This window comes from Stenotrophomonas sp. TWI602, from assembly GCF_039674045.1.
GTDB lineage: Bacteria > Pseudomonadota > Gammaproteobacteria > Xanthomonadales > Xanthomonadaceae > Stenotrophomonas.
Genome location: NZ_JBDJMT010000005.1, coordinates 114,692 through 170,277, shown reverse-complemented (window position 1 = coordinate 170,277; position 55,586 = coordinate 114,692). Strand labels below are relative to the sequence as shown.

Genomic DNA, 55,586 nt, shown 5'->3' with positions numbered 1-55,586 from the left:
CCAGGCCCAGCGGCGAGAAGTCGTAGACGGTGGTCTTGGCGTGGTCGCGGGCCAGCGCCTTCTCCAACGTGCGAAGGACCTGACGGCGGTGCTCGGCATCGTCCATATCGATGAAGTCGATGATGATGATGCCGCCCAGGTTGCGCAGCCGCAGCTGGCGTGCCACGGCCTGCGCGGCCTCCAGATTGGTGCGGAACACGGTCTCTTCGAGGTTGCGCTGGCCCAGGAACGAACCGGTGTTCACATCGATCGTGGTCATCGCCTCGGTCTGGTCGATCACCAGATAGCCGCCCGACTTCAGCGGGACCTGCTTGTCCAGCGCGCGGCCGATTTCATCCTCGACCCCGAACATGTCGAAGATCGGGCGATCACCGCTGTACAGCTCCAGTTTCTCGGCCAGCACTGGCATGTACTTGGCCACGAACGCCTGCAACTGGTTGAAGGTCTCCTTGGAATCCACCTTGACCTTGTCCACGTCCTTGCGGATCAGATCGCGCACCGAGCGCAGCGGCAGGCTCAGGTCTTCATAGATCACGCTGAGCGGGGCGGCATCGCGGCCACGGCGCTCCACCACGTTCCAGACCCGCGACAGGTAGGCCACGTCTTCGGCGATCGCCTCGGCCGGCTGGCCTTCGGCATTGGTGCGCACGATGTAGCCGTAGCCGCCGTGCTGGGCCGACAGTTCGGTCACCAGGGTTTTCAGGCGGGCGCGCTCGGCCTCGTCCTCGATCCGGGCCGACACGCCCACCACCTTGGACTGCGGCAGCAGCACCATGTAGCGCGAGGGAATGCTGATCTGGGTGGTCAGCCGCGCGCCCTTGGTCCCGATCGGGTCCTTGACCACCTGCACCACGATGTCCTGGCCGTCGCGCAGCAGCTCGACGATCGGCACCGAGGACGGTGGCGGCAACGTGGTGCCTTCGGTATCCGGGCTGGCCACCGGGGCCGGGCGGATCACATCGTTGGCGTGCAGGAACGCCGCGCGCTCCAGCCCGACCTCGACAAAGGCCGCCTGCATGCCCGGCATGACCCGCTGCACCTTGCCCTTGTAGATGTTGCCGACCACGCCACGGCGCCAGCCACGTTCGATATGCAGTTCCTGCAGCATGCCGTTCTCGATGACGGCGACGCGGGTTTCCCGCGGGGTGACATTGACCAGGATTTCTTCAGACATGGGCGACTCCCTTCAGTTCAAACGTCTGCAGCAACTGCTCGGTCTGTTGCAGGGGCAAACCCATCACACCCGAATAGCTTCCCGCCAGATGGCGGATATATCGTTCAGCGCCCCCCTGGATCGCATAGGCACCGGCTTTGTCCATCGGCTCGCCACTGGCCACGTAGGCGGCGATCCGATCCTCATCGATCGCCGCGAATGTCACCTCCGAGACCACCAGCACGCCCTGTTCCCGGCCAGCAGCGACCAGCGCCACGGCGGTCATCACCTGGTGGGTGCGCCCGGCCAACGCACGCAGCATCGCGCAGGCGTCGGCCGCATCGGCCGGTTTACCGAACACGCGCCCGTCGAGCACGACTTCGGTGTCCGAGCCCAGCACCACCGCCTCGGGGTCATGGGCGACAAGCGCCCACCCGGCGCGCGCCTTGTCGGCGGCGACCCGCTGCACGTAATCGGCGGCGGATTCTTCGGGCGCACGGACTTCGGGCACGTCAAGCTCAAGCGCCTGGAACGGTCGTTCCAGGCGCGCAAGCAGTTCGTTTCGTCGGGGGGATCGAGAGGCAAGATAAAGCATCGAGGAAGCATAACCTGAGCCTACTGTCTGAATCGCGAGCAACACGCTTGAATCGTGCTCAACCCCATCAAACCTCACGACGCGTTCATCGCCCCGACACCAACCTCAACGTCTTCACAAGGAGATGTACATGCGCCGCCCGTCCCTGTCCCCGTTGCTGCTCGCCCTGTCCCTTGCCCTGGGAGCTTCGATGACCGCCCACGCCCAGTCCCAGCCCACCATCGCCGTGCCGGCTGACGGCACCCTGCTCAACATCTCGGCCAATGCCGAGGCCAAGCGCGTGCCGGACGTGGCCACGCTCTCGGCCGGTGTGGTGACCCAGGCCGTGGACGGCAACAGCGCCATGCGCCAGAACGCCGAGCAGATGACCAAGGTGCTCGCCGCGATCAAGGCCGCCGGCATCGCCGAGCGGGATGTGCAGACCAGCGGGGTCAACCTGAGCCCGCAGTATCGCTACGCCGACAACGAAGCGCCGAAGATCACCGGCTACCAGGCCAGCAATACGGTCAGCCTGAAGGTGCGCGACATCGCCAAGCTCGGCAAAGTGCTTGATGCACTGGCCGCCCAGGGCGCCAACCAGATCAACGGCCCGCAGTTCGAGATCGACCAGCCCGAGCCGGTTTACGACGAAGCCCGCCTGGCCGCGCTGAAGAAGGCCCAGGCCCGCGCCGAAACGTATGCCAAGTCGCTGGGCCTGCGCGTGCGCCGGATCGTGAGCATCTCCGAAAGCGGTGGCGGCAACTTCCGCCCGGTGATGATGCGTGCGGCGGCCGCGCCGATGGCTGCTGATGTATCCACGCCGGTGTCGCCGGGCGAATCGACCGTGTCGGTCAACCTGGACGTGGTGTTCGATCTGGGCCGGTAACACTTCGCAGCAGAGCGGACCAGCCGTCCGCTCCTGCCAAGACATGACGGCGCCTGCGGGCGCCGTCATGCTGTTCGCCGCCGGATCCTGACTGCCAGCCAACTCCCCACCCTGCCCCTGACTTCCGGCCCGTGCCGGGCTCGGGTATTGCTGTCATTGCGCGGCCCCGCCTGACCCCACGCGCCGCGCAGGCACGTTGATGTTCCCGCACATCTGGCAAGGAGAGTGGAGCATGGTCCGTACCCCGTCCCCGGTTGTCCCGCTGCCTATCGAAGCGTCCCGCGTGCTCGGGTGGAGCACTGCCATCGCGGTCCACGCGTTGGCCCTGATGCTGTTGTTGATCCCGGCTACCCAGCCCCTGATCAAGGCACCGCGCGAACGCATGCAGGTGACCTGGGTACTGCCTCCGCCGCCGCCGGAGATCATCCGTCATCCGCCGGCAGACCCACCGCGGCTCCCCCCGGTGGTGCCCGTGACCACGCAACGCGCGCCGGCACCGCTGCCGAGCCCCACCGCCACCCTCGACGAGGCGCCCGCAGTGGCATCGATGCCCGCCAGCGAGACCGCCGCACCGGCGCTGGAACCGGCCCCGGCCACGCCGTCGCCCGCCGCCGGGGCCCAACTGCAGTACCGCAGCGCGCCGCCGCCACCGTATCCGGTCGCGGCGATCCGCCTGGGCCAGCAGGGGACGGTCCTGCTGCGTATCCGGGTCGACAGCCAGGGCAACCCGGTTGCGGCCAGTATCGAGAAGAGCAGTGGCTCGCGCGTGCTCGACCAGGCCGCACGCCAGCAGGTGCTGCGTCACTGGCGTTTCGTGCCAGCCCTCGTCGATGGGCAGGCCGTCGCCGCCGATGGCCTGGTTCCGGTCGATTTTTCGTTACCGCGCTGAGTGAATGGGAGCCCCGTCAGGGGGCTCCCCATTCACAAACTGAGACGCACAGCATCTTTTCCCAATTAAGCAATTTTTCACTCTTGCGTCACACGACGGAAACCTAGATTGGCGCCGTTGCCACCGTTCTGGTGTCGACTTATTGACATCTAGGTTTTCCCAGTCAGGAGAGAAGCTGTGAAACACCCGACCCAACGCCGCGACGACAGCCGCCGCAATACCCTGGCCCATTCCATTTCCACGATCCTGACCAGCGGCGCGCTGCTGCTGGTAGGGGCCATGGCGTCGTCCTCCGCGTTCGCGCAGGAGCAGGCGACCAACCTTGACCGGATCACCGTCACCGGGTCGAACATCCCCCGCACGAACACCGAAACCCCCTCCCCCGTCCAGGTGGTCACCCGCCAGGAAATCGACCGTACCGGCAAGACCACGGTCGCCGAGTATCTGCAGACCCTGACCGCGGACGGGTCGGGCTCCATTCCCAAGACCTTCGGCAACGGCTTTGCCGGCGGTGGCGCAGGCATCTCGCTGCGCGGCCTGGGCGCCGGCTCCACGCTGGTCCTGTTGAACGGCCGCCGCATGGCGACCTATGGCCTGGCCGATGACGGCCAGAAGGTCTTCACCGATCTGAGCACCATTCCGCTGGATGCGGTCGAGCGCATTGAAGTCCTCAAGGACGGCGCTTCTGCGATCTACGGCTCGGACGCCATCGCCGGCGTGGTCAACATCATCCTGCGCAGCGACTTCAATGGCGCGATCCTGCGCGCCTCCTACGGCCTGTCCGGTGACAGCGATGGCGACGCCAAGAAGGCCACGCTGACCGCCGGTACCGGCGACCTGGCCACCGATGGCTGGAACGCGTTCTTCAGTTTGGACGTGGGCAAGACCGACGCGATCAAGATCAGCGACCGCAAGAACCGCAAGTGGATCGGCACCGGTGATATCCGCCCGTGGGGCTATGGCAACAACGCCCAGTTCCTGGGTGGCGCCGCGCTCTCCGGCGGTACCCGTGGCGGTGTGGGTCCGAACGGCTCGGTGTTCGACGACCGGGCGGTGACGGATGACGATCCGGCCTTCCTCGTCGCGCTGCCAGGCTGCGCCGGCTTGACCACCATCCCCGGCCAGAACGATGTCACTGCCCAGCAGCAGGGCTGCCTGTGGGATCCGGCCCAGCTGTACCGTGACCTGACCCCGGAAGAGAAGTACGTCAACGTGTTTGGTCGCGCCAGCTTCGCCTTCGGCGAGGGCGGTGAGATCTACACCGAAATCGGCTACTCCAAGAAGGAAACCACCTTCAGCAACACGCCCTCCGGCGTATCCGGTGGCTGGGGCTATCCCGGCGGCCCGGTCAACGCCAACAGCGGCGACGGTGCCACGGTGCTCAGCCCGACCCACCCGGACAACCCGATCCCGGGCCAGGCCTCGCGCCTGCGTTACTCGGCCTGGGATGTCGGCCCGCGTGTGACCGAGAACACCAACGAGTTCAACCGCTTCCTGGTGGGCGTCAAGGGCAACTGGGGCGAGTGGAGCTACGACACGGCCTACCTGCATTCGGGCACCGACCTGGTCAACAAGCGTACCGGCTTCCTGAACTACGACGCCGTGCGTTGCGTGCTCGGCAATCCGGCCTGCCCGGCAGGCGTGTGGCGCATCGGCGACAACGCGGGGCTTAACTCACAGGCCCTGTATGACTACATCTCGCCGGACATCAGCGCACGCGCCAAATCCAGCCTGGACATGTTCGACTTCACCGTGTCGCGCAGCCTGATGGACCTGAAGGGCGGCCCGCTCGGCCTGGCGCTGGGTACCGAATGGCGCAAGACCAGCAACAGCCTGACCCCGCAGACGTTCACCGACCAGGGCCAGATCATCGGGCTGGGCTACTCGGCCTACGACGGTACGCAGAACGTCTACGCCGGCTATGTCGAACTGTCCGCCCCGGTGCTGGAGCAGTTGGAACTATCCGGCGCGGTCCGCTACGACAAGTATGAGAGCGGCGAAGGCAAGGCGACGCCGAAGGTCGGCATCAAGTGGACCCCGGCCGACTGGATCGCAGTCCGCGGCAGCTATGCCGAAGGCTTCCGTGCCCCCAACCCGGCCGAGAACGGCGACGGCGGCCTGGCAGCGTTCTCCAATGCTGCCGATCCCGTGCGCTGCCCCGGCGGCAACCCGGCGCCGGGCGCGAACGATGACGATTGCGGCGCACTGCCGGTCGCCATCATCACCCGTCCCAATGCCGACCTGAAGCCGGAAGAGTCCAAGAGCTACTCGGTGGGTCTGGTGCTGCAGCCGACCTCCAGCACCTCGATGACGGTGGATGCCTGGCAGATCAAGCGCACCAACGAAATCGCCCAGGGCAGTACTGCCGAAGCGATTGCCGCGGGCAACGTGTTGCGTGACAACAACCTGCTCAACGGTGTTCCCGGTACCGGCAGCATCCTGGCCGTCAATACGCAGTACATCAATGCTGCATCGACCCGCGTCCGCGGTATCGATACCGACATCCGTCAGACCTTCGACATCGGTCCTGGCCAGCTGGAGATGGACCTGCAGTGGAGCCATGTGCTCAAGTTCGAGCGCACCGATGCCGACGTGACCGTCGACTATGCCGGCACGCACGGCAACTGCGACGTCACCAACTGCATCGGCACCCCGAAGGACCGCGTCAACTTCGGCACCACCTGGAAGCAGGGTCCGTGGAGCGTCAGCGGCGTGGCCAACTACATCTCCAAGATGGAGAACACCGACTTCCGCGGTCCCGATGGCTCGTATCAGTTCGCCTACGCCGACGGTACCGACGTCGAGAAGATCTCCTCGTTCACCACCTTCGACCTGTCCGGTCGCTGGAACATCACCGAGGCCTTCGAGTTGAACGCATCGGTGCAGAACCTGTTCGACCGCATCGCTCCGCTGGATCCGACCACCTACGGTGGCGTGAACTACAACCCGTTGCACTTCAGTGGCGCGATCGGCCGTTACTTCACCGTCGGTGCCAAGTACACCTTCGAATGAGGTAGCCGCACTTGGGGAACAAGGAGCCCGGGCAGTGCCCGGGCTTTTTGTTGATCGGCCACGCCAGTGGTGCACATCGCAGACAAAAAAAAGCCCCGCATCGCTGCGAGGCTTTTTTTTCAAATCTTGGCGCCCGAAGTTGGACTCGAACCAACGACCCCCTGATTAACAGTCAAGTGCTCTAACCGGCTGAGCTATTCGGGCGGGGTGCGCATTGTAGCCCGTTTTTCGCGAGATGTAACCCGTCTGGCGACAACTATTTCACGCGCGGTGATACGGATGGTTGGCCAGCATCGCTGCAGCGCGGTACAGCTGCTCGGCCACCACCAGGCGCACCAGCATGTGCGGCAGCGTCAGCGGGCCGATCGACCATTTCTCATCAGCCATCGCGGACACTTCCGCCGAATGGCCTTCCGGCCCGCCGATCAGGAAGGCCATGTCCCTGCCCTGCCCCCGCCAGTGCTCCAGCCGCTGCGCCAGCTGCTCGGAACTGAGCTGGCGTCCGGGCACATCCAGCGCGACCACATACGCATTTTTCGGCAATGCGGCGATCACGCGCTTGCCTTCGTCATCGGTCGCACGGCGCGCATCGCGGCCTTTGCCGCGCAGGCCGGGCTCGATCTCGACCAGCTCGAACGGCAACCAGTGCGAGAGCCGCTTCTGGTACTCGGCAAAGCCCTGCGCAACCCAGGAGGGCGCGCGCTCGCCGGTGGCGATCAGCCTGGCTTTCATGTCTGTCCTCCGCAGCCACCACAGGCGGCGCCGCAAAAGACAACGGCGCCATCGGCGCCGTTGTCGTGACCGGGCACGCTGCGATCAGCGCGCGTCGTAGTCGTCGTCCGCATCGTCGAGCAGTTCGATCGGCGGCTGGTCGCCCACGGTCCACAGGCGCTCGAGCGCGTAGAACTCACGCACGCGCGGCAGCATCACGTGAACGATCACGTCGCCCAGGTCGACCAGCACCCACTCGGCTTCGCGCTCGCCTTCCACACCCAGCGGCATCACGCCCAGCTTCTTGGCGAACTTCACCACTTCGTCGGCGATCGACTTGACGTGACGGCTGGAGGTGCCCGACGCGATCACCATGTAATCGGCGACGCTGGAGCGGCCGATGACGTCGATCTCAACGAGATCCTTGGCCTTCAGTTCTTCGGTGGCCCCGCGCACGCACTCGAGCAGCTGCAGAACGGAGGGCGCCGGATTGGGCAGTTGGACCTTGATGGTCTGGGGCTGGGCTTGGTTGCTCAAAGCGGGTCAACTCGATAAATGTGGGGCCGATTATACGGGGCGGCGCGCCCGCGCGTATTCACGACGGTGTCGCGCCGTACAGGCGGTGGTCGATGATGTAGCCCGCGACAGCCTCAGGCAGCAGTGGCTGCCAAGGCCCGGCGGCGGCGATCTGCGCGCGCACCGCGGTGGCCGATTCCTCGCGCAATGGGGCCTGCAGGCGCATCAGGCGCCCGGCCGGCGCGCTGAACAGCTCACGCTCGTGACTGGCCCAGCGCCCTTCCAGGGCCTGCGCCAGCACCGGGTCGCAAGCGGCGGCCAGGGGACTGCCGGGGCGATCGGCGACGATGAAATGCGCCAGCTCGAACAGCGCGTCCCATTCGTGCCAGCTGGGCAGGGCCAACAGGCTGTCGGCACCGACCAGCCAGGCGATCGGCTGGCGCGGGCCCAGCTCGGCGCGCAGCTCGCGCAGGGTATCGACGGTATAGGACGGCACACCGGGCTGGCGCTCGGCCCGGTCCAGCTCGCGCCGGTCCAGCAGCAGGCCGGGCTCATCGCCGATGGCCAGGGCCAGCATGGCCAGGCGCTGCGCGGCATCGGCGCCGGGGGCGGCACGGTGCGGTGGATCGGCGGCGGGCAGCAGGCGGACGGCGACCTGCAACTGGTCGCGTGCGGCGCGGGCAATGGCCAGATGGCCCAGATGGACGGGATCGAAGGTCCCGCCGTAATAGATGCGCAGCCCCATGGGCTCAGGCCCGGGCGAGCAGGCGCACGGCGCGGGCTTCGGAGACGGCGATCAACAGCCGCTCCAGCGCCAGCCAGGCGTCGCCATCGGCGCGCCCCTTGGCGATGCGGTCCACCAGCCCCGCCTCGGCCACGAAACGCTCCCAGCGCTTGACCTCGGGATGGCGCTGCAGCGCGCGCTTGAACGGCGCCTGCCGCGATTCCCAGATGCCGCGGCTTTTCATCTCCGCGGCCAGGTTGCCGCCCCGCGCCTGTACCCGCGCCAGACCGGCGGTGGAGAGCAGCTCGCGGATCACGATCGGCGTCAGCGCCGCCACCGCTTCACCTTCGGCACGCAGGCCGGCGATCATGCGCAGCACGGCCGCAGGCTGGCCCGAGAAGGTCGCCTCGACCAGACGGAACACGTCATAACGGGCGGCATCGGCCACCAGCGATTCCATGGTGTCCACATCCAGGGTCTGGCCGTCGGCCAGCAGCGCCAGCTTGTCGATCTCCTGGGCGGCGGCCAGCAGATTGCCTTCCACCCGTTCGGCCAGGCGCTGCACGGCCTGCGGGTCGGCGCGCAGGCCCTTGCCACGCAGCCGGCGTTCGATCCATTCGGTCAGCTCGTGCGGCTTGATCGCCCAGGCCACCGAGATCACCCCGGCGCGGCCAACGGCATCGGCCCACTTGGTCTGGTGCGCCTTGCTCCATTCATTGCAGGTGATCAGCAGGATCACGTCCGGCGCCGGGTTGGCACAGAACTGACTGATCACTTCGGCGCCTTCCTTGCCCGGCTTGCCACTGGGCAGGCGCAGTTCCATCAGGCGACGTGCACTGAACAGGCTGGGCGCGTTGAAGCTGGCATCGAGCTGGTGCCAGTCGAAGTCACGGCCATCGGCATCGAAGACTTCACGCTCGTTGACGCCATCGGCGCGTGCCCGCGCCCGCACCGCATCGGCCGCTTCCAGCACGCGCAGCGTTTCCGGACCGGCGATCAGGTAGACCGGGGCCAACGGCTGGCTGGCCGGTTGGCTGGCAAGCTGTTCGGGGCGCAGTTCCATCCGGGCAGGCCGATCCGCAGGCGGACCGGGCTCAGCGCCCCTGCGGGACGACGGCGGGGACCGCCGGCGTCGGGGTCGTCGAGGTCGGGCTTGCCGGGGTCGCCGCCGGGATCTCAACCGGCGTTTCCACCGGGGTCGTACCGGGTTTGGCCGGGGCGCGGCCATGCTCCAGTTCGGCGCGGACCACGCTGTCGATACGGCGCATGATCGACGCAGACATCTCACGGCGCAGTTCGTCGGCGAGGATTTCGCGTTCGGTCGTGGTACCGGTGGCGTCGGTCGGCGGCGACACGTAGTCGCGCGAGAGTTCGATCACCTGCTGCGGCACCAGCTCGCTGCCGTCTTCGCGGCGGAAGATGAAGATCACCGCATAGCGCAGGCTGTACTCCTGGGCACGGCCCTGGGCATCGATCGCGATCGGCAGATCGCCCCAACGCTCGGACAACACCTGCAGCTGCGACGCCGGGCCCGTGCTGTCCGGATCGGCCAGCTGCGCCCCGGAGGCCTGCAGGCCACGGCGCAGCAACTTGACCAGTTCGCTGTAGGGCGCGGTGGAGACCACCTGCACCGCAGCCGTATCGGCCGGCAGCATCAACTTGTTGCGCAGATGGAAGCCGCACCCGGCAAGGGTTGCGGTCAGGACAAGGGCAAGCAGGAATCGGGTCATGGATACAGTCTGTAGGAGCCGGGCGGTCGCGGCAACAAGCAGTGATCGTGCCGGATGCCGCGTGAACAGGACTTGATACCGGACGGCCCACGGGGCGTGCCCGCCATCGGCCCATGGAGATCGGTGCCACCGGGCGCGCAAGGCCCCCGGTGGCACGACAGGATCAGCCCTGCGGGGCCGCCACGATGTTCACGATCTTGCCCGGCACGATGATGATCTTGCGCACGGTCAGCCCTTCCAGGAACTTGGCCGCGTTCGGCTCGGCCAGGCCCAGGGCTTCGATCTGATCACGCGGCGCATCCGCAGCGACGTCGATGGTGCCGCGCAGTTTGCCGTTGACCTGCACCGCCAGCGTCACCGCATCGCGCACCAGCGCCGCCGGATCGGCCTCCGGGAACGCCTGGTCTTCCAGCAGTTCCTCGGCGTGGCCCAGCACCTGCCACAGCGCATGACTGGCATGCGGCGTGATCGGGTTGAGCAGCAGCACGGTGGCGCGCAGCGCTTCCTGGCGCACCGCACGGCCCTGCTCGCTGACGTCATCGAACTTGGCCAGCGCGTTCATCAACTCCATCACCGCGGCGATCGCGGTGTTGAAGCTGTGGCGGCGACCGTAGTCGTCGCCGACCTTGCCGATGGTTTCATGGGTCTTGCGGCGCAGCGCCTTCTGCTCGGCGTTCAGCGCGGCCACGTCCAGCGCCGGGGCGGCGCCATCAGCGGCATGCTTCTGCACCTGGGCCCACAAGCGGCGCAGGAAACGGGCCATGCCATCCACGCCGGCTTCGTTCCACTCCAGCGATTGTTCCGGCGGCGCGGCGAACATCGAGAACAGGCGCACGGTGTCGGCGCCGTACTTGCCCACCATCACCTGCGGGTCCACGCCGTTGTTCTTGGACTTGGACATCTTCTCGGTGCCGCCGATCACCACCGGCTGGCCGTCGGCGATCAGGGTCGCCCCGACGATGCGGCCGCGCTCGTCACGCTGCACATCCACATCGGCCGGGTTGATCCAGTCCTTGGAGCCGTCCGGGTTCGGGCGATAGTAGGTTTCGGCGATCACCATGCCCTGGCACAGCAGGTTCTGCGCCGGCTCGTTGCTGTCCACCATGCGCGCATCACGCAGCAGCTTGTGGAAGAAACGGAAGTACATCAGGTGCAGGATCGCGTGCTCGATACCGCCGATGTACTGATCCACCGGCAGCCAGTAGTTGCCGCGCTTGTCGACCGCGTCACGGGCACCCGGCGAGGTGTAACGCGCGTAGTACCAGCTCGATTCCATGAAGGTATCGAAGGTGTCGGTCTCGCGCTCGGCCGCGCCGCCGCAGTCCGGGCAGGTGGTCTTGCGCCATTCCGGATCGGCCTTGATCGGCGAACCGGTGCCGACGAAGTTGACGTTCTCCGGCAGGATCACCGGCAGCTGCTCTTCCGGCACCGGCAAGGCGCCGCACTTGGGGCAGTAGATCACCGGGATCGGGCAGCCCCAGTAGCGCTGGCGGCTCACGCCCCAGTCACGCAACCGGTAGTTCACGCGGCGCTGGCCCTGGGCCTTGCGCTCGAAGCGCTCGGCCAGTGCCTCGAAGGCCCCCTGGAAATCCAGGCCGTCGAACTCGTCGGAGTTGACCAGCTCGGTCTCGCGGGTCTTGTCGCCGTACCAGTCCTGCCAGCGCGTGGCGTCGTAGGCGCTTTCTTCCTTGCGCAGCGACTTCAACGCGATGACCTGGCGGATCGGCAGGCCGTACTTGTTGGCGAATTCATTGTCGCGCTGGTCGTGACCGGGAACGGCCATCACCGCGCCGGTGCCGTAGCCCATCAGCACGAAGTTGGCGACCCACACCGGCACCTGGGCGCCAGTGACCGGATGGATGGCGCGCAGGCCGGTATCCATGCCGCGCTTTTCCTGGGTCTCCAGTTCGGCTTCAGAGACGCCGCCCTGTTTCATCTCGGCCAGCAGCGCGGCCAGTGCCGGGTTGGACTTGGCCGCGTGCTGGGCCAGCGGGTGTTCGCCGGCGATCGACACGAAGGTCACGCCCATCACGGTGTCCGGACGGGTGGTGAACACGCGCAGCGGGTCCAGCGTGCTGCCGTCGGCGTCACGCACGTCGAACTGGATCTCCAGCCCTTCCGAGCGGCCGATCCAGTTGCGCTGCATGGTCTTGACCGAATCGGGCCAGCCCGGCAGTTCATCCAGGCCGTCCAGCAGTTCCTGGGCGTAATCTGTGATGCGCAGGAACCACTGCGGGATCTCACGCTTTTCCACCAGCGCGCCGGACCGCCAGCCGCGGCCGTCGATGACCTGCTCGTTGGCCAGCACGGTCTGATCGATCGGGTCCCAGTTCACCACCGCGTTGCGGCGGTAGGCCAGGCCCTTGCGCATCAGGCGGGTGAACATGCGCTGCTCGTGCACGTAGTACTCGGGCGTGCAGGTGGCGAACTCGCGCGACCAGTCGATCGCATAGCCCATGGCCTTGAACTGGCCCCGCATGTGCTCGATGTTGGCGTAGGTCCACTTGGCCGGCGCGGTCTTGTTCTTGATCGCCGCGTTCTCGGCCGGCAGGCCGAAGGCATCCCACCCCATCGGCTGCAGCACGTTGTGGCCGGTCATCCGCTTGTAGCGGCTGATCACGTCACCGATGGTGTAGTTGCGCACGTGGCCCATGTGCAGCGCACCGGACGGATACGGCAGCATCGAGAGGCAGTAGAACTTCGGCTTCTCCGAAGTCTCGGTGACCTCGAAGGCACGGGTGGCATCCCAGTACTGCTGGGCGGCGGATTCAACCTGCTGCGGATCGTAAACGTTGGGTTCGACGCTGGTCATAAAAACGCTAGTGCGGCGGCAAAGCGGCACAGGGTACCGCAGTGCGGCAAAGGGCTCCAATCGACGCGGCCCACCGTCGCGACCAAACCTGTCATCTCATTGAATTGACTGGGGATTGGTGAAATACGTCAGCCCGCGCCGCGCGCCAGGGCGCGGGCCGGGGCGCAGCAACGGCGGCGGCTGTGCTCAGGCGCGACGCGTGGAGGGGGCCAACGGCAGCACCGCCACCAGCCAGACCAGCCATACCCCGAAGGCCACGCGCTGGGCCATCGGGGCCGGCAGCAGGGCCTGCAGCGCGAACGCGGCAAGCAGCACGCCCACCCCGCAGGCCAGGTGCAGGCCGCCCACGGCACGCCATGCCGGCAGCCGCAGCGCGCCGATCCCGGACATCACCGCGCCCGGCACGAAGGCCAGCACCCACACCATCCAGGCACTGGCGTGGTACTGGCTGGCCGGGTTCTCCAGATCGCGGGTATCCAACGGCAGCACGCCCATCGCGGTGAAGCCGACCCCGGCCAGCATCAGCAACTGCGCACCGACCCGCATCGACCACGGCGCGGTGCGCGGCACCCGCAGCAGCAGGCGCAGCGCGACGAGGCTGGCGAGCAGGCCGGGCAGCGCGAAACCGAGAATGTTGAACGCCCGCGCATGCGGCACGTCCATCGCCCCGAGCAGCGCGACCGGATGGCCGACCGGATCGAACAGCGGCAGGGCCGCGCCGAAGCCCAGCACCGCGCCCACGAACAACACGGCGGCGGCAATGCCGAGCCCACCTTCCCAACGTTGGATTCCCTGCATGCTGCTCACCCGGCTGCGTCTGAAGGCCCGCATTGTCGCTGTTCCAACGCGAATCCGCCCGGTGGGGTTGCGTCCGGCCGCGGGCGGCACCATACACTTCCTCTCCAGTTTCCCGTTGATTTGAAACCATGAGCGATCTGCCCCACGTCTTTGACGCCACCACCGAGACCTTCGAGACCGAGGTGCTGCAGAAATCCCTGCAGACCCCCGTGCTGGTCGATTTCTGGGCCACCTGGTGCGGCCCCTGCAAGACCCTGGGCCCGATGCTGGAAAAGCTGGCCGGCGAATACCACGGCGCCTTCGAGCTGGCCAAGGTCGATGTCGACAAGGAGCAGCAGATCGCCGCGGCGTTCCAGATCCGCTCGGTGCCGACCGTGTTCCTGGTCAAGGGCGGACAGATCGTGGACGGTTTCCCCGGCGCCGTGCCGGAAGGCCAGCTGCGCGAGTTCCTGACCCAGCACGGCGTGGTCCCGCTTGAAGCGGCCCCGGACGAAGCGGAAACCGTCGAAGCGCCGCCGCTCGATCCGCAGGCCCAGGTGGATGTGCTGCGTGCGGCGATTGCCGCCGAACCGGACAAGGAAGAGCTCAAGCTCGACCTGGCCCTGGCCCTGCTGCAGACCGGGGCCACCGCCGAGGCCACTGCCCTGATCGACGCGCTGCCGGCCAACCTCTCCACCGATGACCGCGCCGTGCGCGCCCGCGCCCGCCTGGACTTCGCCAGCGCCCTGCAGGACGCCCCGGCTCCCGAGGTGCTGGAGGCGCGCATCGCGGCCAATGGCGACGATCTGCAGGCACGCCACCTGCGCGGCGTGCAGTTGCTGCTGTCCGGGCAGGATGCTGCCGCGCTGGAGCAGTTCCTGGACATGCTGCGCCGCGACCGCAGCTACGACGACGGCCGCCCGCGCAAGCTGCTGATCGATGCCTTCAAGGTGATCGAGGATGAAGACCTGGTCGGCCAGTACCGCCGCCGGATGGCCTCGCTGCTGTTCTGATCGGCCCCGGCCAGCGCCTTTCGGGGCGCTGGCCCAACGAAGCCGTCCATACAGACCGGCAACTTCGATGTGTGACGTGAGTCACGTTCAGAAACCCTGCACGACTCCCGGGCAATAATGCCGCCGCGGCCCACTGGAGGCTGCGATCCATCGGGGAGGATGAGGTCTGGGCCATGGCGGCCTACTTGGCTGCGCCCCGCCTTGCAGGGCCGTGAATGACCGTGAGATTGACCCGATTCCTCCGCTTCCCGATGGCCGCCCGCCTGTTGATGCTGGCCGCCATGATGCTGTCTGCCGCGCCGGTCCTGGCGCAGGACTGGACCTACCGGGTCCGCCCCGGCGACACGATCTGGGACCTCAGTGCCCGCTACCTGAAGCCGTCCATCGCCTGGGAGCAGTTGCAGTCGCACAACGGCATCGCCGATCCCTACCGCCTGCCGCCCGGCAGCCAGCTGCGTTTCCCCGTCGCCTGGCTGCAGGTGCAGCCCGCCCCGGCGCGGGTACTGGCCGTACGTGGCCCGGTGCAGAGCCAGGCCGACGGCCAGCCCCTTCGCGAGGTCATCGAAGGCGACCTGCTGCGGATCGGGCAGGAACTGGTCACCGGCGAGGATGCCAGCGTCACCGTGGTCTTTGCCGATGATTCGCGGCTGCAGCTGCGCGAGCGTTCGCGCCTGCGCTTCGACCAGCTCTCCCGCTACGGCCGCACCGGCATGGTCGATACCCGCCTGCGCCTGGAACAGGGGCGCGCCAGCAACCGGGTGACCCCGGCCAACGGCCCGGCCTCGCGTTACATCATCGATGCGCCGACGGCGACCAGCAGCGTACGTGGCACCGTGTTCCGGGTCAGCGCCGGCCAGGATGGCCGGGGCGCGGCCACCGAAGTGCTGGAGGGCCGCGTGCAGGTCGGCAACCGCCGCGGCCAGCGCCTGGTCAGCCGCGGCCAGGCCACTCGCAGTCCCTCGCTCGATGCACGCCCCGCCGGCCTGGAGGCGCTGCTGCCCGCGCCCGTGTTGTCCAGCGAGCCGCAGCGGCTGGCCACCCTGCCCGCGGCGCTGGCCTGGCAGCCGGTGCCAGAGGCTGCCGGGTACCGGGTCGAGGTCGTGCGCGCCGACCAGCCGGAGGTCCTGCTGTTCGCGCGCGATACCGATACCACCGCACTCACCCTGCCCGATCTGCCGCCGGGCGAGCTGCGCCTGCTGGTCCGCGCGGTCAGCGCCGAACAGGTCGAAGGGCTGGATGCCGAGCAGGCGTTCCAGGTGCGTGACCAGCCGGTCGCGCCGCTGACCGTGCGGCCGCTGCATGGCCAGACCCTCAACAGCGCGCGGCCGCGCTTCGAATGGACCCGGGTGGCCGGGGCCGAGCGCACGGTGCTGCAGATCGCCCGCGATCCGCAGTTCCTCCCTCTCCTGCTCGAACAGGACACCCGCGCCACCCACCTGCGTCCCGTCCTGGACCTCCCCCCGGGCGAGTATGTGTGGCGCGTGGCATCGGTGGATCGCAACGGCGACCGCGGGCGTTTCGGGCAGCCGCTGCCGCTGACCATCACCGACGAACCGGTCGACCCGGCGCTGCAGCCGCCCGAGGCCGCCAACGGCCAGCTGACGCTGCGCTGGCAGGCCGGCGAACCCGGCCAGCGCTATCGCGTGCAGCTGGACCGTCGTGGCGACTTCCGTTCCCCGCTGCTCGATCAGGAACTGGCCCAGCCGGCGGTCTCGATCAAGCGCCCCTGGCGCGGCACGCTGCACGTGCGCGTGCAGTACATCGATGAGGACGGTTACGCCGGTCCCTTCTCGCCGGCCCAGCAGATCGACCTGCCGTGCCGGACCTGTTACGCCACCGGGGGCGGTGCGCTGTTGTTGTGGCTGCTGCTGTGACGCCCCTGCACCTGCCCTGGCCGCAACGCATCGCGCTGGCCGCACTGGTCGGCGCGCTGGCGGTCGTGGCCAGTCACTGGCAGTGGTTCTGGAAACAGGATGAGGTGGTCTACGACGCCTACGTCGGCGGCTGGGAATACACGCCCGATGCGCGCCTGCTGATCGTGGCCATCGACGACAACAGCCTGCAGCAGCTGGGCCAGTGGCCGTGGCCGCGCGGTACCCACGCGCGCCTGCTGGACCGGCTGACCGACGCCCGCGCCGCGCGCGTCGTGCTGGACCTGATGGTGTCCGAACCGGACCGCCAGGACAGTACCCAGGATGCCGAACTGGCCGCGGCGATCCGGCGCAACGGGCAAGTGGTGCTGCCGGTGCTGGCCGCGCCCGCCAGTGGCCCGCGCATGGCCGAAGAGCTGCTGCCGATTCCGCTGATCGCCGCCAACGCGGCGAGCCTGGGTCACAGCGACATCGAGGTGGACGGCGATGGCGTCGCCCGCGGCCTGTACCTCACTGCCGGCATCGGCTCACCGCACTGGCCGGCGCTTGGCTTGGCGCTGGCGGGCACGCACGGCCCGCTGCCCGGGCTGCACGATGATCAGCCGGACCTGGTGTCGCCGTACCAGTGGCGCCGCGACCACTACGTGCGCGTACGCTACGCCGGTCCGCCCGAACGCTTCCCGCAGGTCTCCTACGCCGATGTACTCAACGGCGAGGTCGATCCGGCGCTGCTGCGCGGCCGCCTGGTGCTGGTCGGCATGACCGCCAGCGGCATCGCGACGCGCCTGCTGACCCCGACCACCCGCGAGCGCTGGATGAGTGGCAGCGAGTACCAGGCCAACGTCGCCTCGATGCTGCTCGCCGACAAGGTGATCCATCCCTTGCCGTTGGCATGGCATAGCGCCCTCTCCGGGCTGCTGGTGGCCGTGTGCTGCCTGTTGTTGACCCTGCCGCGGGCGTGGCTGAGCGGCGTGCTCGCCCTGCCGTTGACGCTGCTGTCGAGCTTCGTGCTGCTGCGCGCCGGCAACCTGTGGTTCGCGCCGGCCGCCGCCTTGATCGGCATGCTGGCGGTGATCCTGTCCTGGACGCTGTGGCGGGTCAGCGCCTGGCGCCGCCAGGCCAACAGCGATGCACTCACCGGGCTGGGCAACCGGCTGCGCTTCGAGCAGACCCTGCAGGCCGAGCACGATGCCGGCCGCCGCAGCGGACGGCCGCTGAGCCTGGTGTTGATCGACGTGGATCACTTCAAGCGCCACAACGACGATTTTGGTCACCAGGCCGGTGACACCGTGCTGCGCCGGATCGCGCAGGAGATCCGGGCGCACGCGCGCCGGCCGCGCGACATGGCCGCGCGCTTTGGCGGCGACGAGTTCGCGCTGATCCTGCCCGACACCACGCCGGAAGGCGCAGTGCAGGTGGTGCAGGACCTGGTCGCACGGGCGCAGGCGCTGGAAATTCCCGCCGGCCGCGGCACGACCACGCACATCACGGTCACCGTCGGCGTGTTCACCCGGGTGCCGACGCCCGGCACCGAGCCGCGGCACTTCTTCGAAGGCGCCGATGCCGCGCTGTACCAGGCCAAGGCCGCCGGACGGAATGGGTATGCGGTCGATGATGGCGGGCTGGGCTGATACGCCCACGGCACCCATACGCAGGCGAATGGTAGACTCCCGTCACCCTCAGCACTGAGATGCACTCCGAATGAAGGCCTCCGTCTTCCGCCTTGGCCTCAACCTGTGGCCGCCGTTCCTGTTCACGGGCATCCACGTGACAACGGTCAGTCCGGATTATAGCCATGTGCGCGTCGAACTGCGCATGCGCCCGTGGAACCGCAACTACGTGGGTACCCACTTCGGTGGCAGCCTGTTCGCGATGACCGATCCGTTCTGGATGCTCACCGTGATGCAGAACCTGGGGCGCGACTACTACGTCTGGGACCGTGCGGGGGAGATTGAATTCCTCAAGCCGGGCCGCGGGACGGTGGTTGCCGAGTTCCGGCTGGACGAGGCGCTGCTGGATCAACTGCGTGCCGCCACGGCCAGCGGGGAAAAGTACCTGCACTGGTTCAGCAATGACATTGTCGATGCGAACGGCGAGGTCATCGCCCGCGTGCGCAAGCAGGTGTACCTGCGTCTCAAGCCCGAGGCGCGCCAGCGCGCAGGGTGAGACTTGGCGCGCTGCTATGCTCGCGCGCCGGATTCACGCCACGGAAGACCATGCGCCTGCGCCTGCTGCTGACCCCATTGCTGTTCGTCGTCCTGCCCGCCGCCGCACAGGAGCTGCGGATCCCGCCGGTCGACTATCCGGTCCTGCCGGCTCACGCGGCCAAAGCCGAGGGCTTCGTGCCGTCCGGCTGGCGCATCGATCAGCAGCTGCGTGGCGATCTCAACGGCGACAGGCGCGATGATCTCGTTCTGGTGCTGCGCCAGCAGGACGCGCGCAACATCGTCGAACACGATGGCTTCGGCATCAGCCCGCTGGACAGCAATCCACGCATGCTCGCCATCGCCTGGGCCACGCCGGCCGGCTACACGCTCGCTGCGCAGAACCACACGCTGATCACCCGTCACGAGGCGCCGAACCTGTCGGATGTGTTTGAAGACGGCGACGGCGTCTCGATCGTGGGCGGCACACTGCGCACCACGCTGTTCTTCTTCTCCAACGCTGGCAGCTGGTCCACCGGTTCTGCCAGCTACACCTTCCGCTGGCAGAACGGTGCCTTCGCATTGATCGGCTATGACCGCGACTCGATGATGCGCAACTCCGGTCAGACCGAAAGCCTGAGCATCAATTACTCGACCCGCCGCGTGCGCCATGCCGAAGGCAGCATCGAATCGGACCAGGACACCGTGCGCTGGGAGACCCTCACCTCGCCACGCCGCTGGACGCTGGAGACGGTGGGCGATGGCAGCGACTTCGACCCCTTCGCCCCGGCGCAGGATCGGTAAGCACCGCGTCGCCGCACGCCCCTTATCGTGCGGGCGCGCGCATCGGCACCTGCAGCGTCGGCCCGGCCTCGTCCATCACCACGCGCCGCTCCACCTGCAGCCACTGGCCATCGTCGCTGAGCACCGGCGTGCGGGTGGGCGAACGCAGCGCCTCGGGCAAGCGCTTCAGCGTCTCCGACGACGTCGTGGGCTGCTGCCGCAGCCAGCGCTGCGCGGCGACCAGGCGCAGCATCGCCGCGGCGTCCTGCGGCCGGCCGGCATACTGCCGCATGTCCGGCCCGCCGATGTTGGCCACGGCACAGCCCAGTGGATTGGCGATGCAGGCAAAGCGATCCTGCGCGGGCGCGGGAATGGGCGTGGGCGCGTCGCGCGCTGCCACCAGTTCTGCACTGGCGGCGCACGCCCACGCATAGCGGGGCGCCATGCGCGCCAGAGTGCGCGGCACATCCAGCAACAGGCGATGGCCGTCCGGGTTCCCAGTGGACGGCCGCACGCCCGCCCCAGCCAACGCGAACTCACCGCGCATCGCCGTGCACAGGCTCTGCTGGCCGGCCGTCATCGGCGCCAGTGCCGCCGCGCAGACTGCAGGCAGTGCAGCGTCGGCGGGCAGTTCAACCAGCATGTCCGCCAGCAGCCGCGCGTTGCTCTCCACCATCGCCGCGCCGATCATGCTGGTGATCAGCGTATCGCCCTGCCCCGTCATCGCCCGACCACTGAGGATGTCCGCGCAGGCACCGGCAAGTGCGGTGCCACTGTGGCCCCGCACATGCGCAAGTGCGTGGGCTGAGAGCGGATCGAGCACCGGCTGAAAGACGGGCAGCGGCACTATCGGGTCGGTCCCGAACGGCTCGAACGGGGAGACGAAATGACCGTGGCCGGCCAGCGCGGCCACGCGCTGGTGAAGCGCATCGTGGCCGGCATGCGTGGCGGCGAACCCCTCAGGGTCCGCACGCACCGCTGCAAGACAACCGACACCCCGGCGGCCACAACGCGCCAGCGCCGGCAGCGGGACCGCAGGGAACCGCCCTTCCGCGCTGGACGCTACCGGCCGCTGGCCAGGCTTGCCGTTTCGCCAGCGCTCGACATCCTGTGCCATCAGGGCCTCGCGCCCGCGGGCATCCAGGCCGTCGTAGCGCAGGGTCCACAACGCACTGAAGCCGTTCTCACCGGGCCGGGGCAGCGGCGCCTGCAGCAGCCGCATCGCCTCACGCTGCTCGGCCGGCAGCGGCCAGAAGCGCGAGGCCGCCCAGAGCCCCGCCACGGCCAGCACCAGGCTCAGGATCGAGATGCCCACCCATTTCAGTCCATTCCTCACCACTGCATTCTCCCCAGACCCCGCGTCCTGCGGGGATGGGCAGCGTAAACCGGGCATCGCCACCGCTACAATGCGCGGATGTCGCCCGAAGCCCCCCAACTCGTTCCGCGTCCCTCCCTGCAGCGCCTGTTCCTCACCGGCCTGCTGACCCTGCTGCCGATCTGGCTGACCTGGGTGGTGGTCAAATTCGTGTTCGTGCTGCTCTCGGGCATTTCCAGCCCGCTGGTGGTGCCGCTTTCCGAGCAGATCGCCGCCTCGTTCCCGCATTACCTGGGCTGGATCAAGGTCGAGTGGATGCAGGACATCATCGCCCTGGCCGCCACGCTGCTGGTGATTCTCTCGGTGGGCGTACTCAGCCGCCGCGTGATCGGCCAGCGCCTGCTGCGCTGGTTCGGTGCGGTGATCAAACGCATTCCATTGGCCAGCATCATCTACGACAGCGCCAAGAAACTGCTGGACATGCTGCAGACCGAACCGGGCAGCACGCAGCGTGTGGTGCTGATCGACTTCCCGCATCGCGACATGAAGTCGGTTGGCCTGGTGACGCGGGTGATGAAGGAAGAAGGCAGCGGCCGCGAGCTGGCCGCGGTATACGTACCCACCACCCCCAATCCGACCTCGGGCTATCTGGAAATCGTGCCGGTGGAGCTGCTCACGCCCACCGACTGGACCGTGGACCAGGCGATGAGCTTCATCATCTCCGGCGGCGCGGTCGCCCCGGAAACCATGCCGTTCACCCGCGCCGGCGATCGTTGAGCATCGCGGCAGCAGCATGCTGCCGCAGCTGACTGGGCGCCGTACATGACAAACCTGACCGGGGGCCGATGCTGGCCGTACGCAGGCGAATCGGGCAAGCTCCCGTGTCTGTGCGTTTACGGAAACAGCCGATGCCCCACCCCGCCCGCGCCCTGGCGCTTGCCATCGCCGTACTGATGGCCTTCAGCGCTGCCGCTCCGGCCGAAGCTGCCAAGAAAAAGGCCACCCGGCCCGCCGCGACGCAGTCCCGGCCCGCCGCCAAGCCCAAGGCCAAGCCGCGTGCGCGCCCGGCCGCCGCCCCGGCCCGCCAGCCGCTGGTGCGCCAGCAGACCAAGGCCGCGCAGCTGGACCGGATCTACGATGAGTACTGGGATGCCTCGATGCGGCTCAATCCGCTGCAGGCCACCTTCCAGGGCGACAGCCGGCACAACGATCAGCTGCCCAACATCCTCTCTGCCGCCTACCGCCAGCAGTCGCATGACTTCACCGTGGAGTGGCTGGGCAAGGTCGAGAAGATCGGGCCGGACGGCCTGACCGGCCAGGATCTGCTCAGCTACGAAATCTTCGTTCGCGACGCGCGCATGTCGCTGGCCGCCGAGCAGTTCCCTGGCTGGATGCTGCCGGTGAGCCAGTACTACAACCTCGGCAGCATCATGGCCATTCTCGGCTCCGGCTCCGGTGCGCAGCCGTTCAACACGGTGCAGGACTATGATGGCTGGTCGCGCCGCTCGCTGGGCATTCCGGCCCTGTTCGAGCAGGCCATCGCCAACATGCGCCAAGGCATGGCCGCCGGTGTGGTGCAGCCGCGTGACCTGATGGAAAAAGTACTCCCGCAGCTGGATGCGGTGATCAAGCCGACCGCGGAAGAGAGCATCTTCTGGGCGCCGGTGCGCAACCTGCCCGAAGATTTCCCGGCGGCCGACAAGGCGCGCATCACGGCCGAATACAAGCGCATGATCGAGTTCCGCATCATGCCGTCCTATCGCGCCCTGCGCGGCTTCATCGCGACCGAGTACCTGCCGGCCGCGCGCAGCACCGATGGTCTGGCCGGCCTGCCCGGCGGCAAGGCCTGGTATGCACAGACCATCGTGCAGAGCACCGCATCCACGCTGACGCCCGAACAGATCCATGCCCTGGCCGAACAACGCGTGGCCACGCTGCAGGCGCAGATCGCCACGATCATGAAAGACAACAAGATCCGTGGCTCGCAGCAGAAACTGCTGCGCACCATGCGCACCGACCGTGATTTCCAGTACGCCAACGCCGATGCGCTGCTCAACCGCTACAAGCAGCTGCAGCGCCAGGTCAACGCCCGCCTGCCGACGCTGCTCGGCACGCTGCCCAAGGCCCCGATGGAGATCCGCGCGGTCGAGCCCGAACGCGCGGCCACCGCCGGCGCGGTGAGCTACCAGCAACCATTGCCGGACGGGATGCGCCCGGGCGTGCTGTACATCAACACCGGCGATCTGCCGAGCCGCCGCCGCTGGTCCGCACCGATGCAGTTCCTGCACGAGGGCATCCCCGGCCATCACGTGCAGCTGGGCCTGCAGCAGGAGCTGGACAAGCTGCCACGCTTCCGCCGTCTGGGCGGCGATATCGCCTTCGTGGAGGGTTGGGGCCTGTATGCCGAGTCGCTGGGCGAGCAACTGGGCGTCTACCAGGATCCCTACGAGCGGATCGGCTATCTGCAGGCCGCGCTGACCCGTGCCGCGCGCATGTCCGCCGACACCGGCGTGCACGCGCAGGGCTGGAGCAAGCGCCAGGCCGTGGACTATCTGGTCAAGACCGCGGACATGAGCGCCAGCGATGCCACCGCCGAAGTGGAGCGCTTCATGGCCCTGCCCGGGCAGACCCTGGCCAATGGCCTGGGCGAACTGAAGATGATGGAGCTGCGCGACAAGGCCAAGGCGGCACTGGGGCCGCGTTTCGACGCACGTCGCTTCCATGAGGAAGTGCTGCGCGATGGTTCGATGCCGCTGGACATCCTCGATGCCAAGATCGCCCGCTGGATCGCCAACCAGAGTGGCGCGGCCACGCCCGCGCCCTGAGCCCTGAAGGAAACCGAGCATGCACATCGTCCGGCATCTGCGTGTGTGGATCAGCGCGATGTGCATCGCCGGGAGCGGTAGCGGCGCCGTCATCGCAGCGCCGGTGCTGACGCCCCCGGATCCGGGCATCGATGCGCTGATGCAGCGCTACGATGGTCAGGTCCCCGGCGCCGCGGTGCTGGTCCTGCACGACGGCCAGCCGGTGTTCCGGCGCGGCTACGGCCTGGCGGTGCTGGAAGACCGGACCGCGGTGACCGCGCAGACCAATTTCCGCCTGGCCTCGGTCAGCAAGCAGTTCACCGCCGCGGCGATCCTGCTGCTGGCCGAAGACGGCGCGCTGAGCCTGGATGATCCACTCAAGCGCTGGCTGCCCTCGTTGCCCGCAGCCGCCGATGCCATCACCCTGCGCCAGCTGCTCAGCCACACCAGCGGCCTGCTCGACTACGAAGACCTGATGGCCGCCGACGCGACCGCGCAGGTGCATGACCCGGATGTGCTGCATCTGCTGGAGGGTCAGGACCGGACGTACTTCACGCCCGGCACGGCCTACCGCTACAGCAACAGCGGCTACGCGCTGCTGGCGCTGGTGGTCGGCAAGGCCTCCGGCAGCGATTTCGCGACCTTCCTGCACCAGCGGATTTTCCTGCCGCTGGGCATGCGCGACAGCGTGGCCCATCAGGACGGCGTGGACGATATCGCGCGCCGCGCCTATGGGTACAGCGAGCGCGACGGGCGCTGGCAGCGTACCGACCAAAGCCCGACCAGCGCGGTGCTCGGCGATGGTGGGGTGTATTCCTCACTGGATGACCTGGCGCGCTGGGATGCGGCGCTGTATGACCAGCGCCTGCTGAAGTCGACATCGTTGAAGCAGATGTTCTCCCCTGCCACTCCCACCGCCGAACCGGATGTGCCGTTCTACGGTTTCGGCTGGCGGCTCAACGGTGGCGCGCAGTGGCACAGCGGCGAGAGCATCGGCTTCCGCAACGTGATCCTGCGCTATCCGGCGCAGCGCCTCACCGTGATCGTACTCAGCAACCGCAACGCCCCCGAACCCTATCCGCTGGCGCTGCAGATCGCCCGGCGCTGGCTGGACACCGTGCAATGAACGCTTCTGACGCCTCCCCACTGATCGGCATCCACCACGTGGCCCTGATCTGCGCCGATTACGTCCGCTCCAGAGATTTCTACACCCGCGTGCTCGGCCTGCAGGTGATCGCCGAGAACCATCGCGCGGCGCGCGACTCCTGGAAGCTCGATCTGGCCCTGCCCGATGGCAGCCAGCTGGAGCTGTTCTCGTTCCCGGGCGCGCCCACACGGCCCAGCCGCCCCGAGGCGCAGGGCCTGCGCCACCTGGCCTTCCGCGTGCACACGCTGGAGCCCATGATCGCCCGCCTGACCGCGGCCGGGGTGGCCTGCGAACCGATCCGGGTGGACGAATACACCGGCCGCCGCTTCACCTTCTTCGCCGACCCGGACGACCTGCCGCTGGAGCTGTACGAGATCCCGGCCGACGCCGGCTGAACCGTGCGCCGGGCACGTTCCGTACCGGAGCGAATGGGTATACAGTCGGCCTTGTACCGGCCGCCTGCGCCGGCGTTCACGGACATCCCTGGGAGGGGAACATGCGCAAGACCTTCAAGACCCTGTTGCTGGCGCTGCCGCTGATGATGGCCGCGATGTCGGCCAGCGCCGCCGACGGCGCCGTCGGCCGCTGGAAGACCATCGACGACAAGACCGGCAAGGTGAAGTCGATCGTAGAGATCACCCAGGCCACCAACGGCACGCTGACCGGCAAGGTCGTGGACATCCTGCACTCGGACAAGGGCCCGAATCCGGTCTGCGACGGCTGCGAGGGCGCCAACAAGAACAAGCCGGTCAAGGGCATGACCATCCTGTGGAACCTCAAGGCCGACGGCACCAACGCCTGGTCCGGCGGCACCATCCTGGATCCGGGCAACGGCAAGACCTACAAGTCCAAGATGAAGCTGCAGACCGGCGGCGCCAAGCTCGACGTGTCCGGCTGCGTGGCCTTCATCTGCCGCGCCCAGACCTGGGTGCGCGAGTAAGCCCGGCGCTGCTTTTGACCCCCCGTAACCCGGCTTCGGCCGGGTTACTGCGTTTTGGCGTGCGATAATCCCCGGTTCCCCTGGCAACAGCGCTCATCATGACCCGCACCGCTCTCGTCACCACCGCCCTGCCCTACGCCAACGGCCCGCTGCACCTGGGCCACCTGGTCGGCTACATCCAGGCTGACATCTGGGTGCGCGCGCGTCGAATGAGCGGCGGCAAGACCTGGTTCGTCTGCGCCGATGACACCCATGGCACCCCGATCATGCTTGCGGCCGAGAAGGCCGGCGTGACCCCGGAGGCCTTCATCGCCAACATCCAGGCCAGCCACGAGCGTGATTTCGCCGCGTTCGGCGTGGCGTTCGATCATTACGACTCGACCAACTCGGCGGCCAACAAGGCGCTGACCGAAGCCTTCTACCTCAAGCTCGAGGCCGAAGGGCACATCGCGCGCCGCTCCGTGGCCCAGTTCTACGACCCGGCCAAGGGCATGTTCCTGCCGGACCGCTACATCAAGGGCATCTGCCCGAACTGTGGCACGCCGGATCAGTACGGTGACAACTGCGAGGTCTGCGGCGCCACCTACAGCCCGACCGACCTGAAGGATCCCAAATCGGTGATCTCCGGCGCCACGCCGGAAATCCGCGATTCGGAGCATTTCTTCTTCGAGGTCGGCCGCTTCGAAGGCTTCCTGCGCGAGTGGCTGGCCGGCGACGTCGCCCTGCCGGGCGTGAAGGCCAAGCTGGGTGAGTGGCTCAACGCCGAGGGTGGCCTGCGCGCGTGGGACATCTCGCGCGATGCGCCGTACTTCGGCTTCCAGATTCCGGGTCACCCGGGCAAGTACTTCTACGTGTGGCTGGATGCGCCGATCGGCTACCTCTCCAGCTTCCAGGCGCTGTGCGCGAAGACCGGCGAAGATTTCGACGCGCACCTGCGCGCCGGCACCAGCACCGAGCTGCACCACTTCATCGGCAAGGACATCGTGAACTTCCACGGCCTGTTCTGGCCGGCGGTGCTGCACGGCACCGGCCACCGCGCCCCGACCCGCCTGCACGTCAACGGCTACCTGACCGTGGATGGCGCCAAGATGTCCAAGTCGCGCGGCACCTTCGTGATGGCCCGCACCTTCCTGGATGCCGGGCTGGAACCGGAAGCGCTGCGCTATTACTTCGCGGCCAAGTCCTCCGGCGGCGTGGACGACCTCGACCTGAACCTGGGCGATTTCATCGCGCGCGTCAACGCGGATCTGGTCGGCAAGTTCGTCAACTTGGCCAGCCGCTGCGCCGGCTTCATCAGCAAGCGCTTCGAGGGCCGCCTGGCCGCCGAGCTGCCCGATGCCGCCCAGTACGACCGTTTCGTCGCCGCGCTGGCGCCGATCCGCGAGGCGTACGAGCGCAACGATCCGGCCAGTGCACTGCGCCAGACCATGGCGCTGGCCGACGAAGCCAACCGCTATATCGACGATGAAAAGCCGTGGGTGATCGCCAAGCAGGACGGCGCCGACGCGCAGCTGCAATCGGTCTGCACCCAGGGGCTGAACCTGTTCCGCGTGCTGGTCACCGCACTCAAGCCGGTGCTGCCGGCCACCGCCGCGCAGGCCGAGGCCTTCCTGGCCGCGCCCGTGCACGCCTGGACCGACATCGCCGCCCCGCTGACCGCGCACACCATCGCGGTGTACGCGCCCCTGTTCACCCGTATCGACCCGAAAAAAATCGACGCCATGACCGACGCATCCAAGGACACCCTGCAGGCCGCCACCCCGGCCCCCGCCGCCCCGGCCAAACCGGCCAAGCCCGCTGCCGCACCGGCGCCGGTCGCGGCGGCCGATGGCGAGGCCGCACCGGCCTACATCGGCATCGACGACTTCGCCAAGCTGGATCTGCGCATCGGCAAGGTGCTGGTCTGCGAATTCGTGGAAGGCTCGGACAAGCTGCTGCGCTTCGAACTCGACGCGGGTGACCTGGGCAAGCGCCAGATCTTCTCCGGCATCCGCGCCAGCTACGGCGAGCCGGCGCAGCTGGTCGGCCGCAGCGTGGTCTTCATCGCCAACCTGGCCCCGCGCAAGATGCGCTTCGGCCTGAGCGAAGGCATGATCCTGTCGGCCGGTTTCGACGGCGGCGCGCTGGCCCTGCTGGACGCCGACAGCGCCGCGTTGCCGGGCATGCCGGTCCGCTGATCGCTGCGGCAGGGCGGCCATCGGGTCGCCCTGCCACGCTCGTCTGCCTGGAGGTGTGGGTTGGAACTGGCGCTGTTCGATTTCGACCACACGGTCACCACCTGCGATACCTACGGGCGTTTCCTGCGCCGCGTGGCCACACCGGAGCAACTCGCGCAGGCGTGGTGGAAGGTCGGTCCGTGGCTGCTGGCCTATCGCCTCAAGCTGATCTCCGCGCAACGCATCCGCGCCCGCGTCACCCGCCTGACCTTCACCGACCGCCATCTGGAGGACATCACCGCGCAGGCCGCCGGCTACGCGCGCGATGTGCTGCCCGGGGTGATGCGGACGGAGATGCTCGAACAGATCCACTGGCATCTCAAACAACAGCACACCGTGGTGATCGTGTCCGGCTCGCTGGACCTGTACCTGCGCCCGTGGTGCGAGGCGATGGGGCTGGACCTGATCTGCAACCGGTTGGAGAGCCGCGACGGACGCCTCACCGGGCGCTACGCCGAGGGCGACTGCGCGCCGCACAAGGTGGAGCACATCCGCCGGCGTTACGACCTCGCGCGCTACCTGCGCATCCACGCCTACGGCGACAGCGGCGAAGACCGCCCGATGCTCGCGCTCGCCCACGAGCGCTGGTATCGCGGCAAGCCCATGACGCCGCGTCGGAATCCACCGGCGCCCCTCCCACCGGCCCGGAACAGCCGGGCCTGATGCCCCAACGCGCAGCCACCGCCACGCCATGAGCCTCCCCATCGATACCCTCACCGAACGCCTCGACCGCCTCCTGCCACAGACCCAATGTGGGCAGTGCGGCTACGACGGCTGCCGCCCGTATGCCGAGGCGATGGCACGCGGCGAGGCGGGCATCGATCACTGCCCGCCGGGCGGTGATGCCGGCGCGCGCGCCCTGGCCAACGTCCTGGGTGTGCCGGCGCTGCCATTCGACCGCACGCGCGGTGCACACAAGGCGCCGCAGGTTGCGGTGGTGATCGAAGCCGACTGCATCGGCTGCACCAAGTGCATCCAGGCCTGCCCGGTCGATGCGATCGTCGGCGGCGCCAAGTTCATGCACACCGTCATCGCCGATCTGTGCACGGGCTGCGAGCTGTGCATCCCGCCGTGCCCGGTGGACTGCATCGAGCTGGTCCGCGCGCCCTGACTCTCGCGCCGGGCGCCGGGCGCCGGGCGCCATGCGCCATGCGCCATGCGCCATGCGCCATGCGCCATGCGCCTCGCGGTAGCGGCAGGGTCTGGGCGCACGGCGATGCGTCGATCACCATGGCGCCCAGCGGTTCCGCGGTGCGCTTACGGCAATGCCGCCGTCACCACGATCTCCACTTTCCAGCTCGCATCCGCCAGCTTGGCTTCCACCGTGGCGCGGGCGGGGGTCATGCCGGCCACCACCCACTCATCCCACGCGGCATTCATGCCGGCGAAATCGTTGATGTCGGCGAGGAAGATTTCCGCGCGCAGGATGTGCTGCTTGTCACTGGCCACCAGCGCCAGCAGCTTGTCGATCTCTTCCAGCACCTGACGGGTCTGGCCGGTGATGTCCTGGCTGGTGTCTTCGGGGATCTGCCCGGACAGATAGGCGACCTTGTTGTGCACGGTCATTTCGGACATGCGCGGACCAACGTCGAAACGTTCCAACATGGCGATTACTCCTCTGGATGAAACCGCATTGTCACCGATGCGGCGTGCGCCTGCCCGGCCCGGTGCGCAAAGCAGCCACAGCACGCACAGCGCACCCGCTTGGCAAGCGCCGGCATCAGGCGCACGATTTGCCGGTCAGGCGGCCACGCCTGTGTTGACTCTTTCATCGCCCACCCCGGAGCACGCTGTACCGATGACCGACACCGCCCCTGCTCCCACGCCGGCCCGCGCCCCCTGGCGCCGCGCCGCAACCGTCGTCATCCCGCTGGTGATCCTGGCCTTGGCCCTGCGTGGCCTGGCCAACGAATTCGATGAGCATGGCTACCGCGCGATCCGCGAGGCGTTCCGGCATCTGGGCGCCGGCCAGATCGCGTTGACCGTGCTGCTTGGCCTGGCCAGTTATGCCTGCCTGATCGGCTTCGATGCGATCGGTCTGCGCCGCAGCGGCAAGCGCCTGCATCCGGCGCGGGTCGGCATCACCGCGTTCCTGGCGCATACGCTGGGGCAGACCCTGGGCTTTGCCGCCCTCACCGGCGGTGCCGTGCGCCTGCGTGGCTATGGCCGTGCCGGGCTGAGCCTGGGCGAGATCGGCCAGGTCGTGTTGATGAGCACACTGGGCTTCGTGTTCGGGGCGTGGCTGCTGCTGGCGTTGGCCTTCCTGCTTGAACCCGGCGCTGCCGCGCTGGCGCTGCCGATCCCGGTGCAGGCGGTGCGGGTCATCGGCGTTCTCGGCCTGCTGGCCTATGTCGGCACGGTGCTGCTGGTGGGGCGTGAAGGCCGCAGCTTCCAGATCCGCGGGCACGCCTTGTGGCTGCCCGACCGCCGCACCATGCTCGGTGTCACTGCGCTGAGCGTGGTCGAACTGGTGCTGGCCAGTGCGGCGTTCTATGTGCTGCTGCCGATGGATACGCCAACCGGCCTGCCCGGTTTCGTCGGGCTGTATCTGGTCGCGGTGCTGGCCGGCCTGATCTCCAGCGTGCCGGCCGGCCTGGGCGTGTTCGAGTGGAGCCTGCTCAAGCTGTTGCCGCAGGTCGCACCCGCTGCGGTGCTGGCGGCGGCGCTGATCTACCGCGTGACCTATTACGTGCTGCCGCTGCTGCTGGCGACGGTGCTGGCGGTCGCGCCGGCGCTGCGCCGCCCGCTGCGTGCCGGTGCCGGTGCCACCCGGGTCGGCTGGACCGCGCTGCGCCCGTGGCTGCCGCAGATCATCGCGCTGGCGGTGTTCAGCGTCGGCGCGGCACTGGTGATCGATGGCACCCTGCCGACGCCGCGCCGGCACCTGATCACCGCCTCGCTGCCGATCCTGGAAACCTCGCACCTGCTTGGCAGTCTGGCCGGTGTCGCGCTGCTGCTGATCGGCCAGGGCCTGCAGCGGCGCAGCCACGCCGCGTGGATGCTCGCGCTTGGAATCTGTGTGCTCTCGCCCTTGCCGATCTGGCTGCGCGGTGGGCAGGTGCTGATCGCGCTTTCAGCGCTGCTGGTGGCCGCCGCGCTGTGGGCCTCGCGCCGTGAGTTCTATCGCCAGGGCGCGTTGCTGGACGAGGCCTGGTCATGGCCGTGGATCCGCAACCTCGGGCTGGTGCTGGTCGCGGTGATCTGGCTGCTGTTCTTCGTCTACAGCCACGTGGAATACCAGAACGAGCTGTGGTGGCAGTTCGCGCTGCAGGGCAACGCGCCGCGTGCATTGCGTGCGTTGTTGCTGGTGGCGATCGCGCTGACCATCTTCGGCCTGGCGCGGTTGCTGCACAGCACGCGCAGCCCGTTGCCGGCCGCTGATGCGTCCACGCTGGACGCGCTCGCGCCGATCCTGGCAGCGGCCGAAGACACCCAGGCCTGCCTCGTGCTCACCGCGGACAAGGCGGTGCTGCGTGATGAGGCGCAACAAGGCTTCGTGATGATGCAGCGCTACGGCGGCTCGTTGATCGCGATGGGCGATCCGGTCGGCCCGCCCGACGTGGTACGTGCGCTGATCTGGCGCTTCCGTGAGGAAGCCGATCGGCTCGGCCTGCGCCCGGTGTTCTACCAGGTTGGTGAGGCGCACTGGCAGACCTATCTCGACCTGGGCCTGACCCTGGTCAAGCTTGGCGAAGAGGCGATGGTGCCGCTGCAGGCGTTCACGTTGGAGGGCCGCGATCGCGCGGACCTGCGCCAGGCCTGGAACCGCGGCAAGCGCGGTGGCTTGAGCTTCCGGGTTGCGCCGCCCGAGGAAGTCCCCGCGCTGCTGCCGGCACTATCGGTGGTCTCCCAGCAGTGGCTGGATGACAAGGCCGGCGATGAGAAGGGCTTTTCGCTGGGCAGTTTCGATCCGGCCTACCTGTCACGCTTTCCGGTCGCCCTGGTGGAAGCCGAAGGGCGCATCGTGGCCTTCGCCAATCTGTGGCAGGCGCCGGCGGGCAATGAGCTGTCGGTCGACCTGATGCGGCACGTCGATGATGCGCCCAAAGGCACGATGGATTTCCTGTTCATCGAGCTGTTCCTGTGGGGCCGCGAGCAGGGTTTCCACCGGTTCTCGCTGGGCATGGCACCGTTGTCCGGGCTGGCCCAACATCGCCTCGCCGGGCGCTGGAACCGCTTCGCCAACGTGGTCGCGCGGCATGGCGAACGCTTCTACGGCTTCAGCGGCCTGCGTCGTTTCAAGTCGAAGTTCGCCCCGGTCTGGCGCGCACGTTATCTGGCCGCGCCGGGCGGTGTGCACCTGCCCGCCGCCCTGCTCGATGCGACCCGGCTGATCTCACTGGACCCGCGCCGGCACGATTGAGCCTGTGCCGGCCGGGGCCGGCTACGCTCAGCGCGCCGGCAGATGCTGGACGATGGTGTCGGCGAGGCGGTCGTAATCGCCCTTGAAGTGATGGTCGCCGGGGAGCTTGATGACCTGCGCATTGCCGCCGACGGGAAGCGACGGGCACAGCGCGTCGCCATCGTCTTCGCCGTAGACGCACAACGTCTTGCCGGCGGGCAGCTTGGCCACCTCCGGCGCGATCGGCAGGCCATCGCCACCACCGCCGAGCCAGTTGCTGACATGGAACTCGTAGTCGGCGGTCTTGCCGACCGAGAGCAGCGCGATCATCGAGACCGATTCACGGGTAGCCGGTGACAGCTGGTTGATGGCCGCCGGCAGCACATCGGCGCCCTGCGAGAAACCGACCAGCACCACGTTGCGGCGCTGCCACTGGCGGCTGTAGTGCGTGGCGATGCGCTCCAGATCGCGGGCGAAGCCGTCGGGCGTGCGTGCGGTCCAGAAGTAGCGCAACGAATCCACCCCGACCACCGGCACCCCGGCCTCGCTCAGCGACGCGGCCACTTCCTTGTCCAACCCGGCCCAGCCGCCATCACCGGAGACGAAGATGGCGAAGGTGTCGCCCGGCTTGCTCGACGGCACATCGACCACCGGCAGGCCCTTGAGGTCATCCGGCGGCGGCGCCAGGCTGACGCCCTTCTGCGCGCCGATCACCTTGGCCGCGGCCAGCAGGCCGGGCAACGCGTCGCCCCGCGCGGTGCGCTCGAACTGGCGGCCCATGCCGACCTGGCGCACGAACGCAGCCGACTCGCCGGCCGGGCAATGCACATCGCCGGCGGCGTTCAACCAGGGGAAGTTCAGGTCGGCCGGCTGCAGGCGGCCGTGGCTGCTGCCGGCGCCGCAGACCTTGCGCTCGCGCACGCCCGACGGGCAGAAGCCGGTGGTGAGCAGCCCGGCGAACACCTGGGTATCGGCCTGGGCGGCCACCGCGTAGGCCAGCGCCGCGCCCTCGCCATCCCCGCCGATCAGCGGCAGGTGATAGCCCGGCACGTGCAGATAGGCCTGGAACCAGCGGGAGAAATTCTCCACATCGCCGGCACCGAAGGCGCAATCACCGCTCTTCTCGCGGGCCAGCACCTGGCGCAGGTGCGCGACATCGACCTGGGCGACCAGGGCGCCCTCCGCACGCAAGGCATCGATGCGCTGCTGGCTGTCGGCATGGCTGGCGCTACCGTCAAACCACACCACCACCCGTTGCGGGCGACCGTCGGGCAGGTACACCGGCACGTTCTCGAAACGCCCGTGACTGAGCTGCTGCGGCGGCGCGGCCAGCGCCTGTCCGGACATCCCCGCCAGCACCACCCCCAGCATCATCCCCCAACCGGCTCGCCGCATCGTCGCGCATCCCATGACTAGTGCGCCAACGATACGCCCCTGCCCTGCCAAGGGCATGTACACAGCGTGGCCGGACGCTCAGCGCGCGTCGCGACGCGCCTGCCGCCACAGCTGCCAGGCCACCGAGACCAGCCACACCAGCACCACGGCAATCACCAGCTTCTGCCCAGCGCCGCGCGGTGGGCCGCGCCACAGCACGTGCAGCCACAGCAGCATGAAGCACAGCCAGGCCCACCACCAGGCCGGCCCGGCCCACGTGCGCCAGCGCGGATCGGCGCGCAGGTACCAGCTCTGCAGCAGCATCGCCACGCTCACGCACAGGAACGCGGTATTGGCCGACAGCCCGTGCACCAGCGGTGCCAGCAGCGGCGCGCGCTCGGGCAGCCAACTGTCGCCGATCGCCACCCCCATCAATCCCAGCGCGGCCACCCAGAACAGCAGCGGCGCGGCCGCACTGCGCCGGGGTGATCGGCTGTTGGCATGCAGCGCGACGGCCAGCAGCATGATCGCCAGCGCCAGCACACAGTAAGCCGTGCGCAGCGCCAGCCCCCAGGGGCCATGCAGGTACAGGCTCAGCGTGGCCTGCACCCAGTCCAGGTCATCGCGGGCCCATTGCGTCCACAACGCGATGGCCACGAACAGCGCCAGCGCCACCAGCGTGAGCAGGGCAACGCGTGCGTGCTGCTGCGCGGGCCAGCGGAAAGGGCGTGGCAGGGAAAGCGACATCGCAGTTCCTGGGGTCAGTCGGCGGCCTCGGGGTGGCGCTGCTTCCACGCGGCCAAGGCGGCGCGGTAGCGCTGCAGCTCATCGCTGTACAGATCCAGCACGCACAGCGGGCAGCCGCTGCCGCAGCACTCGTTGGGGCCGGGTTCTTCCGGCGGCTGCGGACGCGGATCGGGATCTGGAACGGATACGGACATGGCGACACACGTAGGGAAAACAGCGCGCACAGTGTAGCGGGCGTGGTTCAGCGCTCAACCCGCCGGCGCAGGTTGTCGCGCGCGGCCGCATCCAGCCGCTGGTGGAAGAAGTCGCTCAGGAAGATCCGCGGTTGCCCCAGCACCTGCTTGAGGAAGCGCCGACGGTTGAGCCGGAACAGGAAGCCCGGCACGTGCCCGGCATACTCCTCGGCGATCCCGCGGTCGTACGCATCGAACACCGCCGCCGGCGCCCCCAGAATGGCCATGTCGCAATCCAGGAACAGCGCCGCTTCCGGATCGACATCGCCGGGCGCGAGTTTGCTGTGGCGCGCGGTCAGTTCGATCAGCTCGACCACCCGCGTCGCATCGATCCCGGCCTCCGGCAGCCAGCGTGCGATGGCCTGGCGTGCCATCTCGGCCGAGCGCGCTTCGTTGTCGCCGCGGCCCGCATCGTAGATGGCGTCGTGATAGAGCGCGGCCAACTGCACCTCACGCGGCCGGAGCCAGCCCGGGCCAGCCTCGGCGACCGTGCGGCAGTGCTGCAGGACGGCCTGCACGTGCGACCAGTTGTGATACGCCCGCGGCGGCACGGCGTAGGCGGTTTCCAGCTCGGCAAGCTGCCCGGCGGGCAGCGGAATCGGTTCGACGTGCATGCACGCATGATTGGCCGTCGCAGCGACGCTGGCAAGCCGGGCGGTGGTTTTTTGACCACCCTCACAGAACCGTTGCCGCGCAGTGGGTGCGCCCGGTTATCCACATGTTTGTCGACCGCTGATCCACATCCCCTGTGGATGGCGCTATCCGCCGATGAACGGCATGCCAGCGCCCGACGACCCGCCTAGACTGGACCGGACGGACCCCAACGCCTCGCGAGGTGACGGCGATGACCGCATGCAGACTTTTCCTGATCGCGTGGATGGCCGTGGCCGCCGCGCCGGCCTGGGCGGCCGACACGGCGCCGCCGGCCGCAGCTGCGCCAAGCGCCACCGCACTGCCCACGCCGGCGCAGATCCTGGAGGTGCCCGCCCCGCTGCTCGCCCTGCTGCACGAACGGGTCATCGACCCGGGCTACTCGCGCGAGCGCCGCCTGCAGCGGCTGGCCGAGATGATCTTCGACGAACACGGGCTGCACCTGGCCTACGACCCCGACGCGACCCACACCATCACGGAAACGTGGCAGACGCGGCGCGCCAACTGCCTGTCCTTCACCCTGCTGTTCGTCACGCTGGCCAACCTCGCCGGCATCGATGCGCATGTCCAGGAAGTGGCGCAGGTGGTGAGCTGGTACCAGGCCTCCGGGGTGATCTACAGCGTGGGCCACGTCAATGCGGGCATCGTGCTGGACGGGCGCAGCGGCACGGTCGATCTGGACCACAGCGTGCTGTACGACCCCCTCGGCCCGCAGCGCATCACCCGGCAACGCACGCTGGCGCACTTCTACAACAACCGCGGGGCCGACCACATGGCCACCGGCGATACCGGGGGCGCCCGCGCCTACTTCCGGGCCGCGCTGGGCATGGCGCCGGACTTCGTGGCCGCCTGGAACAACCTGGGCGTTCTGGACGCGCGCATCGGCGCGCTGGACCAGGCCCGCAGGGACTATGAAACCGCCCTGCGCCTGCAACCCCGGCATGGCGCCAGCCTGAGCAATGCCAGCGCGCTGTACCGGCGCATGGGCGACACCCACCAGGCCGGCCTGCTGGCCAGCCGGCTGGCGCGCGTACAGCGCAACGATCCCTTCGCCCAGTACATGTTCGGCGCGCAGGCCGAGCAGCGCCGGGACTACGCCGCGGCGGTGCGTTTCTACCGCCGGGCCGTGCGTCTCTACGAGACCGCCCATCCCTTCCACTTCGCGCTGGCCCGGAGCTACTTCCTGGCCGGCGATGCGCGCCGGGCCTCGATCGAAATGCAGCGCGCGCGGGATCTGGCCGGCGAAAACGGCGACGCCCTCAGATCCCGCTACCAGGCCAAGCTGGACAGCCTGCAGCGCTGGCGCCAGCGCGGCACCAACGCCAACTGAGCCGGCTCAGGCCTTCTTGAGGAAGCAGGTCTTCAGGACCAGGCCCTTGATCTTTTCCGAGTTGCCTTCGATGTGCTCGGCATCGTCCTCGACCAGGCGGATATTGCGGATCACGCTGCCCTGCTTGAGGGGAATCGAGGAGCCCTTCACTTTCAGGTCCTTGATCACCGTCACGGTGTCGCCGGCGGCCAGCACGTTGCCGTTGCTGTCGCGTACCACCAGGGCCTCGCCGCCACCGTCACCGGCCGCCCACTCGTGGCCGCAGTCCGCGCAGATGAACAGCGCGCCATCGGCATAGGTGTTTTCCAGGGTGCACTGCGGGCAGGCGGGAATGGCGGACATCGACAGCTCTTCGGTTACGAAACGGCCGCTAGTGTAACCGCCCGTTACCGGCTGCCCTTGCGTCGGCGGTCCCGTTGCCGCAAAGTGCGCGCCCCCTGACCACCGGCCCGGCCCCCCGCATGAAACTCGGCATCGACTTTGGCACCAGCAACTCCGCCGCCGCCGTGGTGATCGACGGCAAGGTCGTGCCGATCCAGTTCGGCCAGGCCGAACAGTTCCGCACCACGGTGTATTTCCCCGAGGTGATGCGCGACCCGAACGACTTCGAACTGACCCCGGCGCTGGAGCACGACCTGGCCCGGCTGGTCGACGCGGCCGCGCGCGATGCCCGCGCCGCCGGCCAGGAACGCACCCCCGATGCGCTGCGCCGCGAGGCCCTGCGCGTGGTGCGCCGGCAATGGATGGAAGAGCAGATGCGCGCCCCGCTCAGCTCCACCACCCTGCTGCAGAACGCGGTCTATGGCGATGACGCGCTGGAGGCCTACTTCGAAGAGAACGAAGGCAACCTGGTGCAGAGCCCCAAGTCGATGCTCGGCTACAACCTGCACCCGCGTGCGCGCCAGACGATTGCCGGCATCGCCACGCACATCCTCGAGCACATCCGCCTGACCGCCTCGCGCCAGCTGGACACGCCGATCCGCACCGCCACGCTGGGCCGCCCGGTCCAGTTCCGCAGCTCGATCGGCGAGGCCGGCAACGCGCAGGCGCTGGAGATCCTGCACGGCGCGGCGATCGCAGCCGGCTTCGACAGCATCGATTTCCTCGAAGAGCCGGCGGCCGCCGCGATGCATTACCACGCCGAGAGCCCGCAGGAGCACGACGCGGTGGTGGTGGATATCGGCGGTGGTACCACCGACGTTGCCCATGCGCGCGTAGGCGGCGGCCAGGCCCCGACCATCCACCGTGCCTGGGGTATCGCCCGGGGCGGTACCGATATCGATCTGGCCTTGAGCCTGGGCGGCTACATGCCGCTGTTCGGCCGCGGCATCACCCGCGTGCCGGCGCACCACTACGTGGAAGCGGCGATGGTGCAGGACATGACCCGCCAGCGTGATTTCCGCCAGCACACCTACCGCGATGTGGACGCGCCGTTCGGGCCGCGCCTGACCGCGCTGCAGGACACCGGCAATACCGCGCGCCTGTACCGTGAAGTCGAGCGCTGCAAGATCGCCCTGAGCAGCGTGGCCAGCCACGACAGCGCGCTGGACTTCATCGAACGCGGCCTGCAGATGCAGATCGATGCCTCGCGGCTGGAAACCGCCGCCGGCGGGTATCTGGGCGAGCTGACCGCCCTGCTGGAGCAGGTGCGCAGCGACATCGGCCACGACCCGGCAGCGGTGTTCCTGACCGGTGGCATGTCGCGCGCCGGCTACCTGCAGCAGGCCGTGGCCAACGCCTTCCCGGGCTCGACCCTGGTCCGCGGAAATCCGTCGTTCGGTGTGGTCCACGGGCTGGCACTGGCCGCCGCCAACTGATCCACCGGCAACGCCAGGCCTTGTCCCACAAGGCCTGAAGAGGTGTGAACGCCCTTATTAACAAAACGTTACGCCGAAAGCGCTATCATCTTTCGGCTTCAAAGCGCAATGCGCTTGACGCAACCAGCACGATCTTCCTGGCCTCCCAGGCCACCGTCCTCTTCGATGCTGCCACCGTCCGGACCTGTCCGCGGTGCCGGTATCGCTCATCGCTGTGATCCGGCTCGTTCACAGCCTGCTGCACCCCGAGCCGCCAAGAGACACTCAGATTGGGCGAACGCCTGGCTGCACTTCTTACATCGTCCGAGCCCGACCCCATCGATTGCCGTCGTTGCGACGCGGTGTGCTGTCGGCTCACCGTCACCGTCATGCCTGACGACAACGTGCCCGGCTACCTGCTGGATACCGATGCGCGTGGCGGCACGGTGATGGCACGCAACGAAGAAGGCTGGTGCGCTGCGATCGACCCGTATCACCTGCGCTGCACGATCTACTCGCAGCGACCCGCGATCTGCCGCCAGTTCGACATGGGCGGCGATGATTGCCGCCTCGTGCGGCAGGACTACCGTCGACAACAGCAGGATCTGTCGACGTTTTCTTCCACGCTTCATCCATAGCAGGAGCATCCATGGCTCGTACGCCAAAGACCTCCCCCAAGGCAAGCAACACCGTTCGCGTCGACCGCAAGCAAGGGTCCAACTCCGCCGTCAGCAGCCAGAGCATCGCTGCGGATCTGGCTGCTTTCCGTAAAGGTGGCGGCAAGATCGAAGTGCTGGGCAATACCCTGGCGCTGAAGAAAGCCGGCTGACGTTGCTGCCGACCGCACCGGCATTGGCCGGTGCGGTGGCCGCACTCAGCGGCCCAGGCTGACCCGCACGCTCCCGGAATGGGCGTTGATCGAAATATCCCCATCGCCCGACCCCAGACGCGCATCCAGGCTACGGCCCGGGCCGTAGCGCGGCTTCTCCACCTGCCCGGCGTCGGACTGGATCCCACCACTGAACGTCTTGACGTTCAACTGCGCCGAGACATTGGCCGGCAGCTTCAGCGCGACCGAACCGCTGACCGTCTGCATCGTCACCTTGCCGCCCGGCGCAATGCCGGTCGCGCTCACATCCAGGCTGCCCGAGACGGTTTCCACCGCCAGCCGCTGGATCCGCCCGGCATTGACGTTGACCCGGCCGGAGACCGATTCGGCCGCTACTTCCCCTGACGCTCCCCCGCCGGCCAGCAACTGGCCACTGACCGTGCGCGCATCCAGGCGTGCGGTCTGCAGCTGCGAGCGGATGCCACCACTGACCGTGTTCAACGTGGTCTCGCCACTGCGCCCGGCCGCGGTGATGCTGCCGCTGACACTGTTGGCCTGCAGGCGGCGCACGTCGATATCGGCCACGTCGATGTCGGCGCTGACGGTGCCCAGCTGCACTTCCACCGAACGCGGCACGCGCAGTTCCAGGGTCGCCCCGCCATTGCTGCGGCCGCGCGGGTACTCCACTTCCCAGCGCACACGGTTGCTGCTCTTGTCCTGCTTGAGGGTGAGCCCATCGGCCATCGAACCGGTCAATGCCACGTCGTTGCGGTCCCAGCCGCGCACGGTGACCTTGCCGGCGATGTTGCTGATTTCCACGCGGCCGCCGGCACCCAGTGGGTGGCGCTCATTGACGTTGGTGGCGGCCTGGGCGACAAGCGGCAGGCACAGGGCCAGGGCGGCGATCAGGGACAGAGGAATGCGCATGGGGTTCTCCTTCAAGTGGGCAGGCCGGCGGACAGCACCGCCTGCTGGGTGAGTTCCAGCCGCAGCGCATAGGTACGCTGCAGTTGCCCGAGCAGATAGCGCGAGCGGGGATTTTCAGCGATGGCCGCGCGGATGTTGTCCGCGCTGGCATCGAGTTCATGCAGGGCCGGGCGCCACGCATCGGTGACATCGGCACTGGGCAAGGCCGCAATCGCCTGCTGGTATTCGCCGGCCATCGCATCGGCCTGGCGCTGCAGCAGCGACGGTGCCGGCGTATGCGGAACCGGCGTGGGCACCACCATCAGCAGCGCCAGTGCGGCGGCCAGGCCGAGCCCGATGCGCAGCGGCCAGCGCTCCCGCCGGCGGCGTGTCGGCAGCGTTGCCACGGCAACCGCCGGGGCGTGGACCTGGGCCTGGGCCTGGGCCGGCAACTGTGCGGCGATGCCCTGCCAGACCCGTGCCGGCGGAACGCGCTCGGCAGGCAAGGCACGCAGGCGTGCAGTCAGTTCGTCGTGTTCGGAATCATGGGGGTTCATGCGGTTTCTCCTAAGCGTGCACGCAGCAGGCCGCGCGCTCGGTGCAGCTGTGCTTTGGAACTGCCAACGGCCATCTGCAGCTGGTCGGCGATTTCCTGGTGTTTCCACCCTTCGATGTCATGCAGGACCAGGACCGCGCGGGCCCGTGGCGGCAGTGTTTCCAGCGCGCGCTCCAGGTCCATCGAGGTGCCCGCGCAGCGGTCCTGGGCGGGCAGCATCGCCAGCGACTCCCAGCCTTCCTCACCGGCATCGCGTGCATCGCCGGTGGCGTTGGCGCGCAGTTCCATCAGCGCTGCATTCACGCCCAGGCGGTGCAGCCAGGTGCCCAGGCTGCTTTCGAAACGGAAGCCCGGCAGGGCGCGCCATGCCTGCAGGAAGGCCTCCTGCAGGGCATCCTCGGCGCGGGCCGCGTGGCCGCCGCACAGCCGCCACAGCACGGCGTACACACGCGGCGCATGCCGTCGGTAGATGCGTTCGTACGCGGTCACGTCACCGGCGGCTGCGGCACGCACCAGGGCGTGGTCGTCGGCGGCATCGGCCTGGTTCGTGGCGCTGGAGGCGGGCATGGTCGTGTCGAGCATATCCGTTGGATGCGGGGGGCATGGAAAAGGTTTAAGCCCGTTCTGACTTTCTTTTCAGGTGCCTCCGCTTGGGGCTGCCGCGAGCGTGAGGGCCCCGTAGCAACCGGCGGGCCCTCGGCAAATGTCCCCCGGCCGCCGCCTGAAGGCGACGACCTCCTCCTTGATTTTGCCCAGGGGCCTACCGGCCGCTACGGGACTCGCGTGTGGCACGCGTGCGCCAAGGCGGATTATTTCTGCGGTCTTTAAACCTTCCTGGCCGACGCGGCATCCAATCCTCTGTCACTACCGGCGCCCGCCAAGGAGTATCCCCATGTCATCCAGTTGCCTGGCCGTGCTGCTCTCACTGGCCACCGGCTGCACGCTGCCGTGGAGTCCGCTGCAGATCCGGCTCACGCTGGCGCCCGAAGCGCCGGATGTCTGCCTGCAGTACGCGCAGAACGCGCCGCTGTGCGCCTCGGCGATGATCGCTGCGTTCGATGTGTACGGCAGCCCGCGGCCGTAAGCGCACACCACGATGCGGCGAGGCGCATCGGCATTACCATGGCGGGATCGGCACTATCGCTGCAAAGGAATTCCGCCCCCATGAAAGACCATCTGCCCGCCTGGACCCACGAATGGCTGCACTACGGGGTCCCTGCCCTGCAGATTCTGGTGACCCTGCTGGTGGCCTGGCTGCTGCGGCTGGTTGCCCGGCGGCTGATCCGCCGCGTCGGTGAGCACTACACACTCCCGCCGGAAATGATCATGGGCGCACGTCGGGTGTTCACCTTCCTGGTGTATTTCACCGTGCTGCTGATCGTGCTCAACATCGTGGGCGTCTCGGCAACGGTGCTGTGGACCGCCTTCACCGGGTTCGCCGCGGTCGGCGCGGTGGCGTTCTTCGCCGCGTGGAGCGTGCTGTCCAACATCTTCTGCACGCTGCTGATCTTCACCACGCGGCCGTTCCGCCTGCACGATTACATCGAGCTGCTGGAAAACGGTGAGAAGCCTGGACTCAAGGGCCGCGTGATCGACATCAATCTGATCTACACCACGTTGCAGGAAACCGGCAGTGGGCATGAAGGCACGGTCCTGCAGATGCCCAACAACATGTTTTTCCAACGCACCGTGCGCCGTTGGCGCGATCCTTCGCAGGCGCCGGGCGGGATTCAAGGGGACGGCTGAGTCCCGCCGCCGTCGGCCAGGCAATGCCCGCTGCGGGATCGATACCTAGCGCAGCTGGCTGTCCTTGCTGCCGCGGCGGTTGTAGCCGCTGCCCTCCTGCTGGGCGGCGTCCTCTTCTTCCTGGCAGCGCACGCATAGTCGTACGCCGGGCACGGCCTTCCGCCGCGCCTCGGGAATGGGCGCGTCGCAGTGCTCGCAGTGGGTCAATCCGGGGCCGTCGCGCAACTGTGCGCGGGCCCGCTGGATGGCCTCATCGACGGTGGCGTCGATCTGATCCTGGACGGCGCCGTTGCTTGCCCAACCTGTCGCCATGATGTGTCTCCCATGCCGGTGTCAGGCCACCAGCATAGACCCGGCCCACGACGCCGAGCCGACGTGGGGCTGAACGCCCGCGGCGCCGGGTGAACGCTTCAGACGGGGCTTACCAGACCAGGTCGTCCGGCACCTGGAACTGGGCGTAGTACGCATCGTCCTCGGCGTTGCCGGTGCTGGGCTCGCTGCCGGGCTGGCTGTTGTCGAGCACGATCACGCTGGCATCGCGCTCGCGGACCTTCTCGGCCGCCGCCCGCGGCAGCAGTTCGAAGCCGTCGCCATGGCGCACGATCACCAGGCTGCCCGAGGCCAGCTGGCGGCGCAGCACGTTGTTGACCAGCAGGGTGCGGATCAGCGTGCCATCGTTGAAGCGGTACTCGCTCTCGCCTTCACGCTTGACCTTGTGTGCCTCGACGATCTGGCGGACCTGGGCCTGCAGTTCCTGGGCGTGGGCCTTGGCTTTGCGCTCGGCTTCCAGCGCGCGATCGCGCTCGGCCTTTTCCGCGCGCAGGCGCTCGGCCTCGCGCTGGCTTTCGCTGGGCGCGGCCGGGGCCTTGCCGTGACGGGCTTTCACCTGTTCACGGGCGGCCTGGGAGACCTGGGATTTCTTGACCAGCCCAGCCTTGAGCAGCTGCTCCTGCAGGGGATTTGCCTTCGCCATACGCCTAGCATCTGTTGTTGCGGGATTCCGGAGGCCATCATACTGGTCTGCCCGTCCCGCCCCAACCGCCCGATGACCGCCCTGAAGTACCTCGCCGGCTATCCCGACGCCCTGCAGCAGCAGGTGCGCGAGCTGATCGCGGGCGACCGGCTGGGGCCGTGGCTGGAGCAGCGCTATGCCGAACTGCATACGGTCCGCAACGACCGCCAGCTCTACGATTACACCCAGGGCCTGAAAGAGCGCTACCTGCGCCAGTCCGCGCCGCTGTCCAAGGTGATCTACGACAGCAGGCTGCAGGTGCTCAAGCACGCGCTGGGCACCCACACCACGGTCTCGCGGGTGCAGGGCAGCCGGCTCAAGGCCAGCCGCGAGATCCGCATCGCCACGGTGTTCCGCGAGGCACCGGCGCCGTTCCTGAAGATGATCGTGGTGCACGAGCTGGCCCATCTGAAGGAATCGGACCACAACAAGGCCTTCTACCAGCTGTGTACCCACATGGAAGCGGACTATCACCAGCTGGAGTTCGATCTGCGCCTGTACCTGACCCACCTGGAACGCACGCCGGCCTGAGCCGCAGCGGCCCTCATCGCGCAGCGCCGGGCCCCAGCCAGTACACTCCCCGCCCGTTTCCCGTTTTATGTTGCCTGCCCCATGACCGACCCGATCCGACTCGACAAACGCCTGACCAGCCTGATCGGCTGCTCCCGTGGCGACGCCCAGCGCTACATCGAGGGCGGCTGGGTGACCGTCAACGGCCAGGTGGTCGAACAGCCGCAGACGATGGTCACCGACGAGGACATCGTGCTGCGCGAGAACGCCGAGGCGACCCGCACCGAGACCGTGAGCATGCTGCTGCACAAGCCGGCCGGCATGCGCTCGGACGAACTGTGCGCCCTGGTGACCCCGGAAAGCCGCAGTGAACTCGACGCCACCGGGGTGACCCTGCTGCAGCGGCATTTCCACGCCCTGCAGCTGGTGATGCCGCTGTCCGACGACGAAAGCGGCCTGGTGGTGGTCAGCCAGGACGGGCGCGTGATCTCGCACCTGAAGGATCGCGGCGCAACGCTGGAGCAGGAATACCTGGTGGAAGTCAGTGGCGAGCTGGCGCCCTATGGCATGAAGCGCCTCGCGCACGGCCTGAGCTTCCGCAGCTGGCCGTTGCCACCGTGCAAGGTGAGCTGGCAGAACGAAACCCGCCTGCGCTTTGCGATCAAGCCGGTGCATCCGGGCCAGCTGCGCGACATGTGCGCCCAGGTCGGGCTGGAGGTCATCAGCATCCGCCGCCTGCGCATCGGCCGCGTGGCGATGGGCAAGCTGGTCCCGGGCCAGTGGCGTTACCTGGCGCCGGACGAGCGCTTCTAAACCGCGCCAGCACTCGCCCTGCACGCCCCGGCCGCTTACGATCGGGGCATGACCGAGAAAAAACCGTTCTGGCGCCGGCTGCTGCGCTGGCTGGGGATCGTTGTCGCCCTGCTGATCCTGCTGGTCCTCAGCGGCCTGCTGCTGGCCGACCACCTCACCCCGCAGGCCGTGGGCGAGCGTTCGACGGTGCTGCCCACCCAGGCCGACCAGACCCCGATCGATCGCGAGCTGGTCCGCCTGCAGGCCGAGCACCCCGGCCAGACCGGTGTGGCCTTCCTGTCCGACGGGCTGGACGCGTACGCCGCACGCGCGGTGATCACCCAGCACGCCGGGCGCAGCCTGGACCTGCAGTACTACATCTGGCACGACGACCTCATCGGCCATCTCATGGCCAACGAGCTGTACCGCGCGGCCGAGCGCGGCGTGCGGGTACGCATCCTGCTCGATGACATGAACGCGCAGGACAAGGACGCGCTGATGATGGCGCTCGATGCGCACCCCAACATCGAGATCCGCCTGTACAACCCGTTCCGCAACCGCAACGGGCTCTGGCGGCTGGTCGAGATGGTGCAGCGCGTTTTCAGCGTCAACCACCGGATGCACAACAAGTCATGGATCGCCGACGGGCGCGTGGCGATCGTCGGTGGCCGCAACATCGGCGAGGAGTATTTCAGCGCGCGCCCGGATGTGAACTTCCGCGACCTGGACCTGCTGGTCGCCGGCGAAGCGGTGCAGCAGGCCAACACGATCTTCGACGATTACTGGAACAGCGATACCGCCGTGCCGATCCGTGCGCTGGCGTTCTACACCGAACCGCAGCTGCGCCTGCTGATCCGCGAAAGCGAGCACGAAGCGCGCCTGGACAGTGCCAAGCCCTATCTCGAACGCGTGGCGCGCTCGCAGGCGGCGAAATCGTATTACCGCGATGCGCTGGATCTGCACTGGTCACACCACGTGGAGATCGCCTCGGACCCGCCGATGAAGCACCGCCGCGACGATCAGGCCGACTGGCTGGTGACGCGCCTGGTGCAGGAGCTGGAGAGCGCACAGCACAAAGCCTTGCTGATCTCGCCCTACTTCGTTCCTGGCGAGGACGGCACCGAGGGCTTGGGCGCGATGGTCGCGCGCGGGGCCCAGGTCGCGGTCATCACCAACTCCCTGGCTGCCAATGATGTGGCCGCCGTGCACAGCGGTTACATGCACTACCGGGCACCGTTGCTGCGCAGTGGCGTGCAGCTGTACGAGCTCAAATCGCGCGGCAACGTCGATGGCGGCGGTCTGTTCGGCAGCAGTGGCGCCAGCCTGCACACCAAGGCGTTCATGATCGACGACCAGCGCGGCTTCGTCGGCTCATTCAATCTGGACCCGCGCTCGGCGTATCTGAACACCGAGATGGGCGTGCTGTTCAACGATCCGGTGCTCGCCGCGCAGCTGCGCGAGGAGTACCTGCGCCTGGCCAGCCCACGCCAGAGCTACTGGGTGGCCCTGGGACCGGACGGCGACGTGCGGTGGCTGGAGCGCGATGCGCAGCCGCCGCACTGGCTGTATACCGAACCGGACACCGGGTTCTGGCTGCGGGCCAGCGCACGCGCGATCAGCTGGCTGCCGCTGGAGTCGCAGCTCTAGCTCAGCCGGCCTGGGCCACGTCGCGCTCGGCCTCGTCGCCCTCCAGCGTTTCCACGGCGCGCCCGTGCACGCGCCGCCAGATCCACTGCAGTGCGTGCGGCGGTGTGTCGTCCAGTTGCTCCAGCAACGCCAGGGCCTGGACCTGACCGATCTGGCCATGGCGGCACAGCAGGCTGGCCGCCGCCGCCGCACGGGCAAAGCGCAGGCTGGCCGCCAGCCCACTGCCACTCTGGCGGATCAAGGCATCGTGCACGGCCTTGGGCAGCTCCCATGCCGCGGCGATGCGGCTGGCCACCGGCAGGGTCCAACTGTCGAGAAGATCCGCCGCCAGCGTGCGCGGCGGGGCGGCGAGCGCCTGTTGCGCGCAGGCATCGAGCAGATGGCGCATCACCAGCGCCGCGCCCAGGCCCTGGGTCAGGCCCAGCCACTGCGCGGCGAAGCCATCTTCATGGGTCACCGTGCGTGCGTGGTCGGCGGCAGCACGCGAGGCCAGCAGCGCATGCTCCCAGATCACCGCACTGAACTGGGGAAAGGCATCGCACTGCAGCTGCATCACCGGCTGCACCAGCACCGCGCTGATGATCTGGCGGATGCCATCGGTACCAACCAGGGTGACCGCACGCTGCAGGGTCTCCACCGGGCGCGCCTGCACCCGGTAGACCGGGCTGTTGGCGATGCGCAGCAGATTGCCGGTCAACACCGGGTCCTGGCCGATGATCCCGGCCATGGCGCGCGCCGAGGCGTCGCTGTCGTTGACGGTCTGGATCAGCTGCGGCAGCAGCTGCGGGCGGCGGGGCAGGTGTTTGGCCGACCAGTCCCGCGCCAGCAGCGAGGCGGTGACGGCATCACGCAGTTCAACGGTGCGCGGGGCCGCGGCGTCGGCGGCATCGCCACTGCGCGGCACCAGTGCCAGCGTATGCAGCCCGGCCTGCAGCACCCCCACCGGATCGGTACCCGGCGCTACCGGGGCAACCGGCAACGCCGCGGCTCGCCCGTGCGTGGCAGTGCCACGGGCCATCGACGGCGCCACCACGGCACGCCGGTGACGGAGCACAGCGGCCATGCCAAGCAGCGCCAGCACGGCGGCGCCGACAACCACAGCGCCGATCATGCCCATGGCCCTGGACGCGCCGGGTCCCGCACTTGCCTTGTTGCGACTGCGCCCACGTGATCCTTCCTGCGATGACCGGCCATCCACACCGTTGCCACGGCATCGGCCTGCGCTTCAGCAACTTTAATGGCCGTGGGGCGCAAGACCCCTGACAACACCGTCCGTCGGAATGCACTAGAATGGCGCCGCGCGACCCGTCCGAGACCCGACGACGTCGCTTTTTTTGTTTTACAACCCACCTTTTGCTGGCGCGTTCGCCGCTGTTCGCCACCGTTCGCACCATCGGAGCCACCATGTTATTTGAAACCCTCGAAACCACCGGTCACGAACAAGTGGTGTTCTGCCACAGCCGCGACGCCGGTCTGAGGGCGATCATCGCCATCCACAACACCACCCTCGGCCCGGCCTTGGGCGGTGTGCGCATGCGTCCCTACGCCAGTACCGACGAGGCCCTGGCCGATGCGCTGCGCCTGAGCCGCACCATGACCTACAAGAACGCCTTGGCCGGCCTCAACGTGGGTGGCGGCAAGGCGGTGATCATCGGCGACCCGAAGCGCGACAAGACCGAAGTGCTGTTCCGCGCCTTCGGCCGCTATGTCGATTCGCTGGGTGGCCGCTACATCACCGCCGAGGACGTCGGCACCGATGTCAACGATATGGAGAACATCTACCTGGAGAGCGAGTACGTCACCGGCGTCCACCAGGTGCATGGCGGCTCCGGTGACCCGGCACCGTTCACCGCATACGGCGCGCTGCAGGCGCTGATGGCGTCGATGCAGCACAAGCTGGGCCATGAGGAAGTGGGCAAGGCCAGCATCGCGGTGCAGGGCCTGGGCCATATCGGCATGGAGCTGGTGAAGCTGCTGCGCGATCGTGGCGCCAAGCTGTACGTCAGCGACCTGGACAGCACGCGCGTGGATCGCGCTGTCACCGAATACGGTGCAGAGGCGGTCAAGCCGGAAGACATCTACGACGTCAACGCCGACATCTTCGCGCCCTGCGCGCTGGAAGGCGCGATCAATCCAGACACGCTGCCGCGCCTGAAGTGCAAGATCGTCTGTGGTACCGCCAACAACCAGCTCTCCAGCCTGGAGGTCGGCGATGAACTGCACGCGCGCGGCATCCTCTACGCACCGGATTACGCGGTCAACGCCGGTGGCGTCATGAACGTCTCGCTGGAGATCGACGGCTACAACCGTGAGCGCGCGATGCGCCTGATCCGCAGCATCTACCACAACCTCGGCCGCATCTTCGCGCTGTCGCAGAGCGAGGGCATCGCCCCGCAGCGCGCCGCCGACCAGATCGCCGAATCGCGCATCCTGTCGATCGGCAAACTGAAGATGCCGCTGGGCCGCAGCACGCCGCGCCGGGGCAGCCTGCGCGGCAACTGAGCCGCTGCGCTGACAAACGAAGAGGGCGCGATCATCGATCGCGCCCTCTTTTTTCGTGCGTCGCGGCCAGGCCCGCGTCTAGAACCCAGCCGAATACCGCAGCTGCGCCTGACGCAGATCGCCGCGTGGCCCAAAGCGCTGGTCGTACCCGAATGCCAGGCGGCTGTTGCGGCTCAACCATGACTCCAGCGAAAGCCCGAACAACCCGCCCGAGCGGGCCGGCTGCACCCCGGCCACCGGCGCCCAGGCCTCGACACCGACGAAGCTGGCATCCAGCGAAAGGCCGTCGCTGGACAGATGCTGCTGCCATTCGACATAGCCGCGCAGCGACCAGCCGCCCCAGCGCCGCTCGGCGCGCAGGCCGGCCAACGCCTGGCTGCGCGTACTCACGGCATCGCGCGCGCGCAGACCGAAACCCATGCCGCCTGTTTCACTGAAACCATCGCTGTCCACCCGGGCGTACTCGGCGCCCAGGTAAGGCGTCAGCGAGGCGGTGGCACTGCCGAAACGGTAGCCCGACTCCACGCTGGCCGCACTGAAGCTGCCGCCATAGCGCGCATTGACGCCGTACTGCCCCGCACCGAGCAGCAACTGGCGATCGATCTCACGGGTGAACTGGCCCGCGCCGACCTGGCCCATCGCATAGGCGCGGCCGGTGCCCCAGCCGGCATACACCTGCGCCTGCGACTGACGGTCGCGGCCGCGGTCACTGCCCCACTCGCGGCTGCCGTAGCTGCGCGTTTCACCGAACGCGACACCGAGCATGCCGTGGCTGCCCAACGCCATGTCCTGGCCCATCATCCAGCCGCGGGTCGCCACGCCGTTGCCGGCGAAACTGCCTTGGCCCGCCTCGCCCAGCGTGCTCTGCCAGGCACCGCGCAGGCGTGGCACGGCCTGCACCTCACCGAGCCGTGCCGACAGCGCACGACGGTTCATGTCGATGCTGTCGAAGGTCGCTGCCGTGGCCAGGGCATGCGCCTTGCCGGAGAGGCTGTCCAGGCTGGCCTGCAAGGCGCTGGCGCCATCCACCTGCTGCAGCTTCCCGGCCCCGTCGGCAAACCCGTCCAGTGCCGCACCGTTGCGATCCAGCACTTCAAACGCGGATTCGACCCGCGCTGCCGAGGCCAGCGCCGTGCCGCCCAGGCCGGCCTGGAGGCTGGCGCTGGTGACGCTGATGCGATCGATGACCATGGTGACGTCGTTGTTGGCGTGCAGCAGGCTGGCCTGGAGCAGGCTGCCGGGTGCCAGTCCGTTGGTGACGCTGGCGAACGTGCCGGCCACCCCACCATCGGCGTGCAGCAGTGGCTGCGTGCGTCCGTCACGGGGCACGTAACCGGCGATGATGCTGTCCACACGGACCGTGCCGGCCAGCGTGGCGGTGCCGTTCACCATGAGCGGGTTGGCCCCCAGTGCCACGACCAGTTGCGCGCCGGCACGCTGGATGTAGTTGCCTTCGATGACCGCATCGATGTTGTCGCTGCGCAGCATCACGCTGGCGCCGTTGTCCACGTTGCCACTCACCCGCGTGGTGCCGTTCATGAACTGCAGCGCCGCGCCGTTGGGGTCACCGGCCTGCGGCACGATGAGCACGTTGGAACGCAGCGACGCACCGCCGCGCAGCGCGAGGGTGCCGCGCTCGATGAACGTGTCACCGGTGTAGGTATTGGCGCCGGCCAGGGTCAACGCACCCGTACCCTGCTTGGTCAGTCCGCCGCTGCCGCTGATGTCGTTGCTCCATACCGAATTCAGCCCCGGCGTGCTGACATTGACCGTCGTATCGCCCCAGTCCAGCCTGGCCGGACCGTTGATCGCCTTGGCGATGTTGAGCAGGCCATAGCCGAACGTTCTGTCCACGCCGGCCGCACCGAGATCGGTGGCCGTGCCGAGCAGCGTCTGGCGCACCAGATCATTGGTGAAATACGGGTACTTCTGCCACACCAGGGCGGCCGCGCCGGAGACCAGCGGCGCCGCGTAGGACGTGCCCGAACCGTAAAAGTAGGTTGGCGTGCCCCCTTTGCTGGCGGGATCGACGTAGGCCACCATGCCCGGGGCGGCCAGGCAATAGCGTGCCGCCACGCCACAGGCGTTGGCATACGAAGCCAGCTTGCTCGGGTCGGCGGTGTCCACTGCGGTCACGCTCAGCCAGCCGCGTTCCAGATCCGCAGCGGGCAGGCTGCCGCCCGGGCCGACCTGGCTGGGCAGCGCCGCCATGCTGGACGGATTGGGCTTGCTCTCGTTGCCGGTGGCGAACACCACCAGGCCGCCATTGCTGAGGATGAAGGGGCGGTATTCCTGGGCGATCGGCGCGGTGGCGGAGGGGTTGGTCCAGTACAGGCCGCCCCACGAGTTGTTCATGATCTTGACGCCGGCGGCGATCAGATCCTGATGCACACCGTCCAGACCGACCGCACCGGTGATCTCGTTGCCACTGCCCGAACCGTCATCGACGGGGCGCTTGTCAGCAATGATGCGCGCCGAGACGATCTGCGCTTCGCTGGCCACACCACCCGGCCAGCTGCCGACCCTGGCGCCGGCCGCCAGCTGGGCCACCACGGTGCCGTGACCGACCACGTCATCCACATTGACATTGTTCACGCGGGGATCGACATAGGTGTAATTGGCCAGCACCCGCCCGTTCAGTGCCGGGTGCTCGCGGTTCACGCCCGAATCGACCACGCCGATGCGCACGCCGGACCCGGTCCAGCCGGCAGACTGCGCCGGGCCCGCCTGGACGATGCTCAGGTGCGCATCGATGGACGGCTGCGGCGGCGGGGCCGTGGTCGGCGGCGGAGAAGGCGGTGTGGTGGGCGGCGGCGACGGGGGCGTGGTTGGGGGAGGCGACGGCTCCAGGTCCCCTCGGACATTGCTGCCCCCGCCTCCGCACGCACTCAGTGCCAGCGCCAATGCCGCGGCCAAGGCCGACCTGCCGATCACAACCTGCTTCATCCCTGCTCCCCTTGTGAATGGACCTTCCCCACCTGCCTGCCCCCGGGCAGACACCGGCAGTCAATGCCGACCCTCTATACTGGACCGACCCCCACGCAGTCTGCCGGGAAATGCGTCGGCTTCCAACGCCCGCGTTCCCATTCCGCTCTTCGCTCACGCACCAAAGAGATTGCACATGTCCAACATCGTCATCGCCGCCGCCAAGCGCACCGCCATCGGCTCCTTCCTGGGCCAGTTCAACGGCGTGCCGTCCCCGACCCTGGGGTCCACCGTGATCGCCGCGGCCCTGGAGCAGTCCGGAGTACCGGCTGCGGACGTTTCCGAAGTGATCATGGGCTGCGTGCTGCCGGCCAACCTCGGTCAGGCGCCGGCCCGCCAGGCCGCGATCGCCGCCGGGATTCCGGTCTCCACCGGCGCCACCACCCTCAACAAGGTGTGCGGCTCGGGCATGAAGGCCATCATGCTGGGGCATGACCTGATCAAGGCCGGCTCGGCCAGCATCGTGGTCGCCGGCGGCATGGAGTCGATGTCCAACGCCCCGCACATGATCCCCAACTCGCGCACCGGCAACCGCTTCGGCAACTTCCAGGTGATCGACCACATGGCCCACGACGGTCTGGTCAATGCGTATGACGGCAAAGCCATGGGCGAGTTCGCCGAGTGCACCGTGGAGAAGTACCAGGTCAGCCGCGAGGACCAGGATGCCTTCGCCATCGAATCGGTGCGCCGTGCGCAGGCCGCCCAGGCCAATGGCGCTTTCGATGGTGAAATCGTTCCGGTGAAGGTCAGCACGCGCAAGGGTGAGGTCGAATACGCACAGGACGAGCAGCCGAGCCGCTCGGACATCGCCAAGATCCCGACCCTGCGCCCGGCGTTCAAGAAGGACGGCACGGTCACCGCCGCCAGCTCGTCGAGCATCTCCGACGGCGCTGCCGCCGTGGTGCTGCTGGCCGAAGAAGATGCCGCCGCCCGCGGGCTGCAGCCGCTGGCCCGCATCGTCGGCCATGCGACGCACTCGCAGGCGCCGGAATGGTTCACCACCGCCCCCATCGGTGCGATCCAGAAGCTGCTGGAGAAGACCGGCTGGACGCTGGACCAGGTGGATCTGTTCGAGATCAACGAAGCCTTCGCCGTGGTCGCGATGGCGCCGATCCGCGAGCTGGGCATTCCGCACGACAAGGTCAATGTCAATGGCGGCGCCTGCGCATTGGGCCATCCCATCGGTGCCTCCGGTGCACGGCTGGTGGTCACGCTGGTGAACGCATTGCGCAAGCGTGACGCCAAGCGCGGAATTGCTACCCTGTGCATCGGCGGCGGCGAAGCAACCGCCATCGCTATCGAATTGATTTGATTTGGTTTAACGCGCATTTCTCAAAACTGAATGCGCGATCGCTTGACAGCCAATCGTGGCTTGTCATCATGTTGCCGGGCGCGCAATAGCGCGTTGCCTAATCTAACGACGAGGATTCACAACAATGAGCATCAACAAGCTGCTGATCGCAATGGCCCTGGGCCTGGCTCTGACCGCCTGCTCGAAGCAGGAGCAGGCTGCTGACGCCGCCGCTTCGGCCAACGAAGCTGCCGCTGACGCCCAGGCCGCTGCTGACCAGGCCGCTGCTGCTGGCGCCCCGGCTGCTGACGCTGCCCAGGCTGCTGCCGACACCGCCACCACCGCTGCTGACGCTTCGGCCGATGCCGCTGCCCAGGCTGCTGGCGCTGCCACCGACGCTGCTGCCGACCAGGCTGCTGACGCTGCCAAGGCTGCCGAAGGCACCGCCGAGAAGGCCAAGGACGCTGCTGAAGAAGCCAAGAAGTAATAACTTCTTTCTTCAAGCAAGTCTGAAGAAGCCGCTGGTTCGCCAGCGGCTTTTTCTTTGGGCGCGTGTTGTGCATGTCCTGTCGCGCACCGGTTCTTCACAGGCGCATGAATAGGCTGGCCTCCCATCCATCGCCGTTCTGGAGCGCCACATGAAGATCCGTCCGCTGACCACCTCCCTGCTGGCTGCTTCCCTGCTGCTCGGCCTGGCCGCGTGCAAGGGCCCGGAGGCCGAACAGGCCCGCCGTGATGCCGCCCAGGCCGCCGACAGCACCAATGCCGCCGCGCGCGAAGCGGTCGACAAGGCCGCGGCCGCCACCCGCACTGCCGCCGACGATGCCGCTGCCGCCTCCGAGCGCGCCGCCGCCGACACCCAGCAGGCGCTCGACCGCGCTGCCGCAGCGACCTCCGAGGCCGCTGGCGAGGCCAAGGTCGCCGCCAAGGATGCGGCTGCCCATGCCAGCGATTCCACTGCCGATGCCGCGCAGAAGGTTGCCGACAAGGCGCGCGACGTTGCCGACGATGCCAAGAAGAACGCCAACGAAGCCAAGCGCTGAGTCCGGCGTCCCTCACGCCGCCTTCGGGTGTGACCAACGCCCCCTCTCCTGAGGGGGCGTTTTCATTGGGGCGCGTTCACGGCAGCGCGCGGCTCAGCACGGCCGCGAAGTCCACGTCGGCCGGCAACGTCCCGAACGCCATCCCATGCTCGGCACCCAGCCGCGAGCGGATGAAGGCCGATGCGTTCGGGCTCTGCGCGCGCAGCAGTACCGCGGCCTGCAACACCAGCGCCAGGCGTTCGGTGATACGGCGGGCCTGTGCTTGTTCCGGCGTTGCCGCGAGCTGCATGCGCAACGCCCGCAGGGCGGCGTCATAGATCGCATCCACACCGGCCACCGCATCCAGCTCGGCGTCCAGCGCCTGCAGCACCTGTGGTTCGCGCGACAGCGCACGCAGCACATCCAGGCACTGGATGTTGCCGCTGCCTTCCCAGATGGAATTCAACGGCGCTTGACGATACAGCCGTGGCAGCATCGACTCTTCCACATAGCCGGCACCGCCGAGGCACTCCTGCGCTTCATTGACGAACACGGCCGCGCGCTTGCACACCCAGTACTTGCCCACTGCCGTCGTGATGCGCGCGAATGCCGCCTGCTGCGGATCCGTCCCGGCCTGATCCACCGCCCGTGCCACGCGCATGGCGAACACCGTGGCCGCTTCGGATTCGATCGCCAGGTCCGCCAGTACGTTGGCCATCAGCGGATGCTCGCTCAGCCGCGTGCCGAAACTGCTGCGATGCCGGGTGTGATGCAGCGCCTGCGCCAGCGCCATGCGCATCTCGGCGGCGGCACCGAGCATGCAATCCAGCCGCGTCATCATGACCATGCCGATGATGGTCGCCACCCCGCGCCCCTCCTCGCCCACCCGCTGCGCCCAGGCCCCGCACAACTCCACCTCGCTGGAAGCGTTGGACCAGTCGCCAAGCTTGTCTTTCAAGCGCATCAGACGGAACGCGTTGCGGTGGCCATCGGCCAGGCGCCGCGGCATGAGGAAACAGCTCAGGCCGCCCGGCGCCTGCGCCAGCACCAGGAAGCCATCGGACATCGGCGCGGAGAAGAACCACTTATGGCCCACCAACGCATAGCTGCCATCGGCCTGGGGCGCGGCCCGCGTGGTGTTGCTGCGTACGTCCGAACCGCCCTGCTTCTCGGTCATGCCCATGCCCAGGGTGATCCCGGCCTTGTCGGCAATCGGTACGTCACGCGGGTCGTAGTGAGGCGCTGCCGCCTTGTCCGCCCAGGCGGCGAGCGACGGATCCTGGCGCAACACGGCGACC

At 68.1% G+C, this 55,586-nt stretch carries 54 protein-coding genes and 1 tRNA gene (2 of these 55 running past the window's edge); 30 read left to right on the top strand and 25 right to left on the bottom strand.

What is annotated here, in order from left to right; all coding sequences use genetic code 11:
* Together rng and ABE483_RS08025 are read right to left on the bottom strand one after the other, a co-directional pair.
* Positions 1–1,174 carry the 5' portion of a ribonuclease G gene (rng, locus tag ABE483_RS08030; protein ID WP_123730583.1) on the bottom strand. Its footprint begins 314 nt before the window's first position, so 1,174 of the gene's 1,488 nt are visible here — the first part of the coding sequence; it begins with the start codon at positions 1,172–1,174; the stop codon falls past the left edge of the window.
* Entirely contained in the window at positions 1,167–1,748 is a 582-nt protein-coding gene (locus tag ABE483_RS08025; protein WP_313212549.1) for a Maf-like protein, read from the bottom strand. The genes rng and ABE483_RS08025 overlap by 8 nt, the downstream gene beginning before the upstream one ends.
* Positions 1,749–1,878: 130 nt before the next feature.
* On the opposite strand from ABE483_RS08025, the gene ABE483_RS08020 reads away from it, so the two are divergent.
* From ABE483_RS08020 to ABE483_RS08010, 3 genes are all read left to right on the top strand, one after another.
* A complete protein-coding gene (locus ABE483_RS08020; RefSeq protein WP_313212546.1) occupies positions 1,879–2,613 on the top strand; it encodes an SIMPL domain-containing protein in 735 nt (244 codons plus the stop codon).
* Positions 2,614–2,845: 232 nt separating this feature from the next.
* Positions 2,846–3,502: an energy transducer TonB gene (locus ABE483_RS08015; protein ID WP_313212545.1), complete on the top strand. Its 657-nt coding sequence runs from the start codon at positions 2,846–2,848 to the stop codon at positions 3,500–3,502.
* Between the two features lie 177 nt (positions 3,503–3,679).
* On the top strand, positions 3,680–6,514 hold the full coding sequence (locus ABE483_RS08010; RefSeq protein WP_313212544.1) for a TonB-dependent receptor: 2,835 nt from the start codon (positions 3,680–3,682) through the stop codon (positions 6,512–6,514).
* A gap of 127 nt (positions 6,515–6,641) precedes the next feature.
* Here ABE483_RS08010 and ABE483_RS08005 read toward each other — a convergent pair.
* From ABE483_RS08005 to ABE483_RS07970, 8 genes are all read right to left on the bottom strand, one after another.
* A tRNA-Asn gene (locus ABE483_RS08005) sits at positions 6,642–6,718 on the bottom strand.
* Between the two features lie 57 nt (positions 6,719–6,775).
* A complete protein-coding gene (rlmH, locus tag ABE483_RS08000) occupies positions 6,776–7,246 on the bottom strand; it encodes a 23S rRNA (pseudouridine(1915)-N(3))-methyltransferase RlmH (protein ID WP_313212543.1) in 471 nt (156 codons plus the stop codon).
* 84 nt (positions 7,247–7,330) lie between these two features.
* Entirely contained in the window at positions 7,331–7,762 is a 432-nt protein-coding gene (gene rsfS / locus ABE483_RS07995; RefSeq protein ID WP_121038588.1) for a ribosome silencing factor, read from the bottom strand.
* Between the two features lie 58 nt (positions 7,763–7,820).
* Entirely contained in the window at positions 7,821–8,486 is a 666-nt protein-coding gene (gene nadD, locus ABE483_RS07990) for a nicotinate-nucleotide adenylyltransferase (protein WP_313212542.1), read from the bottom strand.
* A 4-nt stretch (positions 8,487–8,490) separates the two neighbouring features.
* Positions 8,491–9,528 (bottom strand): DNA polymerase III subunit delta, encoded by a 1,038-nt coding sequence (gene holA, locus ABE483_RS07985; RefSeq protein WP_123730577.1) that lies wholly within the window; start codon positions 9,526–9,528, stop codon positions 8,491–8,493.
* Positions 9,529–9,559: 31 nt separating this feature from the next.
* A complete protein-coding gene (gene lptE / locus ABE483_RS07980; RefSeq protein WP_346463012.1) occupies positions 9,560–10,195 on the bottom strand; it encodes an LPS assembly lipoprotein LptE in 636 nt (211 codons plus the stop codon).
* 163 nt (positions 10,196–10,358) lie between these two features.
* Positions 10,359–13,007 (bottom strand): leucine--tRNA ligase, encoded by a 2,649-nt coding sequence (gene leuS / locus ABE483_RS07975; RefSeq protein ID WP_346481474.1) that lies wholly within the window; start codon positions 13,005–13,007, stop codon positions 10,359–10,361.
* Between the two features lie 186 nt (positions 13,008–13,193).
* On the bottom strand, positions 13,194–13,805 hold the full coding sequence (locus ABE483_RS07970) for a DUF998 domain-containing protein (protein WP_313212539.1): 612 nt from the start codon (positions 13,803–13,805) through the stop codon (positions 13,194–13,196).
* A gap of 128 nt (positions 13,806–13,933) precedes the next feature.
* Between ABE483_RS07970 and trxA the strand changes: the two genes are divergently transcribed.
* The 5 genes from trxA to ABE483_RS07945 all read left to right on the top strand — a co-directional run bounded on the left by trxA (position 13,934) and on the right by ABE483_RS07945 (position 19,616).
* Positions 13,934–14,797: a thioredoxin gene (gene trxA, locus ABE483_RS07965; RefSeq protein ID WP_313219037.1), complete on the top strand. Its 864-nt coding sequence runs from the start codon at positions 13,934–13,936 to the stop codon at positions 14,795–14,797.
* A 251-nt stretch (positions 14,798–15,048) separates the two neighbouring features.
* On the top strand, positions 15,049–16,671 hold the full coding sequence (locus tag ABE483_RS07960; RefSeq protein ID WP_346481494.1) for a FecR domain-containing protein: 1,623 nt from the start codon (positions 15,049–15,051) through the stop codon (positions 16,669–16,671).
* Positions 16,668–18,299, top strand: coding sequence for a CHASE2 domain-containing protein (locus tag ABE483_RS07955; protein ID WP_346481473.1), 1,632 nt, complete (start codon positions 16,668–16,670; stop codon positions 18,297–18,299). Before ABE483_RS07960 ends, ABE483_RS07955 begins: the two co-directional genes overlap by 4 nt.
* Before the next feature lie 70 nt (positions 18,300–18,369).
* Positions 18,370–18,834: a DUF4442 domain-containing protein gene (locus tag ABE483_RS07950; RefSeq protein WP_346481472.1), complete on the top strand. Its 465-nt coding sequence runs from the start codon at positions 18,370–18,372 to the stop codon at positions 18,832–18,834.
* A 50-nt stretch (positions 18,835–18,884) separates the two neighbouring features.
* Positions 18,885–19,616: a hypothetical protein gene (locus ABE483_RS07945; protein WP_313212535.1), complete on the top strand. Its 732-nt coding sequence runs from the start codon at positions 18,885–18,887 to the stop codon at positions 19,614–19,616.
* Between the two features lie 22 nt (positions 19,617–19,638).
* On the opposite strand, the gene ABE483_RS07940 is transcribed toward ABE483_RS07945, so the two are convergent.
* Positions 19,639–20,910: a hypothetical protein gene (locus tag ABE483_RS07940; RefSeq protein WP_346481471.1), complete on the bottom strand. Its 1,272-nt coding sequence runs from the start codon at positions 20,908–20,910 to the stop codon at positions 19,639–19,641.
* Between the two features lie 99 nt (positions 20,911–21,009).
* Here ABE483_RS07940 and ABE483_RS07935 point away from each other — a divergent pair, with 99 nt between their 5' ends.
* From ABE483_RS07935 to rnfB, 8 genes are all read left to right on the top strand, one after another.
* Positions 21,010–21,687 (top strand): DUF502 domain-containing protein, encoded by a 678-nt coding sequence (locus ABE483_RS07935; RefSeq protein ID WP_070425632.1) that lies wholly within the window; start codon positions 21,010–21,012, stop codon positions 21,685–21,687.
* A 131-nt stretch (positions 21,688–21,818) separates the two neighbouring features.
* On the top strand, positions 21,819–23,735 hold the full coding sequence (locus ABE483_RS07930; protein WP_313212533.1) for a DUF885 family protein: 1,917 nt from the start codon (positions 21,819–21,821) through the stop codon (positions 23,733–23,735).
* A 58-nt stretch (positions 23,736–23,793) separates the two neighbouring features.
* Positions 23,794–24,840, top strand: coding sequence for a serine hydrolase domain-containing protein (locus ABE483_RS07925; RefSeq protein WP_346481493.1), 1,047 nt, complete (start codon positions 23,794–23,796; stop codon positions 24,838–24,840).
* Positions 24,837–25,256, top strand: a complete 420-nt coding sequence (locus ABE483_RS07920; protein ID WP_313212532.1) for a VOC family protein — start codon at positions 24,837–24,839, stop codon at positions 25,254–25,256. Before ABE483_RS07925 ends, ABE483_RS07920 begins: the two co-directional genes overlap by 4 nt.
* A 101-nt stretch (positions 25,257–25,357) precedes the next feature.
* A complete protein-coding gene (locus tag ABE483_RS07915; protein ID WP_121038630.1) occupies positions 25,358–25,801 on the top strand; it encodes a DUF2147 domain-containing protein in 444 nt (147 codons plus the stop codon).
* A gap of 98 nt (positions 25,802–25,899) precedes the next feature.
* The gene (gene metG / locus ABE483_RS07910) at positions 25,900–27,978 is read left to right on the top strand and encodes a methionine--tRNA ligase (RefSeq protein ID WP_346481470.1); all 2,079 of its coding nucleotides are present in this window, start codon (positions 25,900–25,902) and stop codon (positions 27,976–27,978) included.
* A gap of 60 nt (positions 27,979–28,038) precedes the next feature.
* Positions 28,039–28,680, top strand: a complete 642-nt coding sequence (locus ABE483_RS07905) for an HAD family hydrolase (RefSeq protein WP_346466022.1) — start codon at positions 28,039–28,041, stop codon at positions 28,678–28,680.
* 28 nt (positions 28,681–28,708) lie between these two features.
* Positions 28,709–29,128, top strand: coding sequence for an Rnf electron transport complex subunit RnfB (gene rnfB, locus ABE483_RS07900; protein WP_313219047.1), 420 nt, complete (start codon positions 28,709–28,711; stop codon positions 29,126–29,128).
* A gap of 146 nt (positions 29,129–29,274) precedes the next feature.
* Here the strand turns inward: rnfB and ABE483_RS07895 are convergent, their stop codons facing one another.
* Positions 29,275–29,622, bottom strand: coding sequence for a RidA family protein (locus ABE483_RS07895; protein ID WP_121038644.1), 348 nt, complete (start codon positions 29,620–29,622; stop codon positions 29,275–29,277).
* Positions 29,623–29,815: 193 nt separating this feature from the next.
* On the opposite strand from ABE483_RS07895, the gene mprF reads away from it, so the two are divergent.
* On the top strand, positions 29,816–32,380 hold the full coding sequence (gene mprF, locus ABE483_RS07890; protein WP_313219049.1) for a bifunctional lysylphosphatidylglycerol flippase/synthetase MprF: 2,565 nt from the start codon (positions 29,816–29,818) through the stop codon (positions 32,378–32,380).
* A 27-nt stretch (positions 32,381–32,407) separates the two neighbouring features.
* Here mprF and ABE483_RS07885 read toward each other — a convergent pair whose 3' ends face one another.
* From ABE483_RS07885 to ABE483_RS07870, 4 genes are all read right to left on the bottom strand, one after another.
* A complete protein-coding gene (locus ABE483_RS07885; protein ID WP_346481469.1) occupies positions 32,408–33,754 on the bottom strand; it encodes an AcvB/VirJ family lysyl-phosphatidylglycerol hydrolase in 1,347 nt (448 codons plus the stop codon).
* Between the two features lie 78 nt (positions 33,755–33,832).
* Positions 33,833–34,480: a DUF998 domain-containing protein gene (locus ABE483_RS07880; protein WP_346481468.1), complete on the bottom strand. Its 648-nt coding sequence runs from the start codon at positions 34,478–34,480 to the stop codon at positions 33,833–33,835.
* A gap of 14 nt (positions 34,481–34,494) precedes the next feature.
* Positions 34,495–34,674 (bottom strand): oxidoreductase-like domain-containing protein, encoded by a 180-nt coding sequence (locus ABE483_RS07875; RefSeq protein ID WP_313219053.1) that lies wholly within the window; start codon positions 34,672–34,674, stop codon positions 34,495–34,497.
* A 47-nt stretch (positions 34,675–34,721) separates the two neighbouring features.
* Positions 34,722–35,327 (bottom strand): hypothetical protein, encoded by a 606-nt coding sequence (locus ABE483_RS07870; protein ID WP_313219055.1) that lies wholly within the window; start codon positions 35,325–35,327, stop codon positions 34,722–34,724.
* 230 nt (positions 35,328–35,557) lie between these two features.
* Between ABE483_RS07870 and ABE483_RS07865 the strand changes: the two genes are divergently transcribed.
* Positions 35,558–36,694, top strand: coding sequence for a tetratricopeptide repeat protein (locus tag ABE483_RS07865; RefSeq protein ID WP_346481467.1), 1,137 nt, complete (start codon positions 35,558–35,560; stop codon positions 36,692–36,694).
* A gap of 6 nt (positions 36,695–36,700) precedes the next feature.
* Here the strand turns inward: ABE483_RS07865 and ABE483_RS07860 are convergent, their stop codons facing one another.
* Entirely contained in the window at positions 36,701–37,036 is a 336-nt protein-coding gene (locus tag ABE483_RS07860; protein ID WP_313211382.1) for a zinc ribbon domain-containing protein YjdM, read from the bottom strand.
* 119 nt (positions 37,037–37,155) lie between these two features.
* On the opposite strand from ABE483_RS07860, the gene ABE483_RS07855 reads away from it, so the two are divergent.
* The 3 genes from ABE483_RS07855 to ABE483_RS07845 all read left to right on the top strand — a co-directional run bounded on the left by ABE483_RS07855 (position 37,156) and on the right by ABE483_RS07845 (position 39,319).
* Entirely contained in the window at positions 37,156–38,511 is a 1,356-nt protein-coding gene (locus tag ABE483_RS07855; RefSeq protein ID WP_121038664.1) for an Hsp70 family protein, read from the top strand.
* Between the two features lie 317 nt (positions 38,512–38,828).
* A complete protein-coding gene (locus ABE483_RS07850; protein ID WP_080114834.1) occupies positions 38,829–39,128 on the top strand; it encodes a YkgJ family cysteine cluster protein in 300 nt (99 codons plus the stop codon).
* 11 nt (positions 39,129–39,139) lie between these two features.
* Positions 39,140–39,319 (top strand): hypothetical protein, encoded by a 180-nt coding sequence (locus tag ABE483_RS07845; protein WP_019183415.1) that lies wholly within the window; start codon positions 39,140–39,142, stop codon positions 39,317–39,319.
* A 45-nt stretch (positions 39,320–39,364) separates the two neighbouring features.
* On the opposite strand, the gene ABE483_RS07840 is transcribed toward ABE483_RS07845, so the two are convergent.
* From ABE483_RS07840 to ABE483_RS07830, 3 genes are read right to left on the bottom strand one after another with little or no spacing between them, the layout of a single operon-like run.
* On the bottom strand, positions 39,365–40,246 hold the full coding sequence (locus tag ABE483_RS07840; protein ID WP_346481466.1) for a DUF4097 family beta strand repeat-containing protein: 882 nt from the start codon (positions 40,244–40,246) through the stop codon (positions 39,365–39,367).
* 11 nt (positions 40,247–40,257) lie between these two features.
* Entirely contained in the window at positions 40,258–40,782 is a 525-nt protein-coding gene (locus ABE483_RS07835) for a hypothetical protein (RefSeq protein WP_346481465.1), read from the bottom strand.
* A complete protein-coding gene (locus ABE483_RS07830; RefSeq protein WP_313211378.1) occupies positions 40,779–41,363 on the bottom strand; it encodes a sigma-70 family RNA polymerase sigma factor in 585 nt (194 codons plus the stop codon). The genes ABE483_RS07835 and ABE483_RS07830 overlap by 4 nt, the downstream gene beginning before the upstream one ends.
* Before the next feature lie 310 nt (positions 41,364–41,673).
* Here ABE483_RS07830 and ABE483_RS07825 point away from each other — a divergent pair, with 310 nt between their 5' ends.
* Together ABE483_RS07825 and ABE483_RS07820 are read left to right on the top strand one after the other, a co-directional pair.
* Entirely contained in the window at positions 41,674–41,865 is a 192-nt protein-coding gene (locus ABE483_RS07825) for a hypothetical protein (protein WP_313211377.1), read from the top strand.
* Between the two features lie 80 nt (positions 41,866–41,945).
* A complete protein-coding gene (locus ABE483_RS07820) occupies positions 41,946–42,527 on the top strand; it encodes a mechanosensitive ion channel family protein (protein ID WP_313211376.1) in 582 nt (193 codons plus the stop codon).
* A 45-nt stretch (positions 42,528–42,572) separates the two neighbouring features.
* Here ABE483_RS07820 and ABE483_RS07815 read toward each other — a convergent pair whose 3' ends face one another.
* Positions 42,573–42,839 carry a DksA/TraR family C4-type zinc finger protein gene (locus ABE483_RS07815; RefSeq protein ID WP_346481464.1) on the bottom strand — a complete coding sequence of 89 codons (267 nt, stop codon included), beginning with the start codon at positions 42,837–42,839 and terminating at the stop codon, positions 42,573–42,575.
* 109 nt (positions 42,840–42,948) lie between these two features.
* Positions 42,949–43,500 carry a DUF2058 domain-containing protein gene (locus ABE483_RS07810; RefSeq protein ID WP_313211375.1) on the bottom strand — a complete coding sequence of 184 codons (552 nt, stop codon included), beginning with the start codon at positions 43,498–43,500 and terminating at the stop codon, positions 42,949–42,951.
* A gap of 72 nt (positions 43,501–43,572) precedes the next feature.
* Between ABE483_RS07810 and ABE483_RS07805 the strand changes: the two genes are divergently transcribed.
* The 3 genes from ABE483_RS07805 to ABE483_RS07795 all read left to right on the top strand — a co-directional run bounded on the left by ABE483_RS07805 (position 43,573) and on the right by ABE483_RS07795 (position 46,488).
* Positions 43,573–44,070 (top strand): M48 family metallopeptidase, encoded by a 498-nt coding sequence (locus ABE483_RS07805; RefSeq protein WP_313211374.1) that lies wholly within the window; start codon positions 43,573–43,575, stop codon positions 44,068–44,070.
* Positions 44,071–44,151: 81 nt separating this feature from the next.
* Complete coding sequence (locus ABE483_RS07800; protein ID WP_121038691.1) at positions 44,152–44,862, top strand: rRNA pseudouridine synthase; 711 nt, start codon at positions 44,152–44,154, stop codon at positions 44,860–44,862.
* Positions 44,863–44,910: 48 nt separating this feature from the next.
* Positions 44,911–46,488: a phospholipase D family protein gene (locus tag ABE483_RS07795; RefSeq protein WP_346463024.1), complete on the top strand. Its 1,578-nt coding sequence runs from the start codon at positions 44,911–44,913 to the stop codon at positions 46,486–46,488.
* 1 nt (position 46,489) lies between these two features.
* Here the strand turns inward: ABE483_RS07795 and ABE483_RS07790 are convergent, their stop codons facing one another.
* Positions 46,490–47,605, bottom strand: coding sequence for an HDOD domain-containing protein (locus ABE483_RS07790; protein WP_313211372.1), 1,116 nt, complete (start codon positions 47,603–47,605; stop codon positions 46,490–46,492).
* Between the two features lie 287 nt (positions 47,606–47,892).
* Between ABE483_RS07790 and ABE483_RS07785 the strand changes: the two genes are divergently transcribed.
* Positions 47,893–48,990, top strand: coding sequence for a Glu/Leu/Phe/Val dehydrogenase dimerization domain-containing protein (locus ABE483_RS07785; protein WP_121041184.1), 1,098 nt, complete (start codon positions 47,893–47,895; stop codon positions 48,988–48,990).
* 78 nt (positions 48,991–49,068) lie between these two features.
* On the opposite strand, the gene ABE483_RS07780 is transcribed toward ABE483_RS07785, so the two are convergent.
* On the bottom strand, positions 49,069–51,936 hold the full coding sequence (locus ABE483_RS07780) for a S8 family serine peptidase (protein WP_346481463.1): 2,868 nt from the start codon (positions 51,934–51,936) through the stop codon (positions 49,069–49,071).
* A gap of 175 nt (positions 51,937–52,111) precedes the next feature.
* Here ABE483_RS07780 and ABE483_RS07775 point away from each other — a divergent pair, with 175 nt between their 5' ends.
* From ABE483_RS07775 to ABE483_RS07765, 3 genes are all read left to right on the top strand, one after another.
* Complete coding sequence (locus tag ABE483_RS07775; RefSeq protein ID WP_346481462.1) at positions 52,112–53,287, top strand: thiolase family protein; 1,176 nt, start codon at positions 52,112–52,114, stop codon at positions 53,285–53,287.
* 124 nt (positions 53,288–53,411) lie between these two features.
* Positions 53,412–53,753 carry a hypothetical protein gene (locus tag ABE483_RS07770; RefSeq protein ID WP_088434503.1) on the top strand — a complete coding sequence of 114 codons (342 nt, stop codon included), beginning with the start codon at positions 53,412–53,414 and terminating at the stop codon, positions 53,751–53,753.
* Between the two features lie 151 nt (positions 53,754–53,904).
* Positions 53,905–54,309 (top strand): hypothetical protein, encoded by a 405-nt coding sequence (locus ABE483_RS07765; RefSeq protein ID WP_152154110.1) that lies wholly within the window; start codon positions 53,905–53,907, stop codon positions 54,307–54,309.
* A gap of 76 nt (positions 54,310–54,385) precedes the next feature.
* On the opposite strand, the gene ABE483_RS07760 is transcribed toward ABE483_RS07765, so the two are convergent.
* Positions 54,386–55,586: the 3' portion of an isovaleryl-CoA dehydrogenase gene (locus ABE483_RS07760; protein ID WP_346481461.1), read on the bottom strand. It continues 431 nt past the right edge of the window; the window shows 1,201 of its 1,632 coding nt (coding positions 432–1,632); its start codon lies off the right edge, out of view; it ends in the stop codon at positions 54,386–54,388.

Coding starts and splice junctions, on each gene's coding strand:
- ABE483_RS08025 (WP_313212549.1), bottom strand. CDS start 1,748: ATGCTTTATCTTGCCTCTCGATCCCCCCGACGAAACGAACTGCTTGCG.
- ABE483_RS08020 (WP_313212546.1), top strand. CDS start 1,879: ATGCGCCGCCCGTCCCTGTCCCCGTTGCTGCTCGCCCTGTCCCTTGCC.
- ABE483_RS08015 (WP_313212545.1), top strand. CDS start 2,846: ATGGTCCGTACCCCGTCCCCGGTTGTCCCGCTGCCTATCGAAGCGTCC.
- rlmH (WP_313212543.1), bottom strand. CDS start 7,246: ATGAAAGCCAGGCTGATCGCCACCGGCGAGCGCGCGCCCTCCTGGGTT.
- nadD (WP_313212542.1), bottom strand. CDS start 8,486: ATGGGGCTGCGCATCTATTACGGCGGGACCTTCGATCCCGTCCATCTG.
- holA (WP_123730577.1), bottom strand. CDS start 9,528: ATGGAACTGCGCCCCGAACAGCTTGCCAGCCAACCGGCCAGCCAGCCG.
- lptE (WP_346463012.1), bottom strand. CDS start 10,195: ATGACCCGATTCCTGCTTGCCCTTGTCCTGACCGCAACCCTTGCCGGG.
- leuS (WP_346481474.1), bottom strand. CDS start 13,007: ATGACCAGCGTCGAACCCAACGTTTACGATCCGCAGCAGGTTGAATCC.
- ABE483_RS07970 (WP_313212539.1), bottom strand. CDS start 13,805: ATGCAGGGAATCCAACGTTGGGAAGGTGGGCTCGGCATTGCCGCCGCC.
- trxA (WP_313219037.1), top strand. CDS start 13,934: ATGAGCGATCTGCCCCACGTCTTTGACGCCACCACCGAGACCTTCGAG.
- ABE483_RS07960 (WP_346481494.1), top strand. CDS start 15,049: ATGGCCGCCCGCCTGTTGATGCTGGCCGCCATGATGCTGTCTGCCGCG.
- ABE483_RS07950 (WP_346481472.1), top strand. CDS start 18,370: ATGAAGGCCTCCGTCTTCCGCCTTGGCCTCAACCTGTGGCCGCCGTTC.
- ABE483_RS07945 (WP_313212535.1), top strand. CDS start 18,885: ATGCGCCTGCGCCTGCTGCTGACCCCATTGCTGTTCGTCGTCCTGCCC.
- ABE483_RS07935 (WP_070425632.1), top strand. CDS start 21,010: ATGTCGCCCGAAGCCCCCCAACTCGTTCCGCGTCCCTCCCTGCAGCGC.
- ABE483_RS07930 (WP_313212533.1), top strand. CDS start 21,819: ATGCCCCACCCCGCCCGCGCCCTGGCGCTTGCCATCGCCGTACTGATG.
- ABE483_RS07925 (WP_346481493.1), top strand. CDS start 23,794: ATGTGCATCGCCGGGAGCGGTAGCGGCGCCGTCATCGCAGCGCCGGTG.
- ABE483_RS07920 (WP_313212532.1), top strand. CDS start 24,837: ATGAACGCTTCTGACGCCTCCCCACTGATCGGCATCCACCACGTGGCC.
- ABE483_RS07915 (WP_121038630.1), top strand. CDS start 25,358: ATGCGCAAGACCTTCAAGACCCTGTTGCTGGCGCTGCCGCTGATGATG.
- metG (WP_346481470.1), top strand. CDS start 25,900: ATGACCCGCACCGCTCTCGTCACCACCGCCCTGCCCTACGCCAACGGC.
- rnfB (WP_313219047.1), top strand. CDS start 28,709: ATGAGCCTCCCCATCGATACCCTCACCGAACGCCTCGACCGCCTCCTG.
- ABE483_RS07895 (WP_121038644.1), bottom strand. CDS start 29,622: ATGTTGGAACGTTTCGACGTTGGTCCGCGCATGTCCGAAATGACCGTG.
- mprF (WP_313219049.1), top strand. CDS start 29,816: ATGACCGACACCGCCCCTGCTCCCACGCCGGCCCGCGCCCCCTGGCGC.
- ABE483_RS07885 (WP_346481469.1), bottom strand. CDS start 33,754: ATGCGGCGAGCCGGTTGGGGGATGATGCTGGGGGTGGTGCTGGCGGGG.
- ABE483_RS07880 (WP_346481468.1), bottom strand. CDS start 34,480: ATGTCGCTTTCCCTGCCACGCCCTTTCCGCTGGCCCGCGCAGCAGCAC.
- ABE483_RS07875 (WP_313219053.1), bottom strand. CDS start 34,674: ATGTCCGTATCCGTTCCAGATCCCGATCCGCGTCCGCAGCCGCCGGAA.
- ABE483_RS07870 (WP_313219055.1), bottom strand. CDS start 35,327: ATGCACGTCGAACCGATTCCGCTGCCCGCCGGGCAGCTTGCCGAGCTG.
- ABE483_RS07865 (WP_346481467.1), top strand. CDS start 35,558: ATGACCGCATGCAGACTTTTCCTGATCGCGTGGATGGCCGTGGCCGCC.
- ABE483_RS07860 (WP_313211382.1), bottom strand. CDS start 37,036: ATGTCCGCCATTCCCGCCTGCCCGCAGTGCACCCTGGAAAACACCTAT.
- ABE483_RS07855 (WP_121038664.1), top strand. CDS start 37,156: ATGAAACTCGGCATCGACTTTGGCACCAGCAACTCCGCCGCCGCCGTG.
- ABE483_RS07845 (WP_019183415.1), top strand. CDS start 39,140: ATGGCTCGTACGCCAAAGACCTCCCCCAAGGCAAGCAACACCGTTCGC.
- ABE483_RS07840 (WP_346481466.1), bottom strand. CDS start 40,246: ATGCGCATTCCTCTGTCCCTGATCGCCGCCCTGGCCCTGTGCCTGCCG.
- ABE483_RS07835 (WP_346481465.1), bottom strand. CDS start 40,782: ATGAACCCCCATGATTCCGAACACGACGAACTGACTGCACGCCTGCGT.
- ABE483_RS07830 (WP_313211378.1), bottom strand. CDS start 41,363: ATGCTCGACACGACCATGCCCGCCTCCAGCGCCACGAACCAGGCCGAT.
- ABE483_RS07825 (WP_313211377.1), top strand. CDS start 41,674: ATGTCATCCAGTTGCCTGGCCGTGCTGCTCTCACTGGCCACCGGCTGC.
- ABE483_RS07820 (WP_313211376.1), top strand. CDS start 41,946: ATGAAAGACCATCTGCCCGCCTGGACCCACGAATGGCTGCACTACGGG.
- ABE483_RS07815 (WP_346481464.1), bottom strand. CDS start 42,839: ATGGCGACAGGTTGGGCAAGCAACGGCGCCGTCCAGGATCAGATCGAC.
- ABE483_RS07810 (WP_313211375.1), bottom strand. CDS start 43,500: ATGGCGAAGGCAAATCCCCTGCAGGAGCAGCTGCTCAAGGCTGGGCTG.
- ABE483_RS07805 (WP_313211374.1), top strand. CDS start 43,573: ATGACCGCCCTGAAGTACCTCGCCGGCTATCCCGACGCCCTGCAGCAG.
- ABE483_RS07800 (WP_121038691.1), top strand. CDS start 44,152: ATGACCGACCCGATCCGACTCGACAAACGCCTGACCAGCCTGATCGGC.
- ABE483_RS07795 (WP_346463024.1), top strand. CDS start 44,911: ATGACCGAGAAAAAACCGTTCTGGCGCCGGCTGCTGCGCTGGCTGGGG.
- ABE483_RS07790 (WP_313211372.1), bottom strand. CDS start 47,605: ATGGGCATGATCGGCGCTGTGGTTGTCGGCGCCGCCGTGCTGGCGCTG.
- ABE483_RS07785 (WP_121041184.1), top strand. CDS start 47,893: ATGTTATTTGAAACCCTCGAAACCACCGGTCACGAACAAGTGGTGTTC.
- ABE483_RS07780 (WP_346481463.1), bottom strand. CDS start 51,936: ATGAAGCAGGTTGTGATCGGCAGGTCGGCCTTGGCCGCGGCATTGGCG.
- ABE483_RS07775 (WP_346481462.1), top strand. CDS start 52,112: ATGTCCAACATCGTCATCGCCGCCGCCAAGCGCACCGCCATCGGCTCC.
- ABE483_RS07770 (WP_088434503.1), top strand. CDS start 53,412: ATGAGCATCAACAAGCTGCTGATCGCAATGGCCCTGGGCCTGGCTCTG.
- ABE483_RS07765 (WP_152154110.1), top strand. CDS start 53,905: ATGAAGATCCGTCCGCTGACCACCTCCCTGCTGGCTGCTTCCCTGCTG.